The organism is Chryseobacterium vietnamense, from assembly GCF_031454475.1.
GTDB lineage: Bacteria > Bacteroidota > Bacteroidia > Flavobacteriales > Weeksellaceae > Chryseobacterium > Chryseobacterium vietnamense.
The window spans coordinates 519,043-576,713 of the sequence record NZ_JAVDQX010000001.1 but is presented as its reverse complement, the minus strand read 5'-3'; the positions used below and the strand labels follow the sequence as shown (position 1 = coordinate 576,713).

57 protein-coding genes and 1 tRNA gene (1 of these 58 running past the window's edge) are annotated in these 57,671 nt (G+C 36.4%); 26 read left to right on the top strand and 32 right to left on the bottom strand.

Annotated features, from left to right (window positions below):
- The 4 genes from J2786_RS02560 to J2786_RS02545 form a co-directional block, all read left to right on the top strand.
- On the top strand, window positions 1–926 hold the 3' portion of the coding sequence (locus J2786_RS02560; protein ID WP_310023850.1) for a phage tail-like protein. Its footprint begins 553 nt before the window's first position; the window shows 926 of its 1,479 coding nt (coding positions 554–1,479); its start codon lies off the left edge, out of view; the stop codon is at window positions 924–926.
- Window positions 927–1,283: 357 nt separating this feature from the next.
- Complete coding sequence (locus J2786_RS02555; RefSeq protein WP_310023848.1) at window positions 1,284–1,850, top strand: recombinase family protein; 567 nt, start codon at window positions 1,284–1,286, stop codon at window positions 1,848–1,850.
- A 107-nt stretch (window positions 1,851–1,957) separates the two neighbouring features.
- Window positions 1,958–2,398, top strand: coding sequence for a hypothetical protein (locus J2786_RS02550; protein WP_310023845.1), 441 nt, complete (start codon window positions 1,958–1,960; stop codon window positions 2,396–2,398).
- A 43-nt stretch (window positions 2,399–2,441) separates the two neighbouring features.
- The gene (locus J2786_RS02545) at window positions 2,442–3,671 is read left to right on the top strand and encodes an IS256 family transposase (protein ID WP_310023842.1); all 1,230 of its coding nucleotides are present in this window, start codon (window positions 2,442–2,444) and stop codon (window positions 3,669–3,671) included.
- Between the two features lie 361 nt (window positions 3,672–4,032).
- On the opposite strand, the gene J2786_RS02540 is transcribed toward J2786_RS02545, so the two are convergent.
- The 3 genes from J2786_RS02540 to J2786_RS02530 all read right to left on the bottom strand — a co-directional run bounded on the left by J2786_RS02540 (window position 4,033) and on the right by J2786_RS02530 (window position 6,489).
- Window positions 4,033–4,401: a hypothetical protein gene (locus J2786_RS02540; RefSeq protein ID WP_310023840.1), complete on the bottom strand. Its 369-nt coding sequence runs from the start codon at window positions 4,399–4,401 to the stop codon at window positions 4,033–4,035.
- Window positions 4,402–4,430: 29 nt separating this feature from the next.
- Entirely contained in the window at window positions 4,431–6,083 is a 1,653-nt protein-coding gene (locus J2786_RS02535) for an RHS repeat-associated core domain-containing protein (protein ID WP_310023838.1), read from the bottom strand.
- A 178-nt stretch (window positions 6,084–6,261) separates the two neighbouring features.
- Entirely contained in the window at window positions 6,262–6,489 is a 228-nt protein-coding gene (locus J2786_RS02530; protein WP_310023836.1) for a hypothetical protein, read from the bottom strand.
- Window positions 6,490–6,919: 430 nt separating this feature from the next.
- On the opposite strand from J2786_RS02530, the gene J2786_RS02525 reads away from it, so the two are divergent.
- From J2786_RS02525 to J2786_RS02500, 6 genes are all read left to right on the top strand, one after another.
- The gene (locus J2786_RS02525; protein WP_310023834.1) at window positions 6,920–7,387 is read left to right on the top strand and encodes a DUF3408 domain-containing protein; all 468 of its coding nucleotides are present in this window, start codon (window positions 6,920–6,922) and stop codon (window positions 7,385–7,387) included.
- A 351-nt stretch (window positions 7,388–7,738) separates the two neighbouring features.
- On the top strand, window positions 7,739–8,284 hold the full coding sequence (locus J2786_RS02520; protein ID WP_310023833.1) for a hypothetical protein: 546 nt from the start codon (window positions 7,739–7,741) through the stop codon (window positions 8,282–8,284).
- A 478-nt stretch (window positions 8,285–8,762) separates the two neighbouring features.
- The gene (locus J2786_RS02515; protein WP_310023831.1) at window positions 8,763–9,428 is read left to right on the top strand and encodes a nucleotidyl transferase AbiEii/AbiGii toxin family protein; all 666 of its coding nucleotides are present in this window, start codon (window positions 8,763–8,765) and stop codon (window positions 9,426–9,428) included.
- 38 nt (window positions 9,429–9,466) lie between these two features.
- Window positions 9,467–9,784, top strand: a complete 318-nt coding sequence (locus J2786_RS02510) for a DUF6922 domain-containing protein (RefSeq protein ID WP_310023828.1) — start codon at window positions 9,467–9,469, stop codon at window positions 9,782–9,784.
- Between the two features lie 137 nt (window positions 9,785–9,921).
- Window positions 9,922–10,113, top strand: coding sequence for a hypothetical protein (locus J2786_RS02505; RefSeq protein ID WP_310023826.1), 192 nt, complete (start codon window positions 9,922–9,924; stop codon window positions 10,111–10,113).
- The gene (locus J2786_RS02500) at window positions 10,082–11,605 is read left to right on the top strand and encodes a recombinase family protein (RefSeq protein WP_310023824.1); all 1,524 of its coding nucleotides are present in this window, start codon (window positions 10,082–10,084) and stop codon (window positions 11,603–11,605) included. Before J2786_RS02505 ends, J2786_RS02500 begins: the two co-directional genes overlap by 32 nt.
- Here the strand turns inward: J2786_RS02500 and J2786_RS02495 are convergent.
- Window positions 11,596–11,680: transfer RNA gene (locus J2786_RS02495), tRNA-Ser, on the bottom strand. The genes J2786_RS02500 and J2786_RS02495 overlap by 10 nt on opposite strands.
- 278 nt (window positions 11,681–11,958) lie before the next feature.
- Here J2786_RS02495 and J2786_RS02490 point away from each other — a divergent pair.
- Window positions 11,959–12,339: a helix-turn-helix domain-containing protein gene (locus J2786_RS02490; RefSeq protein ID WP_047431799.1), complete on the top strand. Its 381-nt coding sequence runs from the start codon at window positions 11,959–11,961 to the stop codon at window positions 12,337–12,339.
- A gap of 69 nt (window positions 12,340–12,408) precedes the next feature.
- On the opposite strand, the gene J2786_RS02485 is transcribed toward J2786_RS02490, so the two are convergent.
- The 3 genes from J2786_RS02485 to holA form a co-directional block, all read right to left on the bottom strand.
- Entirely contained in the window at window positions 12,409–12,621 is a 213-nt protein-coding gene (locus J2786_RS02485; RefSeq protein WP_047431802.1) for a hypothetical protein, read from the bottom strand.
- A gap of 902 nt (window positions 12,622–13,523) precedes the next feature.
- A complete protein-coding gene (gene trxB / locus J2786_RS02480; protein WP_047431805.1) occupies window positions 13,524–14,465 on the bottom strand; it encodes a thioredoxin-disulfide reductase in 942 nt (313 codons plus the stop codon).
- A 302-nt stretch (window positions 14,466–14,767) separates the two neighbouring features.
- Window positions 14,768–15,805, bottom strand: a complete 1,038-nt coding sequence (holA, locus tag J2786_RS02475; protein WP_047431808.1) for a DNA polymerase III subunit delta — start codon at window positions 15,803–15,805, stop codon at window positions 14,768–14,770.
- 7 nt (window positions 15,806–15,812) lie between these two features.
- On the opposite strand from holA, the gene J2786_RS02470 reads away from it, so the two are divergent.
- Together J2786_RS02470 and J2786_RS02465 are read left to right on the top strand one after the other, a co-directional pair.
- Window positions 15,813–16,244, top strand: coding sequence for a type I restriction enzyme HsdR N-terminal domain-containing protein (locus tag J2786_RS02470; protein WP_047431810.1), 432 nt, complete (start codon window positions 15,813–15,815; stop codon window positions 16,242–16,244).
- 196 nt (window positions 16,245–16,440) lie between these two features.
- On the top strand, window positions 16,441–17,184 hold the full coding sequence (locus J2786_RS02465; RefSeq protein WP_047431813.1) for a dienelactone hydrolase family protein: 744 nt from the start codon (window positions 16,441–16,443) through the stop codon (window positions 17,182–17,184).
- A 63-nt stretch (window positions 17,185–17,247) separates the two neighbouring features.
- On the opposite strand, the gene J2786_RS02460 is transcribed toward J2786_RS02465, so the two are convergent.
- The 8 genes from J2786_RS02460 to J2786_RS02425 form a co-directional block, all read right to left on the bottom strand.
- Entirely contained in the window at window positions 17,248–17,628 is a 381-nt protein-coding gene (locus J2786_RS02460; RefSeq protein ID WP_047431816.1) for a PEGA domain-containing protein, read from the bottom strand.
- A gap of 246 nt (window positions 17,629–17,874) precedes the next feature.
- A complete protein-coding gene (locus J2786_RS02455; RefSeq protein WP_047431819.1) occupies window positions 17,875–18,246 on the bottom strand; it encodes a cupin domain-containing protein in 372 nt (123 codons plus the stop codon).
- Window positions 18,243–18,770 (bottom strand): GNAT family N-acetyltransferase, encoded by a 528-nt coding sequence (locus J2786_RS02450; protein WP_047431823.1) that lies wholly within the window; start codon window positions 18,768–18,770, stop codon window positions 18,243–18,245. Before J2786_RS02450 ends, J2786_RS02455 begins: the two co-directional genes overlap by 4 nt.
- A 3-nt stretch (window positions 18,771–18,773) precedes the next feature.
- The gene (locus J2786_RS02445) at window positions 18,774–19,376 is read right to left on the bottom strand and encodes a DUF2911 domain-containing protein (protein WP_047431825.1); all 603 of its coding nucleotides are present in this window, start codon (window positions 19,374–19,376) and stop codon (window positions 18,774–18,776) included.
- 128 nt (window positions 19,377–19,504) lie between these two features.
- Window positions 19,505–20,110, bottom strand: a complete 606-nt coding sequence (locus J2786_RS02440; RefSeq protein ID WP_047431827.1) for a CDP-alcohol phosphatidyltransferase family protein — start codon at window positions 20,108–20,110, stop codon at window positions 19,505–19,507.
- A gap of 58 nt (window positions 20,111–20,168) precedes the next feature.
- Window positions 20,169–20,681 (bottom strand): methylated-DNA--[protein]-cysteine S-methyltransferase, encoded by a 513-nt coding sequence (locus tag J2786_RS02435; protein ID WP_082001993.1) that lies wholly within the window; start codon window positions 20,679–20,681, stop codon window positions 20,169–20,171.
- A gap of 39 nt (window positions 20,682–20,720) precedes the next feature.
- Window positions 20,721–21,266 carry a DinB family protein gene (locus tag J2786_RS02430; protein ID WP_047431830.1) on the bottom strand — a complete coding sequence of 182 codons (546 nt, stop codon included), beginning with the start codon at window positions 21,264–21,266 and terminating at the stop codon, window positions 20,721–20,723.
- 53 nt (window positions 21,267–21,319) lie between these two features.
- A complete protein-coding gene (locus J2786_RS02425) occupies window positions 21,320–21,838 on the bottom strand; it encodes a Crp/Fnr family transcriptional regulator (RefSeq protein WP_047431833.1) in 519 nt (172 codons plus the stop codon).
- Window positions 21,839–21,907: 69 nt separating this feature from the next.
- Here J2786_RS02425 and J2786_RS02420 point away from each other — a divergent pair, with 69 nt between their 5' ends.
- Window positions 21,908–22,762: a hypothetical protein gene (locus J2786_RS02420; protein WP_047431836.1), complete on the top strand. Its 855-nt coding sequence runs from the start codon at window positions 21,908–21,910 to the stop codon at window positions 22,760–22,762.
- A gap of 3 nt (window positions 22,763–22,765) precedes the next feature.
- Entirely contained in the window at window positions 22,766–23,809 is a 1,044-nt protein-coding gene (locus J2786_RS02415; RefSeq protein WP_047431839.1) for a hypothetical protein, read from the top strand.
- A 183-nt stretch (window positions 23,810–23,992) separates the two neighbouring features.
- Here J2786_RS02415 and J2786_RS02410 read toward each other — a convergent pair whose 3' ends face one another.
- The 3 genes from J2786_RS02410 to J2786_RS02400 all read right to left on the bottom strand — a co-directional run bounded on the left by J2786_RS02410 (window position 23,993) and on the right by J2786_RS02400 (window position 28,668).
- Window positions 23,993–25,045: an alpha/beta hydrolase gene (locus J2786_RS02410; protein ID WP_047431841.1), complete on the bottom strand. Its 1,053-nt coding sequence runs from the start codon at window positions 25,043–25,045 to the stop codon at window positions 23,993–23,995.
- Window positions 25,029–26,303 (bottom strand): PepSY-associated TM helix domain-containing protein, encoded by a 1,275-nt coding sequence (locus J2786_RS02405; protein WP_310023811.1) that lies wholly within the window; start codon window positions 26,301–26,303, stop codon window positions 25,029–25,031. The genes J2786_RS02410 and J2786_RS02405 overlap by 17 nt, the downstream gene beginning before the upstream one ends.
- A gap of 214 nt (window positions 26,304–26,517) precedes the next feature.
- Window positions 26,518–28,668: a TonB-dependent siderophore receptor gene (locus tag J2786_RS02400; RefSeq protein WP_310023810.1), complete on the bottom strand. Its 2,151-nt coding sequence runs from the start codon at window positions 28,666–28,668 to the stop codon at window positions 26,518–26,520.
- 239 nt (window positions 28,669–28,907) lie between these two features.
- Between J2786_RS02400 and J2786_RS02395 the strand changes: the two genes are divergently transcribed.
- Window positions 28,908–29,309: a nuclear transport factor 2 family protein gene (locus tag J2786_RS02395; protein WP_052186989.1), complete on the top strand. Its 402-nt coding sequence runs from the start codon at window positions 28,908–28,910 to the stop codon at window positions 29,307–29,309.
- A gap of 303 nt (window positions 29,310–29,612) precedes the next feature.
- Here J2786_RS02395 and J2786_RS02390 read toward each other — a convergent pair whose 3' ends face one another.
- The 6 genes from J2786_RS02390 to J2786_RS02365 all read right to left on the bottom strand — a co-directional run bounded on the left by J2786_RS02390 (window position 29,613) and on the right by J2786_RS02365 (window position 37,205).
- Entirely contained in the window at window positions 29,613–30,113 is a 501-nt protein-coding gene (locus tag J2786_RS02390) for a hypothetical protein (RefSeq protein WP_047431847.1), read from the bottom strand.
- Window positions 30,114–30,308: 195 nt separating this feature from the next.
- A complete protein-coding gene (locus tag J2786_RS02385; protein ID WP_047431850.1) occupies window positions 30,309–31,145 on the bottom strand; it encodes a hypothetical protein in 837 nt (278 codons plus the stop codon).
- A 12-nt stretch (window positions 31,146–31,157) separates the two neighbouring features.
- Window positions 31,158–31,595 carry a hypothetical protein gene (locus J2786_RS02380; RefSeq protein ID WP_047431853.1) on the bottom strand — a complete coding sequence of 146 codons (438 nt, stop codon included), beginning with the start codon at window positions 31,593–31,595 and terminating at the stop codon, window positions 31,158–31,160.
- A gap of 120 nt (window positions 31,596–31,715) precedes the next feature.
- Complete coding sequence (carB, locus tag J2786_RS02375) at window positions 31,716–34,898, bottom strand: carbamoyl-phosphate synthase large subunit (RefSeq protein WP_047431855.1); 3,183 nt, start codon at window positions 34,896–34,898, stop codon at window positions 31,716–31,718.
- Between the two features lie 159 nt (window positions 34,899–35,057).
- The gene (locus tag J2786_RS02370; protein ID WP_047431858.1) at window positions 35,058–36,131 is read right to left on the bottom strand and encodes a carbamoyl phosphate synthase small subunit; all 1,074 of its coding nucleotides are present in this window, start codon (window positions 36,129–36,131) and stop codon (window positions 35,058–35,060) included.
- Between the two features lie 183 nt (window positions 36,132–36,314).
- A complete protein-coding gene (locus J2786_RS02365; RefSeq protein WP_047431861.1) occupies window positions 36,315–37,205 on the bottom strand; it encodes an aspartate carbamoyltransferase catalytic subunit in 891 nt (296 codons plus the stop codon).
- A 239-nt stretch (window positions 37,206–37,444) separates the two neighbouring features.
- Here J2786_RS02365 and J2786_RS02360 point away from each other — a divergent pair, with 239 nt between their 5' ends.
- On the top strand, window positions 37,445–37,906 hold the full coding sequence (locus J2786_RS02360; protein WP_002980286.1) for an Lrp/AsnC family transcriptional regulator: 462 nt from the start codon (window positions 37,445–37,447) through the stop codon (window positions 37,904–37,906).
- Window positions 37,907–38,743: 837 nt separating this feature from the next.
- On the opposite strand, the gene argH is transcribed toward J2786_RS02360, so the two are convergent.
- The 8 genes from argH to J2786_RS02320 form a co-directional block, all read right to left on the bottom strand.
- Window positions 38,744–40,048 carry an argininosuccinate lyase gene (gene argH, locus J2786_RS02355; RefSeq protein WP_052186990.1) on the bottom strand — a complete coding sequence of 435 codons (1,305 nt, stop codon included), beginning with the start codon at window positions 40,046–40,048 and terminating at the stop codon, window positions 38,744–38,746.
- Window positions 40,049–40,394: 346 nt separating this feature from the next.
- Entirely contained in the window at window positions 40,395–41,477 is a 1,083-nt protein-coding gene (locus J2786_RS02350; RefSeq protein WP_047431864.1) for a M20 family metallo-hydrolase, read from the bottom strand.
- Window positions 41,452–42,246: an acetylglutamate kinase gene (argB, locus tag J2786_RS02345; protein WP_047431867.1), complete on the bottom strand. Its 795-nt coding sequence runs from the start codon at window positions 42,244–42,246 to the stop codon at window positions 41,452–41,454. Before argB ends, J2786_RS02350 begins: the two co-directional genes overlap by 26 nt.
- Window positions 42,247–42,301: 55 nt before the next feature.
- Window positions 42,302–43,264, bottom strand: coding sequence for an N-acetylornithine carbamoyltransferase (locus J2786_RS02340; RefSeq protein WP_047431869.1), 963 nt, complete (start codon window positions 43,262–43,264; stop codon window positions 42,302–42,304).
- Between the two features lie 35 nt (window positions 43,265–43,299).
- The gene (locus tag J2786_RS02335; RefSeq protein WP_047431873.1) at window positions 43,300–44,439 is read right to left on the bottom strand and encodes an aspartate aminotransferase family protein; all 1,140 of its coding nucleotides are present in this window, start codon (window positions 44,437–44,439) and stop codon (window positions 43,300–43,302) included.
- Between the two features lie 263 nt (window positions 44,440–44,702).
- Window positions 44,703–45,668: an N-acetyl-gamma-glutamyl-phosphate reductase gene (gene argC / locus J2786_RS02330; RefSeq protein ID WP_047431876.1), complete on the bottom strand. Its 966-nt coding sequence runs from the start codon at window positions 45,666–45,668 to the stop codon at window positions 44,703–44,705.
- A gap of 52 nt (window positions 45,669–45,720) precedes the next feature.
- Window positions 45,721–46,917 (bottom strand): argininosuccinate synthase, encoded by a 1,197-nt coding sequence (locus J2786_RS02325; RefSeq protein WP_047431879.1) that lies wholly within the window; start codon window positions 46,915–46,917, stop codon window positions 45,721–45,723.
- Complete coding sequence (locus tag J2786_RS02320; RefSeq protein WP_047431882.1) at window positions 46,889–47,554, bottom strand: GNAT family N-acetyltransferase; 666 nt, start codon at window positions 47,552–47,554, stop codon at window positions 46,889–46,891. The genes J2786_RS02325 and J2786_RS02320 overlap by 29 nt, the downstream gene beginning before the upstream one ends.
- 160 nt (window positions 47,555–47,714) lie before the next feature.
- On the opposite strand from J2786_RS02320, the gene J2786_RS02315 reads away from it, so the two are divergent.
- The 9 genes from J2786_RS02315 to J2786_RS02275 all read left to right on the top strand — a co-directional run bounded on the left by J2786_RS02315 (window position 47,715) and on the right by J2786_RS02275 (window position 57,632).
- Complete coding sequence (locus J2786_RS02315) at window positions 47,715–48,131, top strand: IS1/IS1595 family N-terminal zinc-binding domain-containing protein (RefSeq protein ID WP_047431884.1); 417 nt, start codon at window positions 47,715–47,717, stop codon at window positions 48,129–48,131.
- 259 nt (window positions 48,132–48,390) lie between these two features.
- Complete coding sequence (locus J2786_RS02310) at window positions 48,391–49,770, top strand: hypothetical protein (protein WP_047431886.1); 1,380 nt, start codon at window positions 48,391–48,393, stop codon at window positions 49,768–49,770.
- Window positions 49,771–49,959: 189 nt separating this feature from the next.
- Window positions 49,960–51,540, top strand: coding sequence for an MFS transporter (locus tag J2786_RS02305; RefSeq protein WP_052186991.1), 1,581 nt, complete (start codon window positions 49,960–49,962; stop codon window positions 51,538–51,540).
- A 43-nt stretch (window positions 51,541–51,583) separates the two neighbouring features.
- Window positions 51,584–51,811, top strand: a complete 228-nt coding sequence (locus J2786_RS02300) for a DUF6814 family protein (protein ID WP_034696261.1) — start codon at window positions 51,584–51,586, stop codon at window positions 51,809–51,811.
- 24 nt (window positions 51,812–51,835) lie between these two features.
- Window positions 51,836–52,339 (top strand): GNAT family N-acetyltransferase, encoded by a 504-nt coding sequence (locus J2786_RS02295; RefSeq protein ID WP_310023784.1) that lies wholly within the window; start codon window positions 51,836–51,838, stop codon window positions 52,337–52,339.
- A gap of 2 nt (window positions 52,340–52,341) precedes the next feature.
- Window positions 52,342–52,536, top strand: a complete 195-nt coding sequence (locus J2786_RS02290) for a hypothetical protein (RefSeq protein ID WP_047431889.1) — start codon at window positions 52,342–52,344, stop codon at window positions 52,534–52,536.
- Window positions 52,529–55,231, top strand: a complete 2,703-nt coding sequence (locus J2786_RS02285; RefSeq protein WP_047431892.1) for an ATP-binding protein — start codon at window positions 52,529–52,531, stop codon at window positions 55,229–55,231. Before J2786_RS02290 ends, J2786_RS02285 begins: the two co-directional genes overlap by 8 nt.
- 9 nt (window positions 55,232–55,240) lie before the next feature.
- Window positions 55,241–55,600, top strand: coding sequence for a response regulator transcription factor (locus J2786_RS02280; RefSeq protein WP_047431895.1), 360 nt, complete (start codon window positions 55,241–55,243; stop codon window positions 55,598–55,600).
- Window positions 55,601–55,745: 145 nt separating this feature from the next.
- On the top strand, window positions 55,746–57,632 hold the full coding sequence (locus tag J2786_RS02275) for an AMP-binding protein (RefSeq protein WP_047431898.1): 1,887 nt from the start codon (window positions 55,746–55,748) through the stop codon (window positions 57,630–57,632).
- The last annotated feature ends 39 nt before the right edge of the window (window positions 57,633–57,671 follow it).

Below are 57,671 nucleotides of genomic sequence, written 5' to 3'. Positions count from 1 at the left end.
CTGGAACTGCTGCAGCTAATATTAATCTTATCAGAAACAATGGTGGAACAAATTTGTCTTCAGATAATTTGGTTAGCTATGTAGATTTCAAAGGACGGATTAATAATACAAATAATTCTTCCTTGGGTGCTATTGTATCTACTTATAAAGGAAATGGAACCAATAATTTATCTTCTCTGGATTTTCGTACCAGTGGTAATGGAAATATTGATATGATGTTGGATCCTTCTGGAAATCTTGGAATTGGAACTTCAACACCGGCTCAGAAGTTGGAAGTTAATGGAAATATAAAATTTAATGCAGTACCAAATGCCTCATCGGTAGATAATTCAGATCGAATAATGGTACTCCAAAGTGACGGAACTGGTAAGAAAGTTCCTTTGTCAAGTCTTCAGCCTGCTAATACCTATACTCCACGAGGAGTATTTGTTGCATCTCCAAGTAATCCTGTAACATATGCATTAAATCAAACATATCCTGGTGGTGCGACAATAAATAATATCGATCTAAACTATGCAATTAGTGTGCACGTGCCAGCAAATACCTCCTCATTAATTATTTTTAATTATTCAGTTCCAACTGGACTTACTGATTCAACCGGAAATATTGCTCAAATGCCTACAAGCGGTTTTTTTTATCAAGGTATAAGATTTGTAAGGAATGGAGTTGAAGCACCAACGGGTTCACGAAAGTTTCGTCAAAATGTAGTTTCTACCATTTCAGGAACCTATACGGAAACATATAATAATAATACATCAAGCCCGGTCTATATAACGTTCAGGCTTGACGGATATTTAGAACTGGCTCCGGGAGTACAGTTCCCAAGTGGAACATTCGCAAGATTTAATATGAATAAGGCATCTGGCGAAAATTATAACTGGGGAAAAGGCACACTTGTTTTACAGCAATTTGATAAACCTTTATAGGAATGTTGGGTGCAGATAGAGATAAATTAATCATGATTTTAATGAATTATATTAAAGTTTAAAATGTTGTTATAAGTCGCCGTAAAATACGGTTAGTACTGAATTTAACAATATTCCTATCCGGATAAATTATATTTTATCCGGATTTTTCATGCACAATAATAGATGGTAGATTCTTAGTTTTAATAACATTATCTTTTCTACGGATACTGATTGAAAATTTTTTATCTACAAGAACTAAAACAAGAATGATTAATAAACCTATAATGATAATTTGTTCCATAAGATGATAGATTAAAAGATTGGACGGGATTTGTTATTGAAATTATCAGTAATTTCCTTTTCAAAGATTTTAAAATGATTAAACAACCGCAGGCGGATTTAATTAAATGGGCTTTTGACCAGTTTGCAACAGGAACGTATTCGATCAATCAAGTTAGAATGATGACGGTTCAAAAAGAACTACAATGCAGCAAGAACAATTTTTGGAAGATATTACATAATCCTATTTATTGTGGAATAATTACTGTTAAAGCAACTAAAGATGAAGATATTCAATACGTAAAAGGGATTCATAAGCCTATCATATCTGAGAGCCTTTACCGCAAGGTTCAATTATTACTCAAAAGTAAACGTAAACAGAGAGAATCCAAACTTCAAACAAAATCACTCTTCCCACTTAGAGGATTCATAACTTGTCCCTTTTGCGAACGAACATTGACAGGCAGTACCTCTCAGGGTAAACATAAAAAATATAGCTATTATCATTGTAACACTTCTAAATGTAAAGGTAGATTTAGAAACGATTTCTTGGAAAAATCATACGAAAGTCTCTTAAAAAAAATAACCCTCCCTATGTATATGAACTTTTTGAGCTCATTCTCGAAGATGAAAATATATTCACAGCTAGAAGAGAAGCATTAAATGAAAAAAAAGGTGTTCTTACAGAAATTTCTCAGAATAAGGAACTCCTAGCAAATGCAAGAAGATACTTATTGGCTGGAAAAATAGACTTCGAAGATTTCAGAGAAATGAAAAAAGAACATAATGAAATTACTTATAATTTAAACGAGAGATTACAGCATCTTACGCAGAAATTGAATGTGGATTTTTATCAACATAAAGAAATATGGACAAAAGATCACATTAATATTTTTCAAGTTTATAATATTCAAGACTTCGTTGGTAAAAGACATATTGCAAATATGTTTACACCTTCTCAAATAAATATATCTACAAAGGAATTTGAGACAATTCAAATCAATCCAATTCTAAAAAAGGTAACAATCTATGATGGGATTATCAATAATAAAACTGAAAAAGTTTTAAGAACTATTTCGAAAAATATCAATCGAATTACAAAATATTTTTCTGGACGGATGGTTTCTACTAGACAAGTGATAAAAATTCTGAGAAAAAATGGAATACATATCAATTATCAAAGCCTATCTCCCAAGGAGGGTGTAAAGTAAACTGTGTCATATAAAATATTTTTTATATTAGACAGAGATAATCATGAACGAGGAATTTGATTTTGCACGCTTCAAAGAGGAAGCAATGAAAGGCCTTTATGAAGGCAAGAAAATGGGCGGTACAGATGGTATTTTTGCACCGATGCTAAAACATCTTTTGGAATCCATGTTGGAAGGTGAGCTTGACCACCATCTACAGGAAAGTAAAGCTTCTGGAGAACCTAACCGTAAAAACGGGAAGACTAAAAAGACGGTTCGGAGCCTTCAATCGGGACATTTTGAACTGGAGAGTGGTCGTGACCGCAATGGGACTTTCGAGCCTAAGATTGTAGCTAAGCGCCAGTTGATCATTACTGAAGAGCTAGAGTCCAATGTTTTAGCTATGTATGCTCGAGGTATGAGCACCCGAGATATTTCAAATTATATTAAGGAAATGTACGCTATGGATATTTCAGCTACGGAGATCTCCAATATTACCGACAAGGTTATTCCTGCTATGACGGAGTGGCGCAACCGTCCCCTTGAATCCGTTTATCCCTTTATTTTCCTTGACTGCATGCACTTTAAAGTTAAAGAGAACAGCTCTGTTCAGAGTCGTGCGGTTTATAATATCCTAGGCATTAATAGAGAAGGTAAAAAGGAACTTCTTGGTATCTATCTTTCAGAGAACGAGGGTGCTAAATTCTGGCTTTCGGTTTTGAGCGAGCTCAGACAGCGGGGTGTGGAGGAAATTCTTGTTGCCTGTGTTGACGGATTGAAAGGCTTTCCGGAAGCTATTGAATCTGTTTATCCTAAGACACAGATTCAGCTCTGTATTGTACACCAGATCCGTACGAGCCTTCGTTACGTACCTGAGAAGGACAAAAAAGCAGTTGTTATTGATCTGAAACCAGTATATCAAGCAGTAAACCAAGATCAGGGTTACGAGAAACTCCTTGAATTTGAAGATAAATGGGGCAAGAAATACCCACTTTCGGTCAAAGGCTGGCTGGATAACTGGGTGAATCTCTCCACTTATTTTGAGTATTCTCCAGAAATAAGACGAGCTATTTACACCACTAACGCAATTGAAGCGATGCATCGACAGGTCAGAAAAGTTACTAAAAGTAAGGGGGCTTTTACTTCTGACCAGGCTCTGCTAAAGCTCATTTACCTGGTTATTCAGGATATTACAAAAAAATGGACAATGCCTATTCACAATTGGGGCTTGACAATGCAACAACTGCATATTAAATTTGGGGATAGGATCAAAGCCTTAGGCGGTTCCTTTTAGGCATCGGATTCGAGGCTTACAGCCTCTTAAATCCGATGCCTAAAAGGAACTAGTGACACAGTTTGATTTACACTCCCCTCCCAAGAGAAATTACCAATTTTTTCAATTTCCCGATCTAGTGATTTACATACTCAAATGTAATTTTTTTGGAACCAAATATTCAAAATTACTTTTAATCCAATTCCAAAAATTATTGAATTCCTTTTCTTTCATATTTTGCTTTTGCACTATTGAAACATTTTATGTTCATTTATTATTCGTCTTCATGAATGTTTAGTAACCTTTATGGATGTATTAGTTCTAAAAATTCAGGGTGTTGATTTCAATACCCTAAATCATTAACATTTGAAAAATAACATTGTCAATATTCAATATTTTTTTCCACAATCTGAACATCTTCACCATCAAGTTCATACTTATAGACTAGCTCATACCAGTCTTTTCCATTTGATGTATTATATATCATTATTACATCACCTATATCCTCAATTCTAGCATCAACACATACTGCTCCAAATTCAGTATTTCCTTCTTCAAAATCCCTCACTATCGTATTGATTAAAAAACTTTTCATCTTATTAGAATCCATAGAATCATCATAAGTTGCCAAATCTATCCATTCTCCATTCTTATAAATTAGCCCAAAGGGTGCAAACTCCTTTAGCTCTTTCAAGAATTTTTTACTTGTTTCAACGATTTGACTAATTCCTGTTATATATTTTTCTGACATATTAATATAGTATAAAATTATTCCTTTATTTAAACACAATTAGGATCTTTAGCACATTTATCATTTTTTTGAGGTTGTGGATTAACTTTTGCAGGTGGATTAGAGTTTACTTTGATATTATCAATTTTAACAGGTGTCGATAAATTATACGGCTGGATGTCAATTCCAGATTCCTTTAACGGCTTGGTTAATTCTGCCTTATTATTGATTCTTAATATTAATCGCTTTCCTTCAGATAAATTATCTTGAAATCTTAGTTGTCTTGTTAGGCCTTGTTTCTTGACATTTTTCACTTCTACAGGTCTTCCATCTTTCGTGAATCCATCCGGTCTTGTTTGCCCAGTTTTACCTGTTTTAGGGTCTATCGCTTCATAATTTTTTGTGTTCCTACTAACACTCTGCCCTTCTTCATTCATTTTATTTATTTGCTCCAGTTCAATTCTTCTACCTCTATCAAAATTCGCTAGTTGTTCTTTGGAAAATCTACTTGTTTTTATAGTGCCTTCACCTATTTCGATAGTTTTATTAACTGTTTCTATAACTGGACTAGGACGAAAGGAAGAGTTCTCAAACGAAGGCATAGCTCTCGTAACTACTCCAATCCATTCCAATCCCTCTAATTCCCTACCATCAATAACCCTGTTTTCCGAAAAATTATAATGTGACTGGTAAGCGTATTTCTCACTTAGCGGGTCAACATTAAAGAACCTTCCCATTGCGGAATCATAGTTCCTCCATCTGTAAGAACTCCATCCCGTCTCCGATTGTTTTTCCTGTCCTTGTGTGGAGTATTTATAGCTAGGTGTTATTGAAACAGCAGTACTCAGCTCTCCTCCAAATTCTAGTCCAAAAGGATAAAAATGTGTAGTTCTGTCAATTTTCAGGTTACCGGAAGCATCCTTATAATACGCCAGTCTGATGTTTCCTTGATGATCTGTATAGTTGTAAATATACTTATTTTGAACGAAATCATAATATCCCTCTGAAGTGGGAACAAAACTTAACACATCATTGATATATTGAAATCCATCCAAATAATCTGTCGTTTCAACCGTTTTTACGTTCATTCTTCCCGATCCATATGTATAGACTTTTTTCAGTTTTGCGCCTGCAGCATTATATAGATATTTTGTATTGACATAGGTATTCACCTCTAAATCATGAGGAACGTAATTCTGATCAAACTTTACGTAGTTGGGAAGATTAAGGTAATTGTAATCTATCTGCAAAATTCCCCTGTCAATATGGCTGCTCATATTCCCGTTACCATCATAAGGAATAGGATTCCCTGAAATATCAGGATAGCCACCATAGTTACCAGAAGAATCTGTTACCGTATTGAGCCTATTACCTGCGTAAGTATACCCCAGGTTATCCATCACTACAGCTCCCACGTTTGATAATAATCTGTTTCTTTTTAGGGTTTGAATATTTCCACCTAAATCATAAGTCAGGGTTTCATTAAAATAATTATTCTGTGGAACTGTCGCATTGGGTTCAGAATAAATTCCATTTTTGAGCCTGTCCAATACATCGTACTGATAATTATATCTTCTAAGCGTCCCACCATCAGCAGCCTGCCAGTCTATTTCTGCAATATTCCCATTGTATTTGCCTGTAGAAACTGTGGAATAAACAGGATTATGGTATTTAAGCTCGTAGGCAAAAAGCTTCCCGTTCAAGTTGGCGGGATCATTCACTTTCGTAATCCATCCTCGGATATTGTAAGATAAGAGATTAGATTAGGATGAGCAATATCCATAATCCTGTCTATATGATAATTAGGATGAGATTTTAAAGGTTTTGCTTGCTGGTGAAAAGAAGAAAAATTTTGATTGGATGCCCATTCCAAAGCTCCTTTTACCGATGTTTGGAAATATTTCTGAATAAATCGGTAGTAGTACCGCCTATCCCCTCTGAAAAGAGGTACCAGAGATTCTTCAGTTTGTCAATTTTAAAAGAGGCTTGGTTCTCTGGGGTAAAAGGATTTGGATACCAAGCTTCTTTTTCATTTTGGCGGGTTGGAAGGTGTTCGAGAAAAGCGAGGACTTCTTCCAGCTCTATGGAATTTAATTGCTTACAGTTCATTTTATGCTATCTATTTTTTAGAAGATAGCAAAGCGTTTAACGTACATGGGGTATGTGACGTCGAGTAGCTGTATTTGTCCTTTGGTTTCCTAATCACTCAATCTTATGGTTTTTGTATTAGGACAGCAAAAGAAAAACAGTTCCTATAAATGCCACAATAAAATCATATCCGAAATCATTCCTTTAATTTGTTATATAGTTAGCACTATAACTTTATATATAGCCAGCAAATTGAAATCATTAAATTATATGGGGATGAAATACTAATCAGTATACGTCATGACATTAGAATTTGTTATGCTCATAAAATGATAACAAGCTGTAGCGTAATGTAGCTAACAATATAATCAAAGAGCTTTATAACAATATAATAGCTTACAAAGTAATCGTTATATACAAAAAGGAGGATGAACATATAATCTTATACGATATGAACAAAGAAAACTTGCATGATCAATCCAATGAAAATGCGGCTTATGTGAAAAAAGGAACATCAAATAAACCTAATGGTCAATCCCAAGAATTAGCAGATAGTACTATAGCTGTAACGGATGATGAATATCTAAAACATGCTATGGCAGCGGAGATGCCTAAAGAGACTCAACCAATCAAAAGTCAGTCATTTGTAAGTGGAAATAGACGATCAAAGTCCTCTGGATTAACTGAGAAAGAGTATTTTGAAATCTTTTTTAAAATTCCAAAACAAAACGCCAGTAAAGGAAGGACTGTATACATCCGCCCTGAGTTCCATCAGAAATTTTTAAAGCTAATAGCTGGTCTTGAAATAGACAGGCTCACAATGTATGCTTATCTGGATAATATTATTGACTATCATTTTATACATTTTGAAGAGCTGATTCATAAAATATATCAGGATAGAAATAAACCATTGTTCTAAGGTATAATTTCGCTCGAAGGACTATATGATGGAATTTCTTTATATGGAAGGTTAAATTAAAGATAATTATTAATTTACAATAAATTTATTAACTTTATAGTGATATAATTAAAAAAAAACGATATACAAAAGTCATTATATCAGTTTGCTTAAAGACATCTAAGATGGGTTATATATTAATATTTCACGATCTAAAGAATCAATATTATTATTGTTATGACGATGATAAAAGTAATCTAATGTATATTGCTTTCGAAGACAAAATCATTTTGGAAAGCTTCATTATTCTCCAAGGATCTAAAAGTGAGCTTCCACTTGCCGGCTTTTTGCCATACGAAGTTTATCTCAATAATGTTGAGGTACAAAAAAAATAATTTAGAGGTAGAAAAAAGACGAAGGGAAAACGGCTTAAAGGCACAGGAATTATTTAAAATAATAGCTAGGGAACGGCTTTTTATTGTAGAAGATATTCCGCAGGACAAAGATAGTATTGCCAATTATAAAGTAATTGAATCGATACCAGTTAAAAGAGCCGATTATAATATCAAAAATTGTAAGAATATTGAAGTTGAAGTTAAATGTCTCACCTTATATCCAAGAATTAACCCATTGTTTTTCTACATTAGTTCCTATGAAGTAGAGAAGCTTGAAAATTTGAATAAATTAACTGGAAAAAAGACCATTCTAGCAATATATAGTCAAGCAGAAATTGAGCAGGAAAACTGTTCGGTAATCATGATTAAACTTTCTACAATAAGAAAAAATAAAAGACCTATTATCTATGATATAGATAAAGACTGCTATAAGGTTCCAATAAGCTTAACTACAGAAGGATTTGAACTGCTGGAAAAATATAGAATAAAGGGATATCTATATAGGAAATCAGATAGCAGATAATAATACTAATTTTAGAAATCGTAATTATTAAGTTGATAATCAGGCTTGAAATTAAGAGACTGACCATTCTAATTGTTTAGATAAAATTAATTGAACTCCAATTTACGCAGTTTGACAAACTGATATGTAAAATTCATCAGAAGTAAGTATACTTCTATTTATAAGAATACAATTACTAGAAATTCTTTAGATCATGGAATTCTTTCATAGGAAAGAAGCAAGTTATCTTTTGAGCAGTTCGAAATAAATTCCGCAGCTCAAAACAACTTGCCCTGACAGGATTTTAAACCCGCTCCGAAGTCGCTTTGTTTATTATATTAAATAGATAAAAAATAAGTCATTATTTTTATGGTTGCAGGTTACTGTCAAACTTATCTATAAGATACAATTAGGACAATAAAAGCCAAAAGAAGCCACTAAATACTACTTTAACATAACGGATCATTTACAGGAATAATTTGCTGAAAAATGATTCATTATGTTATACAAAGAGACTGTTAGCAATGAAATGTGGGAACTTCTTCAAAAGCTGATGAGAGATGAAAAACTCAAAGAGTACATCTTAGTCGGAGGTACTGCATTGTCCCTTAAAATAGGACATCGAAAATCAGTAGATATTGATTTGTTCACCACAAAGGATTTCGACTCAAAAGAAATGCTAAACTATTTACATAATACTTATGGGACTGATCTAAAGCAAAGCCAGCTATATAATAATACAGTACTTACCTATATCAATGATGTAAAAGTTGATGTTGTCACCCATAAATACCCATTATTAAATCCAATAGAAGAAAAAGAAGGTGTCCGAATGATCTCTAATAATGATATAGGAGCAATGAAACTTCATGCCATCTTTCAAAGTGGAAAAAGAATGAAAGATTTTGTAGATATGTATTTTCTTCTGGACGATAAACCTCTGAAACATTATCTTGAAAGTTATGAAAAAAAGTATGATGGTCATGACTTTTTGGCGGCTTATGCACTATCATATTTCGGTAATATAGAAAGAGAATTTGATGTTTCAATGATGAAAGGAAAAGAGAACAATTGGCTAAGGATATCAGAACGCTTAAAGAAGGCAGTAATCAATCCGGAAATGAAATTTAAACCTCCTCAAAAAGGAAGAGGTTTCCGGATGTAATTATTGTTTAATTCAATGAAAATCAGTAAATTTACTCTATGAAAAAGGCAGTTGATAATTCGCTAAAACCCAATCTTCATCACAAATTTTTTTGGGATACTAACGTAGACAAGCTGGATTGGCAGAAAGCCTATCAAGCTGTAATCGGTCGAATAATGGAACGTGGAGGCGAGGATGAAATTGATGAGATTGTTCGTTTTTATGGATATGAAAAAGTAATTAAGGCAATTCGGGACGAGATCTATTTTTTACCTAATTATGCGATTGATCGTGCTTTAGAATTCTTCCCTGAACTTAAAAAAGAAGAAATGTACTGTTATTTAAATCGAAAGGATAAACCTTATCATTGGATCTGATTCTATATACGATTAGGCATATATAAGACAAAGCGTGCCCCTAAATACCAATTTAGTAACGCAGGCTTGTTTCTCCTCTAGATTTATGATAAAATCTGAAAGACAGATTTTATCATAAATCTAAATCATAGGATGAAATGGAAAGCGGTACTGATAAAAAGGAAGAGAACTGGGCAACAGAAAAGGAATTGGACAGAAAGATAGAAGAACTGAAAGAAGATAGAGAGAGAGAAAAAGAGGAAAAACTAGAAAAACTTATTATACAGATCATCGTCTCATCAACTTTAAAAGAATATTATGAAAAAAGCGATAAGATACCTAAGATTTAGTAAACAAGGACAAAGTGTCTGCTCAATAGAGAGGCAGGAAATGATTACTGATAATTGGTTAAAGTTCAATGGTGTGGAATTGATTGATTCTTTTGTAGATCAAGGGAAAAGTGCACGTACTTTTGACCGTCCGGACTTCATCAAACTTAAAGAATTTATTGTTAGGCATCATAAAAAAGTGGACTACCTTGTTGTTGACCAGCTTGACCGTTTCAGCCGTATAGCTGATGAAGCCATTACGATGGTAAAGGGACTACAAAAAACATATGGTATCCAGATCGTCAGTGTAACAGAAAATATCACCTTTGATTATGATACCCCCGGAAGTTATTTTCGGGCAGGCTTACAGCTATTACTCGCTGAAGAGGAAAATATTAATAGGAGTGTAAAAGTAAGAGGAGGAATATACACTGCAAAAACCATAAAGGGCAGGTATACATACAAGAATCCACCATTCGGATATAGGAAGGAAGGCTTGGAAAAGGCACGCATACTGGTGGTTGATGAATCTCAGGCGAAAATAGTACGTTTCATCTATGATTCTTTTCTGCGAAATACACCTATCTATCTGATAAGAAAACAGGCCGAAGAACTTGGGTTTACAATCAAGGGCAATATGGCTATTGAGCGAGTTTTAAAAAATCCAGCTTATACTGGACTCATCAAAGCCAACTCACATCAAGGAGCACCGGGTGGACTATTTCCGGGTATCCACGAACCAATAATTGACAGGACTACATGGCAAATGGTACAGGAAAAGATCAAACGGCCAGGGAAGACAAGGACAGTCATTGATGATGAAATTCCTTTGAGAGGAGTTTTAAAATGTCATTGTGGCAATCCACTGTCGGGCGCTCCATCAAGGGGCAAATCAGGAAGATATTACCATTACTATAAATGCAAACACAGCAAGCATAATAATATAAGCGCTATTAAAGCCCATGAGCAATTTTCGAAAATCTGCGAACTAATGAGCCTTCCCACTGCCCGTGTAAGAAAGATCAGAACGGAAAGTAGGGAGTCGATTGACAGGGAACTGGAATTCAATTTGAAGAAGGTTGGTGAGAAGAAAAAGCAATTACAGGAGAATGAAGAGAAGCTATATTCGCTTGAAGAAAAATGGATAAAGAATGAGATTAATAAGGATACCTATGACCGCTGGTATTCTATCTACAATGCAGAGATTATAAGCTTAAAAGGAGCTATTGAAAGATTGAGTGAAAATAGAAGTCTTGCATTTGGTATACTGGAAAATAAATTGGATCTGTTGACTGATCTACGCTATGTATATGATGCAGCGGAAACGCTTCAAAAACGGGAATTTGTAAGCTTGGTGTTCGACAACAATCTTTATTATGAAAACCAAATCTTTCGAACACCTACCATGATGGAGATATTGTCGCATAATCACCTAAAAATGAGGGATAAAGGACTTCTTATATACGACAAAAAAGAGGATCTTTTATTAAAAGACCCTCTCAGCGGAGAGTGAGGGATTCGAACCCCCGGACCTGTTACAGTCAACAGTTTTCAAGACTGCCGCAATCGACCACTCTGCCAACTCTCCTTAAACCCCGGCTATACCGTTGTTTTCAGTGGTGCAAATATAGAACGATTTTTAATTTCTGCAAAACTTTTCCGTCACAAATTTTAACAAAACTTAATAATAGACTAGAAATCAAGGGAATTATTTTTCACTCTTTTGCTAAAGTTTCAATATAAAAATCTAAAACACCCATGTTTTGGGGGAATCCCATTATAGAAAGGCTTTTATATGACAAAACTTACAACTCTATTTACAAACATCCACATTTTTCACTACATTTGTAAAAACACAGGTATCCTATGACAATGGAAAAACTAAGAACTTTAAGAAAGCAGAAAGGTTATACTCAGCAGCAGATTGCTGATCTTCTTGCCACCGATGTCTCCAACTACAGTAGAAAAGAAAGTGGAGACGTCAAAATATTTGATGATGAATGGGAAAAACTGGCCAAAGCACTAGATGTTTCTGTAGAAGATATCAGAGAGGAGAAAACAGCAACTGTTATACAGAATCTTACATTCAACGATAGTAGTTCTAATACCAGCAACCAATCTGGCAACTATAATCAGTATTGCAATATTCCAGAGTATTTATTAGAAAACCAACAGGAATACATTAATCTTCTGAAAGAGCAGATTAAGGCTTTAAAAGAAGAAAATGAAAAAATGAAAAAAGGATAATCACTTTTATATAAGAACAAAACGGCTTCTATTGGAAGCCGTTTTTATTTTATACGTGTGAAAAGCTCCTTATTCCCGATCAACAATGGAAATAAAACTGTTTTTTAAAAAATCAGACGGATATACAAACTGATCTCCATCTTCTCCCTTTACTACAATTGCGCCCTGTTCATCGTTAAGGCATTTGTCCAATTGGGTTTTCATGTCATTAAGCGCTCCATTGGGAACTTCAATAATATAGGTACCGGTGACGTGTTTAACTTTTATGACTTTTGTTTCCATTTTGTTTTTGATTATGGGCTAATTTAGGGATTTTACTTTACGCAAAACAAGATGATCATAATAACTTGTCTATCACTTTTATTCAATTGAATAGTTTTAACCACCCCGTCAAAAATTCTTTGAATTCTTGCCACCCCTCCACAGGAGGGGAATGTGTACGTCTTCAGTTGTTATATATGTTTGGAAATATTTCTGGAAAATAAAGCTATTTACCTACTTTCTTATCGAATATTGGGTATGGAGAAATGTTGAATGTTGTAAGCGTAAAGGCGAGAACATTCGCTGAAAATCTTCTGAAACATTTTATAATATTAAACCATTAAGATGAATTAAATAATTAAGAATATTAAGATAAAACGCAACACTTTCTAAAACATCTTAGATGTTTCCTTAACTTTCCTTCACAGCTTCAAGTTTCTTAATGGTTCAAAATAATTTCAAAAACACAGTGTATTGAATTAGCTTTTGAAAATTTGGGATAAATTATTGTTGGAAAACGCAAGGGCGCAAGTAATATAAAAAAAGACTGTTATAAGACTCAAAGATTTTATCTCCGATACAATTGATAACTGCACATTTTTAAGTCTCTCGCTGATTTTGCAAATAAAGCAGATCAATTATGATGAAAAAAATCTTCGTAATCACCATAATCTGCGAGAATATTCGCTAAAAATCTTCTGAAACATTTTATACTATAAACCATTAAGATGAATTAAATAATTAAGAATATTAAGATAAGGCGCCACACTTTCTAAAACATCTTAGATGTTTCCTTAACTTTCCTTCACAGCTTCAGGTTCCTTAATGGTTCAAAATCATTTGAATATCTCTTCTCCTTTGTGTTTCCCAATAAAAAAAAGCGCACCCATAGGGCACGCTTTGTATGTATAAACTGAATAGTATTAGTGTAATTCAGCTAAATATTTTTCTGCATCCATTGCCGCCATACATCCGCTTCCTGCAGCTGTAATAGCCTGTCTGTAGATATGATCCTGAACGTCTCCGGCAGCAAATACACCCGGAAGATTGGTTCTTGAAGAACCTTTTTCAGTTAGGATATATCCGTTTTCATCAAGATCTACCTGACCTACGAAAATATCTGTATTCGGTTTGTGGCCAATAGCGATAAAGATCCCCTCAACATCCACTGTAGATTTCTCCTGAGTCTGATTATTGATGATTACCGCTCTTTCAACAAGGCTGTTTTCTCCTTCAATCCCGATTAATTCATGGTGAAATTTCACTTCGATATTCGGAGTACTTTCCACTCTGTGAACCATTGCTTTTGAAGCTCTGAAAACATCTTTTCTCACCAACAATGTTACTTTCTTACATAGTTTGGCAAGGTAAGTAGCCTCTTCAGCTGCTGTATCTCCTGCTCCTACTACTACCACGTCTTTTCCTCTGTAGAAGAATCCGTCACAGGTAGCACAAGCTGAAACACCACCGCCCGCATATTTTTTCTCATCTTCAAGACCTAAATATTTTGCAGTAGCTCCTGTAGAGATAATAACTGTTTTGGCAAGGATCTCTTTGTTTCCTGCATATAATTTATGAACACCGCCTACTTCCTTGGAGAATTCAGCTTTAGTGATCATTTCGTAATGAACTTTGGTATCAAATCTTTCTGCCTGTTTTTGCAGATCCATCATCATTTCAGGACCAGTAATCCCGGCTGGATACCCTGGGAAGTTATCCACTTCCGTGGTTGTAGTTAATTGTCCGCCCGGCTCCAAACCTGTATACAATTCAGGTTTTAAGTCTGCTCTTGCTGCGTAGATAGCAGCTGTGAAACCAGAAGGCCCAGATCCAACGATCACACAATCTAAAATGTTTTGCTCCATAATTTGCTTTGTTCGAAAAGATTTAATTTGAATTAGACCGCTAATTTCGGAATTTTTAATTTCTTTTTAAAGTTATTTTAATGATACTTGTCAATATCTGATATGTTGAATTTCGATAGTAACTGTTAAGTGGTCCGGGATTCGGAGTTCGGGGTTCGGGTTATTGCGTAACGGGGTTTAGGTGGGTAAGAAAATGTAAAACTTTTCTCCAATACCCCTCAAACCTCGAATCGCGCATCTCACCTATCTCGTATCCCGCAACTCGCAACTCGCAACACGTATCCCGCATCTCGCAACACGCATCACACCTTCATCTTAATCTTATCTACGTTGATAATCTTATACACAAGCTCTCTGATCAGTTCAGCTTCTCCCATATTCACCGCTCCAAGTCCTTTCCCTTTCATATCGAATTCACGGAGAATAGAAATCACTCTTGTGGCATGTTTAAGAGGATAAAGTCTTGCACTTTCCGCATAGTCTTTGATAAAATAAGGATTCACACCCATCTGTGAAGCAATCGTTTGTGGAGACTGCCCGGCCATCGTCTGATAGATAATAACGTTGGAAAAATAATTGTAAAGGCTTGCCAGCATCATGACAAAAGGATTATTCTTCGGATTTTTACCCATAAAATGAGCAATTTTAAAAGCTGCATTGGCATTTTTAGTTCCCAAAGCCTTCTGAAGTTCAAAAATATTGTATTCTTTACTGATTCCGATATGATTTTCAACAATGGTTCCGTCAAGGATTTCTCCTTCTTTAAGAATCATTTTCAGTTTATTCAGCTCGTTGGCAATCCTTGAAAGGTCATTTCCCAGATATTCTGCCAACAAATGAGAGATATTGGGAGCTGTATTGATTTTAAGCTTTGCACATTCATCTGAAATCCATTTCGGCAGATTGCTTTCCTTTACAGATTCACTAAGGAAAAGCGCTTTGGCTTTATCCAGGGCTTTGGCGGCTTTTTTTCTACTATCCAGTTTCTTGTGCTTATGGGCAAAAACCAAAACTGTAGAAGGAACAGGATTGTCTACGTAAGATTCCAGAATTCTGTTTTCCTCTTCATTGAATCGTAAATCCTGAGCTTCTTTCACAATAATCACCTGCTTATCTCCCATCATCGGAAACTGTCTTGCCAGGGAAAGAACTTCCTGATATGAAGTATCTTTTCCGTAAGTAACGGTTTGGTTAAAAGCTTTTTCATCTTCTTCCAAAAAGTTATGCTCAAGGGCTTTTACAGCAACATCAATGAAGTAAGCTTCTTCTCCGTGGAAAAAATAAATAGGTAAAACTTCTTTATTTTTAATATTTTTGAGGATTAAATCTAATTCTTTCATCTTATTAATGGAACTTCCAAAACTGAATTTTCAGGAAACTTTTGATTTTAAATTCAAGAAAGACAAAGATAAGTTTTTTATTTATGATTTGGTCCGCAAAACTTATCTTCTGCTCACTCCTGAGGAATGGGTCAGACAGCACTGGATACATTATTATCTTACTGTAAAATCCTACTCCATCTCTGCTCTGATTACCGAAAAAAAAATTATACTGAACGGTCTTACCAAACGGATTGACCTTCTGGTTACCGAAAAAACAGAACCTATAATTCTGATTGAATGTAAAGCTCCGCAGATCAAACTAACAGAAAAAACATTTGAACAAACTGCTCGGTACAATTCTATTATCGGCGCCAGGGAAATCATCCTGACCAACGGGCTTCAGCATATCAATGCGTACTATGAAAACGGACAGTATCAGTTTTACAGACCTGAGTAAGGCTTACAATATCAGATAATTCTGAAAAGGATTTAAATAATATTCTATTAATACTCTTTCTGAGTTATTTTTATTAATTTCGATAAGATTTCTTTTCAACACTAACATCACAAATTTTTACACGAATTACACCAATTGTTGTTTGTGGTTTTTGTGAAAGGATTAGTGTGATCTGTATTAACTTAAATTACAAAATATGATACGTTCCATCTTATTAACCGCAATGATTATGGCTTCAGGAAATCTTTTCAGTCAGAAACTTAAATCTGTTTCCTACCAGGACGGCTCCCAGAAACTAAATGGTCTCATCACTTCCAATGCAGGAAAAAAACTTCCCGGAGTATTGATTCTTCCAGCCTGGAAAGGCATTGATGAAGAAGCAAAAACAGCCGCCATTGAACTTGAAAAGCAAGGCTACATTGCTTTTATTGCTGATATTTACGGGGAAGGAAAAATTCCTGCGGATAACGAATCTGCAGCAAAGACCTCAGGATATTATAAACAGAATTATCAGGAATACCAGAAAAGAATTTCGCTGGCGCTGGAGCAGCTGAAGAAAAACGGAGCTATTTCTGATAAAGTAGCAGTTATCGGCTACTGTTTCGGAGGTACGGGAGCTCTGGAATCAGCAAGAGGTCATCTTCCTGTAGCAGGTGTTGTTTCTATCCACGGAAGTCTGGGCAGAGATCAGAGCAGAAAAAATGAAGCTTTGACGGCTAAAATTCTGGTTGAAAATCCGGCAGATGACAAAAGCGTGACTCCTGATGATTACAACAACCTCATCAAAGAAATGAATGATGGAAATGCCGACTGGCAGATCATCACGTATGCCCATTCCAAACATACATTTACAGATCCGAAATCTCCGGATTACAATGCAACCATGGCTAAAAGAGCGTGGAACCACACATTGCTCTTCCTGAAAGAAATTTTGAAATAACATAAAAAAGGCAAATTCATCAGTTCACGAATTTGCCTTTTTACGTTTATATTGTTAGCTTCATTACGGTTTCGCCTGCAGCTCAACGTCATATTTTTTTGGAGAATATTTGGTAAGAGAGCCTGTTGCAGCATCAATTCCTACTCCTATTGCTCCTCCCAGAATAATATTCAGCAAAGTCACCGCATTAAAAGTTTTTGTCAGCTTTACTTCTTTCTTCTCGAATCCTTCTTTTTCAAAGGTAACCATCTGCTTACCCAAAGCTCTTGGGATTTTAGTTGTACAAGGTGTTGTACATTTTTCTATTCCTTTGTGAAATACTTTTGCGCCTTCAGGGCTTGAAGAAAAAGTTATTGCATCCTGAGTTCCTGTAAAAATGGTTGCACATGAAGTGGCAGAAAGTGCGATTCCCAGCATGAATACAACTGATAATTTGTTTTTCATAGATCTTAATTAGTTCATTTTTTTTAAGTCCGCGAACTTACAAAATAAATTAAAACAATCAAGCATGAAAAAGAAAAAAAATCTCCCGAAATAAAGTATTGATGGCCATTATCAGTAAAGCCACTTTTAAATCCTTTCTCAAAACACTCCATAGCATCTGATTAGATTGTATTTTGAAAAATTGCCACAAAAAAAAGCAAATCCACTGTATTGCAGATTTGCTTTTCTATATTTTTTAATCGTTTTTTAGTCTACGCCTTCCTCTTCACGATGGACCAGTTCCATAGAAAATGCAGGAAGACAGATTGCAAGATATTCGCAGGGTTCTGAAAACGGATTACTGTAACGGATTCTTGCTCCTTTTTCAATAAGAATACTCTGTCCTTTTTCAAGAACAACAATTTCTCCGTCTATTTCAAATTGCTTTTTCCCTGAAATGATATAGGTAAATTCATCAAATTCTGGAGTCTGGTGTGGCTCACTCCAATCCGGAGGTGCTACCATATGAGCAATGGAAACATTGGAATTCCCTGTTGAATTTCCCCAATGCTCTTCAATCAGTTTTCCATCGTTAGTAGGCACTACAAATGGCGACTGCTGGATTTTATATTTTTTCATACCCAATCTTCTTTTTTAATTTCATAAACAAAATTGGTTCTTGAGGGTTCACCAAAATAAGCCACTTCTTCTTCAGCTATTTTTTGTCCTCCCAATCTTTCCAAAGCTGTCTGCGAACGGAAATTCTCTTTTCCGATATGAAAATGAACTTTGTCTACATACTGGAAGATATAATCTAGCATCAGCTTTTTAACCTGAGGATTAATGCCTTTTCCCCAGGATTTTGTTCCATAGAAAGTATATCCGATGAAAATATGATTATCTTCTTTATCAAAATCATAATAACGGCTGCTTCCCAATACATCTCCGGTTGCTTTCTCCATAATTTTAAAAGCACCTTTACTCTCTATAGCTCCTGTGAAAAAGTTTTCAAAAACCTCTTTCTTATAACGATCTTTGTTGGGGTGTTGTTCCCACACTTTCGGATCAGAAGCCACTTCATATAAAGATTCAAAATCCCCTTGCTGTAAGGGGATTAATTGAAATTCTTCATTCTCTAAAACAGGCTGAACAGAAAAATTCATTGTTTAACTCTTTTTAGTGGAATCTGATTCTATTTTCTTGATTTCTTTCAGTTTGTCAGAAATCTTGATGACGGTGTCTAGTTTAGATGGCTTCAATGAAACTTCTGCCTGAGCCATATCCCATTTGATTACCAGGTTTCCTGAATTTTCATCAGTAGGATTTAAAGTAATTTCAAACCATTCCTGCTTGTCAGCCAGCTTGTTAACCGGTACAGTAACATCTACTACATCCTGTTTAGGATCATAAGTATACGCTCCCCATTGCTGGAAATCTTTATTCAGAATTACTTTCCATTCTTTTTCTGTAGGAACGATGAATAATCCGTATGTTCCTGCAGGTACTGTTTTCCCACCGAAGCTAACGGCTTGTCCGAAAGTAATTTTCGTAGAAGAGTTAGCTCCAGCTCTCCAAACCTGGCCATAAGGAACCAATTCACCAAAAATTTTACGTCCTTTTACTCCCGGTCTCCCATAATCAATAGAGATTTTGGACATTGAAAACTGCTGCTCTACCCTCTGGCGCGGGCTTGCTGCCGGTACAGAGTAATCCTGTGCAAAACTGAATGCTGAAACTGAAATACAGACTGCTATTATTAACTTTTTCACGTGTAAATTTTTGTTTAAAATTACAAAATTCAAAACGAAATAGCTTTCATAAACTTCGTTAAATTTTGGTTTACCGATATTTTTCTATGAAGGATTTTTTTAACCAAATTCGTTTAAAAAGTATATTTTCAACTGTTGAAAATTTTACTTTTCTTAATCGTTTTCCCTTTTCTGAGTTGTATGGAATGAAAAACAGAAGGAACATCATTCGTCCACGTTTTCAATAGTAAAAGAATAGCTATAATCTCTGCTCTGGTAAGCAATCCAACCCAGAAACAAAGGTTGAATAAAATAATGGACCGGCATTGTAAAATTACCTGAATCAATGTTCCAAAAAGTAATAAAGTCCAGATCTTGGCACCAATAGAATGTGTAGCAACCTCCTTTCGGAATTTTAAAAAGCTTACCAGATAAATAAGAGCTTCAGCTCCTGCAAGAATACTTATTCTGGAAACATTTGTTTTGAAAAACTCGGGACATTGTATATATGCTGCAACACCTACTGAAATAAAGAAGACCTGATCAACAGTAGAATCCATACGTCTGAGTTTCTGCGTTGAAACATGAAGATACCTTGCGATAATTCCATCAAAAATATCCGTCAACAACCCTACAGATAAAAGAACGACAGTAATTGCCTGATAATTTTCTATTTTAATGAGACTTAAAGCAATGATGATAAAGCCAATAATCAGTCTGGAAAAGATTAAAATAACCGGAATTTTTGATTTCATAAAAAGGTTGCAGAACTTATGATAAATACCGAAATATAGGGATATTTTTAATATATTTCTAAAATAAGATAGCCTTTTCCAACTCCAGCAGCTTTTGTTTTCTCCAGATACCTCCGGCATACCCTACCAACTCACCGTTGGAACCTATCACACGATGACAGGGAATTAAAATGGCAATTTTATTGATTCCGTTAGCTGTTCCTACGGCACGTATTGCCTTGGGATTTCCTAATATTTCCGACTGCTGTTTATACGTTCTTATTTCTCCCATTGGAATTTCACGGAGAAGCTGCCACACTTTTTCCTGAAATTCAGTTCCGGTAATAAACAGTGGAACATCAAAATGACTTCTTTTTCCTTCAAAATATTCTTTCAATTCCTCTTCCAGCTGTTTGAAATGAAGATGTTCTTTTTCTACAATCTCTGCCTTTAAAACCTTTGACAACGCCTTCAGCTGTTTTTCAATATTTTTCCTGTCTGTAAATTCCAGCAGACAGATTCCCTGATCTATGGCACAGGCAATCATTTCTCCCAAAGGGGTTGATATATGTTTTTGGTGTATCATTTCCATTAGTTTAAAAGTAAGCTTTTTGGAAATCATAACTTCTTTTTAATGCGTTAAAATTTTTTTTATCTGCCCGATATGTCTTGCATTATGATAAATAACAAAACGGAAGGTGTCTCCCAGCTTCAGTTTGATCAGTTTCGAAATGCTAATACCTGATTTTGTCTTTTCCAAATCAGTATATTGTGCTTTTTCCAGTAACTCAAGTAATTTCCCCTGATGGGTAATGAATAAATCCACTACATTTTTATCCAGATTACTGTGGATTGGATTCATGGCTTTATGCGTTTTCATCTTATTCAGCTTCTCTTTGGGAAGCATGCTTTTGGCAAAATAATTTCCAAGAATTCCGGGTTTAAAATAGGATTGGGAAGACTTTCCGGCGGAAGAAATAGCACGGCTTATTTCAGGAATATAAAAATCTCCATAACGGTTAAGATGTTCCAGACATTCCAATGTACTCCAGCTTTCTGCTGAAGTTCTGAAATTCAGATCATGTTCCGGTTGTAAAGACAACATTTCAGCAAATTGTAAATGTTCTTCTGTCTTACTTTTTAACTCATGCAATAATTCTGAGGTTGAAATTTTCATTACGTTTTTTATACAAATATGCTGATCTGAACGTTCTTAAATCTTGACTGAACTCAAGATTTTTTGAGTCTGGACAATGTTTCCGGTGACATTCTCAGATAATTGGCAATGTATTTATTGGGCACTTCCTGAAACAGCTTTGGACTCCGTTTTAAAACCCTTTCAAAGCGTTCTCCCGGAGCATTGATCAACAGATCCTTTTCTCTTTCAAGCTGCTGCAATACAAGATCTTCCAGCACGTTCATCCAGAATTTCATATGTTCTTCATTTGATTGTATAAATACATAGAAATCCTTTTTTGAAGCTACTTTTACCGTTGTTTTCTTAATCGCCTGGATATACAGATCTGAAGGTTTTCCCGATAAAAAAGAATCCAGGCTGACAATAATATTTCCGGTATATCCAAAACGAATAATCCTTTCTTCATCTTCATCCGTCATAAAGATCCGGACACTCCCGTTTTCAATAAAATAAATAGAGGTATCTGTACTGCCTGAAATCTTCAGGAATTCATTTCGTCTGAATTCTTTCTTTTCCCAATAGATTCCGCTCTGAAGCAATTTTTCAACCATTTCATTTTAATATTTGCTTTTCCAAAGATAATAGGTAATTTTAAAGTTTTAAAACACTAATCACTGATAATGCTCAAAAGAACAGTACTTTTTATACTGCTTTCGGCCGGATTTTATGGCATGAAAGCACAGCAGACCATCCCCTTCCGGATCACAAAGCACAATAATATCATTGTCAAAACCCTTGTCAACAAAAAGGATTCATTGGATCTGATGTTTCAGATCGCCATGAAGGATTATGCTATTTCTCCTGATGGCAAGCGGAAAGCAGAGCATATTATTTTCAACAAAGAAGAACTCAGCGACCACAATACGGTACAAATTGGGAAAATCACTCAGAAAAATGTACGTTTTTTTAACAATCAGTTAACAGGTCATGAGGCAGACGGAAAAATCGGAACCGGAATTTTCGCAGGTAAGGCATTTAAAATCGATTATGATAACAATCAATTTGTGATCTACGATCAAATGCCGGATCTGAAAGAGTATCAACCTGTTAATATCATCCTGGATCACGACGGCTTTTATCTTGCAGCAGACAATATTATTGATGAAGGTCCGCAGCAGGAAGCCTATTTTGTATTACAATCCGGATTTTCCGGAGCAATACTGTACAGCAACGAATTCGCTGAAGAAAAACATCTGGAGAAAAAACTGAAGGTAACGGGAGAAAAAACACTCAAGAATTCTGAAGGTAAAACTTTAACTACCAAGCAAGCTGTCCTTCCCTATTTCAAGTTGGGAAAAAGCATGTTTAAAGATGTTTCCGTAGGATATTTCTCCGGTGAGCTGAAAACACAAAATGTAAGTTATCTGGGTGCTGATATGCTCCGCAGGTTTATCTGGATCTTTGATGCAGAAAGAAAAATGGCTTACATCAAACCCAGCAAATACTTTTCAGAGCCTTATTACAAAATGAATTAGAATATGATAAACACTTTAATGCTAAAAAAGATTATAAAACCCCAAACCGTCGCTGCGCTTTTATTTTTGCCATTGGCTATTGTAAGCTGTAAGAAAGAAGAGAAAAAAACTGTTACCACAGAAACACATCCGGCGAATGATTCTGTAAAAACGGCAAAAACTGAGGAGAAAATAGATTATACTGATTTTAATATTTTCAGTCTGTCCATCATTTCATCCGCTGAAAAAGATTCTGATATGGATATTTTCATTTCTGTTTCAGATATCTATAAAGGAGAGCAACCTATTCCTGCTGAGATTGTTAGAAATCATAAGCAGATGTCTTACGAAGAACGCCAGCATTTTGAACTGGATGCACCCAGCAGAAAAAAGCTTCTCAACGGAATTCATCTCACTGAAAATGATTCTCTGTACATCTATGAGTATGGTTCTAATCAACTTCAAAAAATGCCGATACGCCAATTAAAAGCGGTCGCTTATCTGAGTCCTTATACAGACAGTGAAGATTTAGATCCGGATTCTTATATGATGGGCTTTCAGGTAGCCACTCACCAGAAAACCACAGAGTACGACCGATATACTAATGCCATCGCTTATTTTGGAAATACAAATCCATTTGTAGAAAATAAAATGAAAGCGGTGAAATGGCAAAAAGCTGATGCAGCTCTTTCAAAAAAATATTTCACCCATTCAAAATTGGCTCCGGGGAAAACCTATCAGGCACAATATGAAAATCTGACCTACTATCTGCAGGATTATCTTGAAGAAGGAAATATTGTAGATCGAACACTGGTCGTCATTAATGATCATAAAGAAAAAATTGCGGAGAAGACCTATAGTCTTGCAGGAAGTGATGGTGGAGAATTCCTCCCTTTGTATGGAATAGATGCTGATGAAGCGAATGTTTTCCAATATACAGGCCATCTTTTCAAAGGAAAACCTCCGGTTATTTTTGGGTTCATGGCTCAGTCTTTTGGCTGTCCTTCGATTAGCTTTTTAGATCAAAAGGAGAAGGATTTCCCGATCAATTGTGATAACAGGCATTAATTCCCGGAAGGATTTACAGGATTCCTACAAAATGACAAACTGTGTGGATAATCTTTGAGAATAAATCTGTCTAATCAGCAAAATCTTTGAAGAAAACATCAATAGAAACGGGCTTTAGCCCGTTTTTTATTACATCAGCAATTCCATTGGCTTCAGCCTAAACCTAATTAAAGAAACTGTGTATTATTTTTTAGGATAATAGTTGTCTTTCAGATTCATAAAATAGATTTCGGGGTCTTTAAACCCATTGCTCTTCATGAATTTGATCACTACATTCAGATAAGCTTCCGAAGGGATAAACTCTGCTCCCATTTTTTCTGAAAACTTTTTATACTCTTCTTCAAGCAGTTTGGGATTTTTGGCAAGTTGTTTTATGTCGGTTCTGAAACCTTTGAATATGAATTTTAATGCTTCATAATTTCCGGGATAGGAAACAGTTCCGTGGGTTTCTCCTTCAAAAAAACGATGTTTATAGTTCAGAGATCCGTTCTTTTCTATGATTTCTTTAAATTCATCAATGGCCTGTGTCATATCGGAATTCCAGTTTTTCTGCTGTTCTTCATTGTCTGCCTGAGAAACATACAAAGATTTTTTTGCCGGAAATTTCTTATTTTTTTTCAGATACTCTTTTGTTCTTGTGAGGGTTACTTTGTTGTCCCACCACAAACTGGGGTCATTGGCAACATAAGCATTGAAATAATCGGGATGTAAAAGGAGTGTATTAATAGCAAATAATCCTCCGAAGGAATGCCCTACCAGCACAGAATAATCCTGAGTTCTATAGTTTTTATTAATAAAAGGCTTCAATTCTTCCTGCATGAATTTCAGAAAGTTTTCACTTCCTCCGCTGTCTGCAAAAAGTGTAAGAGCAGGATTTACGGGACTTTTCTTTTCAGACTTTGTAGGGGTAAGATCCCTTGTTCTTTCTGTATTTTTTATTCCTACTACAATACATTCCGGAATATCGGCATATGGTGCTCTGGCGATGAAATCCGTTAATCCTGTGTAATATTCAAAATTAATTTCTCCGTCTAAGAGATAGATCACCGGATATTTTGCCGGATTGATGGTAGTATCGCTATAGGTTTTAGGCAAGTGAATCCAGATTTCTCTGTTTTCGTTTAAAACTTTTGAAAATATAGTTTGCTTCTCTCCTATCGTCAGTTTTTCCTGGGCTTTTCCAGATGTGAATACCAAAAGTAATGAGAGTGCAATAATTTTAAACCAGTTGTTCATGGTGTGAATCTTTTCTGTGTTGATGAATGTTTTTAACTTCTTTATTCTTTTTAGGTGATTTGTTTCTTCTACCCCACCAGATCAGGAATCCGGTAATCGGGAGACTTGTGCAGATAATTCCGATAATGAAGGTGAATATCTTACCGAACATTCCGCCCCAATAGCCTACATGAAGATCAAAATTCATGTGTTCTATCACTTCGTGTCTCTGAACTTCTTCAGGATAATCAATTTCTTTTCCGGTGTATTTGTTAGTTTCCATACTTTTCCCGTTGACCAGGCTTTTTAATCCAATAAACTGAGCTGCAACCACATGATATACCGCTGCTGAATCATTTCTCGGAATACTCATTCTGAACTGTTTCGCATCAGGAAACTCTTTGAATTTTCTATCTGCAAAATCAGCGTAAGACAAGGCTTTTTTCTCCGGATCAAACTTAGGTTCATATTTTTCTGCAATAGTATGAGCATCCACAGCTCCGCCGAAAGCCTGCTGGGTAAGATTGGTTAAAACTTCATAAGCCATAATCAGTCCTGTAATGGTAATAAATACGGCCGGAAGCAATGAATAAAACCCAAAGACATTATGAAAATCGTAGTTTTTCCTGCGCCATTTTGTTCCGGATTTGATTTTAAAAGCTGCTGTTCTGGTTGTCTTATTCCATTTTTTCGGCCACCAAAGAATCAGTCCGCCGATAAGCTGGATAAAAAAGATGATTGAGGCAACTCCAACAACCGTTTTCCCGAACTTTCCTGCCAGCAGCTGAGCATGAATATGGGCTACAACATAGAAAAACTCATAGCTTTTTGTAGAACCAATTACCTTTCCTGTGTAAGGATCAAGGTAATGATAGGCAAATACACCTCTTGGACCACGCCCTTTTTTCTTGGGTTTTTCTGCTTTGCCAACATTTTTATCTTTAGGCGGCTTCGTTGCCGATGCTACCCTGAAACTTCTGTCTGCTTCTTTATATGTATCAAAATAGAATGCTTTTCTGTCCGGAATCTGCTGATGGAAATGAGCCAGCAATGCTTCAGGTGTCATTTTTTTAGCATGAGCCGGAGCCTGAACATATTTGGCACTTCCACCACACCAATCAATGATTTCGTCACAAAAGACAAACACCGTTCCCGAAAGAGTAACCGTAAGTACAATGATTCCGGAAACCAGCCCGAGCCATAGATGCAGCCAGCCTGTGATTCTTTTGGTAAGGGATTTCCCCTGCTTTTTTTTAGGATTAGTTTTTTTGTTTTCCATATCTGTTTTCATCTACTTAAAATATAATAGCAGAAAATGCAAAGGCGCAATTGTATTTATAATGGCGTGTTTGTAAAGTGAAAAGAGTTATTCCTGCTGCCGTCTACTTTAGCATATTTAAAGGCGTCAGAAATAGGCGTATATAAATCAGAGCTTTGCACCTTTGCGGTTTTCATCCTTATATTTTCGTTGAGATTATTTTTGTTGAGCGGTATTAAAATTTGAATGCAAAGTTGGCAAGGATTTCTCTCGGCTTCTGTGGCTGTCCATAAAAGTTCCAATAGTTTTCATTCAACGCATTATTCATTTTCAGACCGATTCTGTATTTTTTTTTGTCGTAGAAAATGGTAGCTCCTACGGTTGTATAAGACGGAGCAAGGAAATGATTGGTGATGTTGATATACGTTTGGTCTACAAAATTAAAACCTGCTCCAAAACCTAGACCTTCATAAGCGCCATCCATAATTTTGTAGCTTGTCCATACATTGGCTACATGTTTTGGAGTCCAGGCGATTCTTTTTCCACTGTCTTTGCTTCGGTCATCATATTTATTATCGTTATATCCGTATCCGGCAACGATATTCCATCCTTTGAAAGGGTTGGCAATGATTCCTATTTCCAATCCCTGACTTTTGATATTACCATCCTGAATGCTTCCTATTCCGCCCGGGTCGGCAACCAGTCTGTTTTTAACGTTAATGTTGTAATAGCTAACGGTAGTCAGTAATTTTTTATGAAAAAGATCTACTTTAAAACCTGTTTCAACCTGGTTTCCCTGCTCGGGATCCCATTTTGTTAAAACACCTACTTCATTTAATGATGGTGCATAGTTTTTAAATCCGTTCACATAATTGGCAAAGAATGAGATCTGATCTTTTACAATTTCATACACCAATCCGAATTTGGGTGAAAACTGGGTCTGACTGTAGCCGGTAACTTTATTTTCAGGATATCCGTTTTTCGTAGAGATTTCTACGCCGTTTACCACCATATCATCATTTTTATAGCTGTCTACTCTCAAACTGGCCATTACCAGCAAGTTATCTGTGATATTCAAAACATTGGAAATATAACCGCTGATCGTTCTGAATGTTGTGATATCAGATTCAGTAGATTTTCTTTCCTTATTCATGAATTTGTTTCGTGAAATGGGATCCCATGCTGAAGAGCTGTCGAGATTCACTTTGTCATAAGGCATAAAAACATTGCTGTATCCGTTGGCTTCATAATAAGGGAACTGGTACTTTGTCCTTTGTTGGAAGTAATCTATTCCCACTACCAGACGGTTTCGTAGACCTCCTATTTTGAAATCTCCCGTAAAATTCTGCTGAATATTATCTGTAGTTACTTTAAAGCTGTCGAAAGGACGGATCATTCTTTCGACCTGATTATTATTCAGATATCTCAGCACTAAAAAGATAGATTCATTTTCATTGGCCTCTCCTCTTTGGTAGGATGTTCTTGACGTCCATTGATCGTTGAATTTATGAGTAACCTCCGCCATCGTTACAAAATTGGTTCTTTTGGAACCGATGTCATTACTTGTGAATGCTCTTTTGTAAGCCACTTCCAGGTCTTTCATAGAGTGGAGAGTCAGTTTTTCTGAATTTCTTACATAAGCATTCAGTGTTTTATCCGGAGCGTGGAATTCTGTATCAAGCGTTACAGTGGTTTTATCACTTACTTTATAGAGAACACTTCCTGAAAAGAACAATCCTTTGTTATAACCGGCATCCTGGAAAGAATCCTGAGAGTAAGCTGCTACGTTGAATCTTGCTAATGCTGTTTTTTCTTTGTTCAAGGGAGTGTTTACATCCGCTGTGATTCGGTTCATTCCCCAGCTTCCGGTGGTATAATTGATAATTCCTCCGAAGTTTTCCTGTGGTTTTTTGGTAACAATATTCACTACTCCGCCATAGTTGGCAAGTGTTCCTCCGAATAAGGTTCCGGATGGTCCTTTAATTACTTCTACTCTTTCAATATTAGCGATTTCGGACTGTACTCTGGGGTTTTGAATCAATCCGTTTCTGAAACTGGCATTGGAGCTGAAACCTCTCATGAAAATATCATTCCCACTGTCGTTGACACTGTTACTTACGACAACACCTGGCGCAGAAGCCATGGCTGTATTGAAGTCCGTAGCTCCCATTTCACTGATGATTTCTTTGGGAACAAGGTTGTAAACAGTGGGATTTTCAAGGTTTTCAAGAGGAAGTCTTGCGATGGATTCAGATTTTTTGGTTCTGTAATTGTGCGTTCCCTGGAGTGATACGGATTGTATTTCAGCCACTTTAATGGTATCCGTTTCCTGGGCACTCAGCATTGTTACGGCTAATAGAGCTGCAGAAATAATTGTTTTTTTCATGTTTATAATTAAGTTAGTTCTGCAAAATTATCTTATTTTTATTAATTCTAAATAAAAACATGACGCAAATCATAAAACTTACTTGATGAAACAGCCCATTAATAAAGAGTTTATTAAAAACCGATATGATACAACTATTGATAACTTTTCTAACCAGGCATTTCAGGTAAATGGGATTGAGATTTTTCTTATCTTACTGTTTTAATACAGAACCTATTTTTTGATTATCAATTTCAACAATGAATAACAATACCCAAGAGACCGTTCAGCAATTTCTTCACTTTCTTTCAGGAAGAAACCTGACAGAATTGATCAACTTATTTTCTGACACCGTAGACTGGTATATACCTGGAGATGAGCAAAAAGCACCCTGGCTGGGCGTAAGAAACAATAAACAGGAAATATCCGGTTTTTTTGAATTGTTATGGAAAAATACAGAACCTGTTTCTGCCAAAATAGATCATATTTTCAACGATGATGAAAATGCAGTGATCACTGGAGAATTTGTAACGAAAATGCTTGCAACAGGTCATATTGTAGAGTCTTTATTTTGTATCCAGATGCGTATTCAAAATAATAAAATTATACGTTACAGATTACTGGAAGATAGCTTGGCGGTTTCAAAGGCTTTGGAGAAGTAATTAAGGATTATTTATCTTATTGATAACAATATACATTGGAGTTGTTTAAACTTATAAAAAATATTGGACATTTCTTAAACCATTAAGAAGGATTTAAGCAGTAAAGCATAATTAAGTTAAGATAAATCATTCTGATTTTTAAGCTTAAAGCGAAGCTCATCTTAATACTCTAAACACCTTAATGCAGTCTTAATGTTTCAAAAAGTTTAAACAAGTTTATTATTAATGAAATTCTTTGAACAATGTTCGCAGAACTTCATTCTGTGTCAGAAGGACATCGCTGTTAAAATCTAAAATTATCTTTTATATCACGGCAGACGCCATCATCGACATATAATAATTGGCACAATGCAGCGCATTAATTAAAACGATGTCTTTCTCCGGGAACGTTTCGAAAGCATCAGAAGTTGTGACCTGGTATTCGTAATTCATAGAACTCCATTTCAAATGAGGCTTAATGATCATCAGCTCAACCCCTTCCTGATCTGTAAGAACAAATGACTCTTTAAAAATACCTCTGTGTTTGAAAAGATAACCATTCTTCACGCCGTCAAAATAGGTTTGCACTACAATTTCCCCGTTCCAATTCATTCTGAATTTCAGCAAAACTCTTTCATGATCTTTCAGCTCAATGGTGGTTCCCCAAAACCCTTTTGGTTCCACCTGATAAGTCTGACCATCTGCAATATCAATAACGGCATTAAATTTAAACCAGCTTGTATAAATAAGTTTCCCGATTAATTTTTCTTCTCTTGTGACCTCAAAAGATAAAGAATTGCTTGATTTTGCGTAATATTCTGCCATGGTTATATTTTGATTTGGTGGAATTTTTATTAGTTTTTAAATAATAATAACAGCCTGAATTTTAACGCTCTAATTTATAAATAATTTGGTGAACATTATGTATTTTTAAGCTAATCCGATAAAAACTCTTGTGAATTCTCTTTAACCACGTTTTTTGTGTTGAAAATTTGCTTTAAATGTATGATAAGCAATCACTTAATTGCTTTCAAACCAATACTTCCATTTTTCATCATCAATCCCAAATTTCCCCTGCCACCATCTTGCGGGATAACCAACATCATCATTTCTAATGGGCCTATGCTCTCTTTCCGGATAGGTAACGTATTGATTGGCATATCCCCGATGGGTATCATCATGTAAAATTCCGATAACTCCTAAGATTTCCAACAATCCCAACCGTTCGTCATCATTTGATTTTACTGTTTTAGAGATCTTCTTTTTGAGTTGGGAAATTCTGTCGTTAGGTTCTGACTTTTCAATGATTTCTTTCAGTTCATTGAGGATCTTGTAGTCATTTTCATTGGGTTTAACCGCCGGAAATTTTGGAAACTGTTCTACATCAAATAAAACCTGAATTAAATTATCAAAACAGCATCCATCTTTATATTTGAAATAATTGATTGTATTGAATTCGATAGGGTCTTCAAATTCAAAGGTATGAAGCCCGCAGATCGCACAGATCTCTTCATTGGGCTTTGGACTTGGTGTAAAACTATGTTCTGCGAGACTTTGTGCAATACAGTAGCTGGATAAAAATGAACGATACTCTAATTGCCTGGTACTTAAACTATAAAGAAAAGCATCTACCACCTGCTGTTTTTCTATGCTGGCCACAGCACTTTTAATTCTTCTGCAAATCTCATCATGACTTATTTCTTCCTGATCAAACATTACAGATTGCTTTTTTGCATACTCAAAATCATCTTCTGTAATATATTGCATGTATGTTTCCCAATCAAACCAGTCGCTTAGACTTGCATCCTGAGAACTTTTTATGGTATTCAATAAAATTTTTATGGCTTTTTTATCCATTATAGCTTTTCTTTATTCAATTTTAAAAATATAATCATCTTTAACGTTCTCAGATTTTTTGACTATTTCATCTATACTATATTTTTGTCCGTCAATTTCAACATCAACAATATACCATTTCCACATAAAATTATGCGTTTTTTCAATCCGTACTGTTGAATGGGGATTGATTTCCAGCGTAACAACAGAGCTGTCCATCTTTTTCTCAAGAGATTTTAAATTTTTAGTTTTTCTGAAAAATTTTGGCTGTACAATATCATTCTCATAATTGAAAGTAAATGCACCATAAGAACCTTCAGATAATTCTTTTACCATTCTTTTTTTATAATTAATTTTTAGTGTTTTTTTTGTTTCTGTTAAATTTTGAATATAAAAATCGGTTGGTATTGAACATCCCAAAAATACAAGCACAAAAACAACACTTAAAACTCCTTTAATAATTGCATTCATATTATTTTAGCTTAGATGGTTTTTGTAAAAATAATCAGATTACTTTAATTTATGAGTTTTTACTATAAAAAAATCCCACAAGAACACTTGCGGGATTTTAATATTTATTCTGGTTCGAAATTACATTGTCTCCATTTTGAAGCTCATGCTTTCGATTACTTTCAGAATTGCTTCTACTGTATCCATTGAAGTTAAACAAGGAACACCGTTTTCCACACTCATTCTTCTGATCTGGAATCCATCTCTTTCTGCCTGCTTACCTTTTGTAGTAGTATTTACAACATACTGAACTTTTCCTTTCTGGATCAGGTCGATAAGGTTTACACTTTCCTCTCCTATTTTGTATCCGATTTTGCAAGGGATTCCTTTTTCCTCGAAGAACTTCGCAGTACCTTCCGTAGCCCAGATTCTGAATCCTACTTCATGGAATCTTGCTGCAAGAGCTGCCGCTTCATCTTTATGCTTATCTGCTACCGTGAACAGGATAGAACCGTGCATAGGAACTTTTCTTCCTGCTGCTACCAATCCTTTGTAAAGGGCCTTTTCAAGAGTAGTATCTTTCCCCATAACTTCACCTGTAGACTTCATTTCAGGGCCCAGAGAGATGTCAACCTTCGTTAGTTTAGAGAAAGAGAACACCGGTACTTTTACAAATACTCCTTCTTTGTTTGGAACCAATCCGTTTTCGTATCCTAAATCTTTCAGCTTTTGTCCTAAGATGGCCTTTGTTGCAAGGTTAGCCATAGGAACCTCCGTAATTTTAGATAAGAATGGAACTGTTCTTGAAGAACGAGGGTTTACTTCGATTACATAGACGTTTCCTTCGAAAAGAACGTACTGGATGTTCATTAATCCGATAACTTTCAGCCCTTTTGCCAATCTTTGTGTATAATCTACCAAAGTATCAATTTCACTTTGAGAGATATTCTGTGGCGGATATACCGCGATAGAGTCTCCGGAGTGAACTCCTGCTCTTTCGATGTGCTCCATAATTCCAGGAATCACTACTGTTTCACCGTCACAGATGGCATCAACTTCGATTTCCTTTCCTACCATGTATTTGTCTACCAAAACCGGGTGCTCAGGGCTCGCATCAACTGCGTGCTCCATGTAGTGGGCCAACTCTGCTTCAGCGTATACAATTTCCATAGCTCTACCTCCAAGAACGTAGCTTGGACGTACCAATACCGGGTAACCGATTTCGTTTGCAATTTTTATCGCTTCTTCTTTCGAAGTTGAAGTTCTTCCTTTTGGCTGAGGAATTCCAAGCTCCTGAAGTGCTTTCTCAAATTTATCTCTGTTTTCAGCTCTGTCAAGATCTTCCAGTGAAGTTCCCAGGATCTGTACTCCGTGAGAGGCTAATTTATCAGCAAGGTTGATCGCTGTCTGCCCTCCGAACTGTACCACTACTCCTTTTGGCTTTTCAAGCTCGATGATGTTCATTACATCTTCTTCAGTAAGCGGCTCGAAGTATAGTTTATCAGAGATTGAGAAGTCTGTAGAAACTGTCTCAGGGTTGTTGTTGATGATAATTGCTTCGTACCCCATTTCTTTGATCGCCCATACTGAGTGAACGGTAGCGTAGTCAAACTCAACTCCCTGTCCGATTCTGATAGGTCCGGAACCTAGTACAATGATTTTTTCTTTGTCTGAAACAACACTTTCGTTCTCTTCTTCGTAAGTTCCGTAGAAATAAGGTGTTTCACTTTCAAACTCAGCAGCACAGGTGTCTACCATTTTGTAAACCGGCATTACTCCGTTTTCTTTTCTGAAGTTGAAAACCTCACGTTCTTTTACATCCCAAAGAACTGCGATATTAATATCTGCGAAACCTAATCTCTTCGCTTCAATTAATGTTTCTTTATCAAATTTGTTGGCAGCGATTACTTTTTCGAAGTCAACCAGTTTTTTCAGTTTCCAGATGAAGAACTTGTCGATTTTACTCCATTCTACAATCTGTTCCCAGTCGTAACCTCTTCTTAAAGCATCTCCGATGATGAAAAGTCTCTCATCATCACACACTCTGATTCTTCTTTCGATTTCCTCAGCAGTAAGTGCCTCAGCCTGTTTTGTTTTTAATCCTAAATGCTTGATTCCTGTTTCCAGTGAACGGATCGCTTTCTGTAAAGATTCCTCAAGGTTTCTTCCGATGGCCATTACTTCACCAGTAGCTTTCATCTGAGTAGAAAGTCTTCTGTCTGCCGTTTCGAATTTATCGAATGGGAATCTTGGGAATTTTGTTACCACATAGTCAAGAGCTGGCTCAAAACATGCGTATGTTTTTCCTGTTACCGGGTTCATGATTTCATCAAGTGTTAATCCTACAGCGATTTTTGCCGCGATTTTTGCAATCGGATACCCTGTTGCTTTACTTGCTAAAGCTGATGAACGGGATACTCTAGGGTTTACTTCGATGATATAGTATTCGAAAGAATGTGGATCCAAAGCAAGCTGTACGTTACATCCTCCTTCAATTCCTAATGCTCTGATGATTTTTAAAGAAGCATTTCTCAATAACTGATACTCTCTGTCTGAAAGGGTTTGAGAAGGTGCAACTACGATAGAGTCTCCTGTGTGAACTCCTACCGGATCAATATTTTCCATGTTACAAACCACAATGGCGTTGTCGTTTGCATCACGCATTACTTCGTATTCAATTTCTTTGAAACCAGCAATTGATTTTTCAATCAAACATTGTGTAACCGGGCTGTGCTTTAATCCTAATTCGGCAATTTCTTTTAATTCTACCTCGTTGGAAGCAATACCTCCTCCTGTTCCTCCCATTGTAAAGGCAGGACGAACAATTACAGGATATCCGATTTCATCTGCGAAAGCAAGAGCTCCTTCTACCGTATTTACGATATCAGATTCCGGAACCGGCTCGTTCAGTTCTCTCATCAACTCACGGAAAAGATCTCTGTCTTCTGCTCTGTTGATGGCAGAAAGCTTCGTTCCTAATACTTCCACTTTGCATTCTTCAAGAATTCCTGATTTTTCCAGTTCTACCGCCATGTTCAGTCCAGTCTGACCTCCCAATGTTGGTAATAAAGCATCCGGACGTTCTTTTCTGATGATGTGGCTTACAAACTGTAATGAAATCGGCTCGATATATACTTTATCTGCGATTTCCACATCCGTCATGATCGTTGCAGGGTTTGAGTTGATCAAAATTACCTTGTAGCCTTCTTCTTTCAGAGACAGACAAGCCTGCGTTCCTGCGTAATCAAATTCAGCTGCCTGACCAATGATGATAGGTCCTGAACCGATTACTAAAATTGTTTTTATATCTGTACGTTTTGCCATTTTTCTTTTTTAATTGGGGTTAAGAATCAAATTCTTAAACTTCTTATTTTTTTACTTTTATAAGACTTGCGATTGTATTTTGTCATTCCGAGGAATCTAATTTTATTGTAGAGATTCTTCACTCCGCTATTGCTTCGTTCTGAATGACAAAAAGCAGTCTTATTTCTTAAAGTCCTCCATCATTTGAATGAACTCATCAAACAGGTAGTTTGCATCTTCAGGGCCGGGGCTCGCTTCAGGGTGATACTGAACTGAGAAACAAGGGTGGATTTTGTGTTTTAATCCTTCATTGGTTCTGTCATTCAATGCGATGTGCGTTTCGATAAGGTCTGTTCCTTTTAAGCTTTCCTGGTCTACCGCATATCCGTGGTTTTGAGAAGTAATGGCTACTGTATTTTTCTCTAAATCCAATACCGGGTGGTTTCCTCCTCTGTGTCCGAATTTCAGTTTGAAAGTTTTCGCTCCGCAGGCAAGACCGATCAATTGGTGTCCTAAACAGATTCCGAAGATTGGAACTTTTCCTAGTAATCCTCTGATCATATCTAAAGCATGTGGTACATCTTCAGGGTCACCAGGACCATTTGAAAGCATAATTCCATCTGGGTTCATCAACAGGATTTCTTCTGCCGTCGTATCCTGAGAAACTACGATGATATCACAGTTTCTTTGAGACAGCTCTCTGATAATTCCCAGTTTTGCTCCGAAGTCTACCAATACTACTTTGAAACCTCTGTTCGGGTTAGCATAAGGTGTTTTTGTTGAAACCTCTTCTACCTGATTGGTTGGGAAGTTTGTTGATTTCAATTCAGAAGCTACAGCAGCTTCATCAGCATCAGCATTTACAATTTTTCCTTTTACTACTCCGGAGTTACGAAGAATTCTTGTCAGTCTTCTTGTATCAATTCCTGAAATTCCTGAAAGGTTTTTCTTTTTAAATAGTTCATCTAAAGTAATCTGAGTACGGAAATTGGAAGGAAGATCGCAAAGTTCTTTTACGATAAGCCCTTTGATTGCCGGCTCAATACTTTCATAATCATCACGGTTAATACCATAATTTCCGATAAGCGGATAGGTCATACAAACAATCTGACCGCAATACGACGGGTCAGAGATCAATTCCTGATACCCTGTCATTCCGGTATTGAAAACTACTTCCCCTGCAGTTTCCAATTCTGCTCCGAAACCTTCTCCATGAAACACTTCACCGGACTCCAGTATTAATTTTTTCTTCATTTTAAACTTTTATCTCTTATTATTTATTTAATATGTCATTAACAGGTCGCCCCCTACAGGGCTTGGATTATCTAAATCCTTTTTGTTTCCATGGGCTTCACCCATTGCTATTAACAGGCCGCCCCTATGGGACTCATTAACTTTTAACTTCTTACTTTTACCCTGGCTCTTTTAACTTGGCTCTTATTTAAAGGTATACCCTTTACTTTCCAACGCTTCTTTCAAAATGGCCATTCTTGCGAACACACCATTTTGCATTTGTTTGAAGACTCTTGACCTTTCGCATTCCACAAGATCTGAATCTATTTCCACTCCTCTGTTGATGGGAGCAGGATGCATGATGATTGCTTCTTTTTTCATGGCTTTTTCTCTTTCCTTCGTCAGCCCATATCTTTTATGATATTCTGAAGCAGTGAAACTCATAGCAGAATCGTGTCTTTCGTGTTGGATTCTTAACAGCATTAAAACATCCACTTCGCCGATCAACTCATCTACTGACATATAAGTTCCGTTGATTAAAGCTCCTTCGTCAAACCATTGTTCCGGTCCTGAGAAGTATACTTTAGCGCCTAATCTTCTTAATGCCTCTGCATTTGAATTGGCAACACGGCTGTGTTTCACATCACCTACAATTCCTACTTTCAATCCTTCAAACTTTCCGAATTCCTGATAAATGGTCAGTAAATCCAGCATACATTGTGAAGGATGGTTTCCTGTTCCGTCTCCTCCGTTGATTACAGGAATGCTGATATTCTTTAATTCCTCGAAGTATCTGTCTTTCTTATCGCGGATTACCACCAGGTTTACTCCTATACTTTCAATGGTCTTTACTGTATCATAAAGACTTTCGCCTTTGTTTACCGAACTGTGTGATGCATCAAACGGAACTACCTGAAGTCCCAGTTTTCTTTCTGCAAGATCAAAACTTGTTTTCGTTCTTGTACTGTCTTCGAAGAAAAGGTTTGAGCAAAAAACTTCTCCTTCAATTTTAGCAGTTTTACCGTTCGCAAAAGCCAGCGCTTCTGTCAGTATACTGTTGATTCTCTCGGTGCTTAGTTCTGTAATCGTAAACATAATTCTTATTTTTGGGCATAAAAAAAGCGAAGACAACAATCTTCGCTAATAACAATAAATATCGTAAAGGGCGCTTTCGCCCGGTAAATCTAATGATATAAATGCTTTTTTATTCATTAGGTGCAAAGATACAACAATTTTATGAACCTACAAAAACAAAGTTTAAAATAAATTAAAAACCTCAGTATTTCTTTATTCTCATTTAAAATTAATATTTTTGTTACAACTCAAATTATTTTATGGATTTAAAAGACAAAATGATTCTCAGCATTATTCAGGAAGACTCTACATTATCGGTTAAAGAAATTTCCGAAAAGATTGGTCTTACCTTCACTCCTACGTATGAACGAATCAAACAACTGGAGAAGCAGGGGATCATTCAGAAATATGTAGGACTTTTAAACCGTGAAAAACTGGGTTTAAATATTGTAGTCTACTGTAATGTGCGTCTCAAAGAACAATCCAAGAAAGTATTGGAAACTTTTGAGAACCACATCGGTAAATATGATGAAGTACAGGAAATCATCAGTCTTTCCGGAGAGTATGACTATATGTTGAAGATCATTGCCAAGGACATCAATTCGTATAATGAATTTGCCGTGAATGTGATCTCAAACATTCCTAATATCGGGCAATACCACAGCTCCATTGTGCTTCACGAGGTGAAAAAGTCTACCAAGTTTAAAATTGATCTGGAATAAATCTTTTATTTTAAACCATTAAGAGCTTTTAAGAGGTGAAGAATAATTAAGCAATTCGCAAGCAAATTTTAGAACAATATGGCTAAAAAATCGCAAATTTTCTTAACTTATCTTAAACCCTTCATCTACCTTAATGATTCAGTTTATCAATCATTATTATCCGATTTTCCTTGCTGAAAATCTTTGATTTTCTTGCGCCTTAAAAAACAACTCAAATAATTATCTTTGCACCTTTGCGTATACCAACTTCTTTTATAAACTCCTATTTTGTTAGAAAACGCAAAGACGCAAAAAAAATTGAAAACTTTATGCTGTAAGGCGCAAAGATTTTATCTCCGATAAAATTTTATGCAGTAGATTTCCTTAATTAACGTTGAAATCTTCATCTGCCTTAATGGTTCAGTTTATCAATCATTATTATCCGATTTTCCTTGCTGAAAATCTTTGATTTTCTTACGCCTTAAAAAACAACTCAAATAATTATCTTTGCACCTTTGCGTATACCAACTTCTTTTATAAACTCGTATTTTGTTAGAATACGCAAAGACGCAAAAGAAATTCATAAACTTCATGTTGTACGGCGCAAAGATTTTATCTCCGATAAAATTTTATGCAGTAAATTTCCTTAACCAACCTTAAAGTCTTCATCTACCTTAATGGTTCAGTTTATCAATCATCAAATTCAAAGAGCGGAATTACAATCCAGCCATTAAGATCACTTAAGCAGATAAGATTTATAAGATTAAGGCTTCCACAACGAAAAGACAGCAGGCTAAAATAATTTAGAAATTCCACTGATTTTTGCTTAAGTTTCTAATGACCTTAATAGCTTAGATTCTAACCCAATAATTTATTTTTCAGTTTATTGAACTGATATTCTATTTTATCCAGACAAAGATTTCCGATACTTCCCTGGTGGGTATGTTCAAGGTTTCCAGGTTCAAATTCAAACGCGTTGTTTTCAATCTCCTGCCCTACTTTCACATAAGCATCACGGAAAGAGCTGCCGTTTTTCACTTCTTCATTGATCTTCTCTACACTGAAAAGGTATTTGTATTTCTCATCCTCCAGAATCCCGTCTTTTACCTGAATATTTGGTAAAGTGTAGCTTAGGATTTCCAGACATTCTTTCAGGGAATCAATAGCCGGGAAAAGAATTTCTTTGGTCAGCTGTACATCTCTGTGATATCCTGAAGGCAGATTACTTGTCAAAAGAATCAGTTCGTTCGGAAGTGATTGAATTCTGTTGCATCGTGCACGAACCAGTTCAAAGATATCCGGATTCTTTTTATGAGGCATAATACTACTTCCCGTAGTAAATTCTTTTGGAAAGCTGATGAAATCAAAGTTTTGGTTCAAGTACAAGCATACATCATAAGCAAATTTCCCCAGTGTTCCAGCTAAAGTTGCCATTGCCATTGATAACATTTTCTCTGACTTTCCACGGGTCATCTGAGCGTAAACTGAATTATAGTTCATCGACTGGAATCCTAAGTTATAGGTTGTACTTTCACGGTTAATCGGAAAAGATGAGCCATAACCTGCAGCTGATCCCAATGGATTTTTATTAATGATATTCTTCACTGAAAACAACATTTCCACATCATCCAAAAGGGCTTCAGCATAAGCTCCAAACCACAATCCGAATGAGGAAGGCATTGCAATCTGCAAATGAGTATATCCCGGAAGCAGAACATTTTTATGCTGATCCGCCAGCTGAATTAAAATCTGGAAAAACTCATATGTAAGGGCTGTGATCTCACGGATCTCATCCAATAAATACAGCTTGATATCCAATAAAACCTGATCATTTCTTGATCTTGCGGTATGAATTTTCTTTCCTGTATCTCCTAATTCTTCAATCAGGATTGCTTCTACCTGAGAATGGATATCCTCAGCTTCTTTATCAATTTCAAAAGTCCCATCCTCAATTTGATTTAAAATACTATTTAAGACAGATAACATCTGCTCTGATTCTTCCTGTGTGATAATACCGGTTTCTGCAAGCATTTTACAATGTGCCATAGAACCTTTCACGTCATATTTGGCTAAACGTTCATCAAAGTCAAGATCTTTACCGACTGTAAATTGATTGACTAATATATTGGTGGCAAGGTTATCCTTCTGCCATATTTTTTTCATATGTAATTATTTATTTTTTTTAAATCACATGCAATCGCCACTTCTATCTGTTTTACCAGAAAAATTAGTTGGTAGTGATTTCATAATATCTGATTTAAAATATTTGTTGGTTTTGACATGCCCGGCAAGGCAATCCTTATTACTATTAACTATAAAAAAACATTTCCTTATGTAAAGCTTTCATTCCTAATTTTCTTTTTTGCATAAATCTTATTAAAAACTAAACTTCTGGCGGCCTGCCGGACGGAGTCAAAACATATATTGAGCCGGAAGTCTGAGGCTGGAGGCTGGAAGTGAAATTATAAACTATAATAACTTCCATCTTTCCGCTTCATTCTTCCATTATTTATAACACTTTTTCTAAAATACTGATGTAGATTTCTATTCCTTCTTCTATTTCTTGGATATAGATAAATTCATCTGCGGTGTGAGAGCGCCTACTGTCTCCAGGTCCTATCTTCACGGATGTACATGGGATAATCGCCTGATCTGAGGAAGTAGGTGAACCATAAGTGGTCCTTCCGATTTCAATACCTGCCTTTACAAACGGATGATCCATTTCGATCTTTGATGAATTCAGCCTGAATGATCTTGCCGTCAATGTAGATTCCATCTGAGACTGAATGATTTCAAATGCTTCCTGATTAGAATATTCATCTGTCACCCTTACATCCAGTGTGAAATTACAAGACTCCGGAACGACATTGTGCTGTACTCCTGCATGAATTCCTGATAAAGTCACTTTAACTTCCCCAAGATATTCTGAAACTTTTGAAAATTTAAAAGCTAAAATATTCTGCAGATCCTGCATGCATTTTATAATTGAGTTATCATCATTAGGATGAGCGGCATGAGAAGGAGTACCTTTCATTTCTCCATCAATCACAAGAAGTCCTTTTTCTGCAATCGCCAGATTCATCTGCGTGGGTTCTCCTACAATGGCGAGTTCTACGTTGGGTAGCTGCGGAAATAAGGCTTCGATTCCATCAAATCCTGAAATCTCCTCCTCTGCCGTCAAAGCAATAACTAAATTATATTTTAAATCTTCTTTATCATAAAAATGTAAAAAAACCTGTGCCATAGAAACCAGTGAAGCTCCTGCATCATTGCTTCCCAACCCGAACAGTTTGCCGTCTTTTTCAACAGGAACAAACGGATCAAGCGTATACGCTTTGTTAGGCTTTACGGTATCATGATGCGTATTCAGCAAAACGGAAGGTTTAAACACATCAAAATGTTTATTCACTGCCCAAATGTTGTTTTTAAAACGTTTCGTAGGAATCTGATGCTTTTTGAAAAAATTCTCAATTTCTACCGACGTATTAAACTCATCTTTGCTGAATGAAGGAATCTCAATCAAATTTTTAAGCAATCCGATCGCATTATTTAACAGCTCTTCTTTATTATAAACAGATTTCAGTTCCTGCATGATGATTTTCTATATGGTTTTTCAATTCTGTTTCTTTGATCAGAAACACTTTGTCTACATTATTTTTTATAGCTCCAAGAGCATTTTCAAGCTTGGGTAAAATCCCCTTGTGAAGTTTCCCTTCTTCTTTTAATACTTCAAATTCTTCTTCATTTACACTTTTGATCACAGATTCAGGATCGTTTACATCTTCCAAAACGCCTTCCTTATCAAAACAATACAACAGTTCAACTTCATATTTCTCCGAAAGGGCCTGTGCCATCACAGAAGCAATGGTATCTGCATTGGTATTGAATAGATTTCCTTTTCTATCGTGGGTAATTGCCGAAAACACAGGAACAAGATCCAGCTTGATTAATTTTGAAACCAGTTTCCTGTTTACACTTTTCTTGGTAATATCCCCCACAAATCCAAAATCAATTTCAGGATGTTCTCTTTTTTTAGCTTTAATTAAATTTCCGTCTGCCCCGGAAAATCCTATGGCATTGCACTTTTTCTGCTGCAGTTTTTCAACAATATTTTTATTGATTCCTCCTGCATATACCATGGTTACAATGTCCAATGTCTCTTTATCTGTAATCCTCCTTCCGTTGATCATTTTCTGTTCTATGCCAAGCTTATCAGCCAATGTGGTCGCTAATTTTCCTCCGCCATGAACAAGGATCTTCTTTTCCTGAATTTCAGAAAACTGTTCTAAGAATTGAACTAACAATTCCTCATCATCAATTAAAGCTCCTCCAATTTTTATGATGTATAACTTTTCTTTCATTGTAAACGTTTTGTGATCCTTTCTTTTTTATCCTTGTCAAGCCTTGACAAAAGGATTATTTCAGGGCTTTTAATTCATCTAAAATTTCACTGAACACCGCCTGCGCAGAGAAAATCCGGTTTTTAGCCTGCTGATAGATGATAGAATGATCTCCATCCATTACCTCATCACTCAACTCCACATTACGGCGAACCGGAAGACAGTGCATTACTTTTGCATCATTGGTATGGGCTAATTTTTCATTCGTCAGCATCCAATCTCCTTTCACTTCAGGCATTGCGGCATAATCATCAAAAGAAGACCAGTTTTTCACATAGATAAAATCTGCATCTTTCAAGGCTTCATCCTGATCATGGATTACTTTCACCTCTTTTGTAAAGTTTTTATCTAAATCATACCCTTCGGGATTGGCAATTACCAACTCTACATCCATTTCCTGCATCCATTCTGCAAAAGAGTTTCCAACAGCATGCGCAATAGGCTTGATGTGTGGCGCCCATGTCAACACTACTTTTGGTTTGTGGTCTTTTTTCCAGTTTTCCGTAATGGTAATACAGTCTGCAAGACTTTGTAGCGGGTGACGGGTAGCAGATTCCAGAGAAATAACAGGCACTTTTGCATGCTTTTCAAACTGGCTTAAGATACTTTCATTCACATCGTCTTCCTTGCTTTTCATTCCTGCAAAACAACGTACCGCGATGATATCACAATATTGGTTTAAAACTTCAATAGCATCTTTGATGTGTTCCACCGTATCTCCGTTCATTACTGCTCCATCTGCAAATTCAAGGTTCCAGGCTTCCTGTGCTGCATTTAATGTCAATACGTTTAAACCAAGGTTTTGTGCTGCAATCTGGCTGCTCAGACGGGTTCTCAGGCTTGAATTTAAAAATACAAGTCCTATTGTTTTTCCTTTTCCTTTTTCTGTTTCGGTAAGGGGGTTTGCTTTTATTTCTAAAGCCTTTTTTATGATTTCCTGTAAGTTTTCTACATCACTTACAGAGGTGAATTTTTTCATTTTGAATTAATTTAAAGATTCTGTTTTTAAATCGTTTAGATATTTCCCAATACTGCTTTCAAAGCATTGATGAAAAGATCTGTTTCCTCTTTTTTGATATTCAGTGCCGGAAGAATCCTTAAGACACTTTTATCATTAGAGTTTCCAGTGAAAATATGATGATCAAAAAGGAGTTCTTTCCTTACTTCTGAACAGTCCCTGTCGAGTTCTATTCCGATCATCAATCCTTTCCTTCGGATAGATTTAATATGTGGTAAATCTTTAATTTCATTTTCAATATATTCGCCCATTTTTTGAGCATTTTCGATAAGATTTTCATCTTTCATGACATCCAGCACAGCAATAGAAGCAGCACAAGCCAAATGATTTCCTCCGAATGTAGTTCCAAGCAAACCATTGCTTGCCTCGAATTTAGGATGGATCAAAACTCCGCCTACAGGAAACCCGTTCCCCATTCCTTTTGCTGTAGTAATAATATCTGCTTCAAGTCCAAACTCCTGATGAGCAAAGAAATATCCGCTTCTTCCGTATCCGGACTGCACTTCATCTAAAATAAGAACAGCATTGTATTTCTCGCACAGTTCTTTAATTTTAGATAAAAATTCCGGTGTAGGAATCATAATTCCGCCTACTCCCTGAATTCCCTCGATGATGACAGAAGAAATTTCATTTCCAAACTTCTCAAAGGTTTCTTCAAGCTGCTGTACATCGTTCCATTCTGATTTGATAAATCTTTCTGAAAAATTAACTGGAGCAACAATTTTAGGATTATCGGTTACCGAAACTGCCGCCGAAGTTCTTCCGTGGAATGAGCCAGAGAAATAAAGTACTTTGCTTTTTCCATTATGAAATGAAGCCAGCTTTAATGCATTTTCATTAGCTTCAGCTCCCGAATTACATAAAAAAAGATTATAATCTTCATATCCTGAAAGCTTTCCTAATTTCTCAGCTAATTCAGTCTGCAATTCGTTCTGAACGGAATTGGAATAAAAAGATATTTTTTCCAGCTGATCTTTCAGCTTATTCTGATAATGCGGATGATTATGGCCAATAGAAATTACAGCATGACCTCCGTAGAAATCAAGATATTGTTCGCCTTTGTCATCCCAAAGAAAAGATCCTTGAGCTTTAACCGGATTTATGTTGAATAATGGATATACGTTGAATAAATTCATTTTTTGTTTTTTTAAATTTTTCTTTTGTCTTGAAACAAAAGAAACAAAAGTTCAAGACCTGGAAACTTCCGCTAAAAATTAGTTCTATTCTCTAAAAATTCTAAAACTAGTGCGAAAACCAAATTGGCTCTTCGGTTCTGTATTTCCCTCGCACTTCAAACAGTAGAATTTTCTTAACGTTCATAGAATTAATTTTCTTAACGCTCCATTTTCCTAAGTCAGATTTACTTTTTGTTTAAAGTTCTCAATTAATTATTGTCGATTTAAAATGCTATCGGTTTCAGGTTTAATCCTGTATTTTCTTCCCAGTTCATGGCAAGATTCATATTTTGAACGGCCTGTCCCGAAGCACCTTTTAACAAATTGTCAATCGCTGAGTGAATAACGACAACATTTCCACTCTTTTCGATTTGAATCACACAGCGATTGGTATTGACAACCTGCTTTAAATCCACTGCCTTCCTACTTACCGTAACGAAAGGCTCCTCCGCATAAAAATCCTGATATAATTGTTCTATCTCCTCCAGCTCCAAATCCGTCTTCATCGTGGAACTTGTAAAAATTCCTCTTGCAAAATCTCCTCTCCATGGAACAAAATTCAGGGTTACTTCTTTATTATTGAATGCAATCAGCTGCTGTAAAATCTCATCCACATGCTGATGCGTTAGAGTTTTATAGGCTGAAACATTATCATTTCTCCAGGTAAAATGAGTCGTTGCCTGCAGAGATTGTCCGGCTCCTGTAGAACCTGTGATCCCTGTGGTAAAAACCTCATTCAACATTCCTTTTTCTGCCAATGGCAGCAAAGCCAATTGAATAGCTGTAGCAAAACATCCCGGGTTGGCAATACTTTTTGCTCCCATCAGTTGTTTTTTATTGATTTCAGGTAATCCGTAGATAAAATCCCTGTTCCCGAAATTTCCTTCTAAACGGAAATCGTTTCCAAGATCAATCACCAACGTTTCATCTTTAACAGGATTCTGAGTTAACCAGTTTTGACTTTCTTTATGTGGAAGACACAGAAAAATAATATCTACGTCTTCAGGTTTGTCCGTCAAAACCATTTCACAAACCGTCGTTAAATCCGGGTACAGATCCGAAATTCGTGTCCCCGAATTCGAACGACTATATAAAAAACTCAATGTCACATGAGGATGAAAAGCCAGTAAGCGTATCAGCTCACTTCCTGTATAACCGTTGGCACCAATGATTCCTACTGTTTTTTTCATTTTACTTCTGACAGCATTTTGTTCTGTCTTTCATTAAACCGTTCCTTCGGAACTAATTGATATTCTGGTTAATTTGGTGGTATATATTTAAGGAATTGCTTACAATTTTAGTATAGCCTTTCACATCATCTCCTGTCCATGCTCTGTTTGCCTCTCCATAACTTCCGAATTTATCGGACATAAGGTCATGAGCAGATTCAATTCCATTAAGAATAAATCTGTATGGATGAAGGGTTACAAACACTTTCCCGGTCACAGTTTTCTGAGAATCAGTCAGGAAAGATTCAATATTTCTCATCACCGGGTCTAAGAACAGTGCTTCATGAAGCCAGTTTCCATACCAGTCGGATAACTGAGACTTCATCATTTGCTGATATTTTGAAAGCGTATGTTTCTCTAATAAATGATGCGCTTTGATAATCACTGATGCTGCTGCCGCTTCAAATCCCACTCGTCCTTTAATCCCAACAATCGTATCACCTACATGGATATCACGGCCGATTCCGTACGCTGAAGCCAATTCTTCTATTTTTTGAATAGCATATACAGAATGTTCAAAGCTTTCTCCATTCACACCTATTACCTCTCCGTTTTTAAACTCAATTTCCAGTTCTGAAGGCTGAGTTTCTTTAATCTGAGACGGAAAAGCTTCTTCCGGTAGGTAATTTCTTGAAGTCAGTGTTTCTTTTCCTCCTACTGAAGTTCCCCAAAGTCCTTTATTCACAGAATATTGTGCTTTCTGGAATTCCATTTCGTAACCATGCTCCTTCAAAAATTCAATCTCTTCTTCGCGGGATAAAGCCATATCACGGATGGGCGTAATGATTTCAATATTCGGGCACATTACCTGGAAGATCAAATCAAAACGAACCTGATCATTTCCAGCTCCTGTACTTCCGTGAGCAATGGCATCTGCATTTACTTCAATAGCATATTTTGCAATTTCCTGTGCCTGAATAGTACGCTCTGCACTTACAGATAAAGGATAAGTATTGTTTTTCAACACATTCCCGAAAATCAGATACTTCACACATGAATTATAATAGTCTTCCTGAGCGTTTACGCACCTGTATTCTTTTACTCCAAGGTTTAAGGCTTTTTTCTCCAGTTCTTTTTCCTCTTCTTTTGAAAAACCTCCGGTATTTACAGTAACTGCATATACATCATACCCTAGTGTTTCACTAAGATATTTTGCACAGTAGGAAGTATCTAAACCTCCGCTAAACGCTAAGATGACTTTCTTTTTCATCTGGACTTTTTTTATTTTTATTAATGGTCACATGGAATTCATCAAAATGTTCCTGAATCATTCCATCATATTTATTTTCAGGTAGATTATTCACTACCTCCTCTTTTTTTTTATCGTTTTCAGGAACAAACAACATGGCTGTACACAGACAGTTTTTGCGTTCCTTCATCATTAAAATCTCATAGTTCACACAGTTCTTGCAGCCGTTCCAGAATTCCTCATCCTGGGTAAGTTCAGAATAGATCACTGGTTTATATCCCAGATCACTGTTGATTTTCATTACTGCCAAACCTGTTGTTAATCCAAATACTTTCGCATCCGGATATTTATCTCTAGATAACTGGAAAACCTTCTGCTTAATCTGAGTCGCTACACCCCCGTTCCTGAATTTCGGTGATACAATCAGCCCCGAATTGGCTACAAACTTCCCATGCGACCAGGTCTCTATATAACAGAAACCTACCCACTCACCGTTTTCAGTGGCTACCACAGCATTGCCCTCTGAAATCTTCTTACTCAAATATTCTATGGAACGTTTTGCGATCCCCGTTCCTCTACGCTGTGCAGAATCATACATTTCCTGCTGTATTTCACTCACATACATGAGATGTTCGCATGAGGAAATTTCTATTTCCATTTATTTATCTAATTTTTTTGGCAAATTTAAAATATATTTTCTTTTAAATCCAAATAAAAAAGATATTTTTTTTGTTTTAAAATTTTATACAGGTAAAATTATCTTTATAGAAAAATATACATTTGCTAATTTATTATATATTTGCTAAAATAATATAGTTATGGAAAATACCTGTCCTAAATGCAAGAGTATCAAAGTAGTAAAAAGTGGCATCATCAATGAAAAACAACGCTTTCACTGCAAAGACTGCAATTATTATTTTACCGTTAAAAAACTCGGAAAACAAATTGATGATTACTATGTAACCAAAGCTCTTCAGCTTTATCTGGAAGGGTTAAGTTACCGTGAAATTGAAAGAATTATCGGAGTTTCCCACGTTACCATAAGCTCATGGATCAAAAAATACAATATTACAAGACCTCCCCATTCTGAATTCCATCCTGTTTATAAGATATTGAAACAAAACGAATTGATTGATTACATTGCTCAGGAAGAAAACATTAAAAACTCAGGAATTATCATTACTCAGTTTGCTGATAAGTATATGCTGATCAAATGGGAAAGGTTTAAAAAATAGATACGAGTTACGGGATGCGGGGTGAGAGTTACGGGATACAACACATAGTAACATACTAAATACCAGCGATAAATGAATCCCAAGTCTTGAGTCTTGCACCTCGCAACATCTATCGCAAAACCCGAATCACGGAACTCGAAACCCATAACCTAGCAAATCATAACTATACCATTACCACTAATATATATTAAATTTTCATAAATAAATTATTAATTCCAATTTGGCATTCACAAAAAACAACGCCAAAAATTGATAATTTATGAAGAAATTACTTACATTCATTGGATTAGCTTTAATCAGCACTTCCTTATATTCACAAGGTTCTCCTGATTATGGCAATGGCTTAAAAATTAACCTCAACCCAAACGGTGATAAATTCGTCAGATTCATTTTATGGGACCAGTTTTGGGTAAGAAACACTTCAATGAACCCCGGAACGATGGTTGGAGGTGAACCTACTGACAATTCCTGGAGTCTGGGAAACAGAAGATTACGTGCTTTAACGTACGCCCAGATCTCTAAAAGATATATGATCTTACTCCATTTCGGAATTAACAACCAGACCTTCATCAATGGTGGCGCTTCAGGCACCTCGGGTACAGGAGGTTATGGAAACGGAAAGAAAACCCAGTTGTTTTTTCATGATGCATGGAACGAATATGCAGTTATTTTACCTGGAGAAGCAGGAAAATTCAGTTTAACTTTAGGAGCCGGGCTTCATTACTATATGGGGCTTTCCCGTATGACGATGGCTTCTACGCTTAATTTCCTTACATTAGATTCTCCTGTTTTTTCGTGGCCATTAATTGATAACTCAGACCAGTTTGCAAGACAGCTTGGAATGTTTGCTAAAGGAAAGTATGGAAAACTGGAATACCGATTCAGTTTAAATAAACCATTTGCTACAGATCTCGTTCCCGTGAATGTAACAGATCCTTCAAAAGCAGCAGCTGTTGACAACAACGGAAACCCTAGTTTTTCAAAAGCAGGATATGTTGAATATCAATTTCTTGACGAGGAATCCAACACCCTTCCTTTCAAAGTGGGATCTTACCTTGGAACAAAAAAAGTCTTTAATGTAGGTGCTGGGTTCTATCATCAGGCCGACGGAACAAGAACTTCTGTCAATTCCAACATTGAAAAGCATGATATCACCCTTTTTGCAGTAGATGCGTTTGCAGATATTCCTTTGGGTGAAGCAAAAAATAAGATGGCTGTTTCTGCCTATGCCGGATATTATAATTACAATTTCGGTCCTAATTACGTAAGAAATCTGGGAACCATGAATATTGGAGCATCTGATCCTAATTTCATTGGAAATAAAGCGATCGCGGGGCCTGGAAACCTGCAACCGACCATCGGAACAGGTAATATTATCTATGCACAGGCAGGTCTACTATTACCAAGCCAGGCAGAAAAACCCAAAATCAGAATACAGCCTTTTGCAGCTTATACGCACAAAAGTTTTGAGGCTTTTGATAAATCTTCCTCGCAGTTCGATGTAGGAGCTAATTGGTTCATAGACGGACATCATGCAAAAATAACAACACAATATTCAACAAGACCGGTTTACACGAGTCCTACGGAAAGTCCTTCTTCTAAAGGAGAATTTATTGTGCAATTTCAAATCTACCTTTAAAATCTGAACCATTAAGAACAGTAAAGAATCTAAGATAAGTTAAGCTCCATCAAAGATGGATAAAAAGAATACCGCTGAATAAAATAGCCTTAGATATAATCTTAGTTATTCTTACCCCCTTAAAAGTCCTTAATGGTTTAAAAAATTCAATGTAAAATTCTATTCCACTAACATCAAAAACTAATCAATATGAGCGAAAATCATCACGAAAGCTACGAAAATATGACCGACAGGCAGAAAAACCGCACCATCTGGAGTGTGATCACTGCTTCATCTCTCGGCACATTGATAGAATGGTACGACTTTTACATCTTTGGAAGTCTGGCCGTTGTTTTAGCGACCAAATTTTTCCCTGCGGATAATCCTACCGCAGCATTTTTATCTACGCTGGCTACTTTTGCTGCCGGATTTGTGGTAAGGCCATTCGGAGCGTTATTTTTTGGAAGACTGGGAGATATTATCGGAAGAAAATATACTTTCCTTGTTACGTTACTGATCATGGGGTTTTCTACTTTCCTGATCGGATGTATCCCAAGTTATGAAACTATAGGATTTATGGCACCCGTTTTAGTTTTAATTTTAAGATTACTTCAGGGACTCGCTCTTGGAGGTGAATACGGAGGTGCTGCCACTTATGTAGCAGAATATGCCCAGCCTCACCGAAGAGGTTACTGGACTTCCTGGATCCAGACCACTGCAACAGCCGGACTTTTCATTTCTCTGATCGTTATTTTGATCACAAAATCAACCCTTTCTGCAGAAGAGTTTGACACCTGGGGATGGAGAGTTCCTTTCTGGATCTCTATTCTGATGGTGGCCGTATCTTACATTATCAGAAAGAATATGAAAGAATCTCCTCTTTTTGCGAAGGCTAAAAGTGAAGGGAAAACTTCTAAAAACCCTTTGAAAGAGAGTTTCGGGAACAGATACAACTTCAAGTTTGTACTATTGGCTTTATTCGGAGCAGCAATGGGACAAGGTGTCATCTGGTATACAGGCCAGTTCTATGCAATGAGTTTCCTTCAAAAGGTAATGAATGTAGAATCTGCACAGGTAGACTCATTGATGGCGACTGCTTTGTTTTTAGGAACTCCATTCTTTGTATTCTTTGGGTGGCTTTCTGACAAAATTGGAAGAAAAGCAGTGATGATGACCGGAATGCTGGTTGCTATTTTAGCTTACAGACCCATTTATGACAGTATGTTCAAGAGTGTAAATCTTGATAGTAAAACGGTTGCCACCAATGGAATTACAGAAAAAAGAACTGCGAAAATCCACAATGATATCGCAACAGACAGTTTAGTTACTTTCCACAAGGAAACGCTTTATACGGACGGAACTTTAATTAAAAAAGACAGTGTAGTTCACTGGTCACCCTCAGGAGTTGTCATGAAGGACGGAAAAGCAGAAGAACCCAAAGTTTCTCAAAGCTTAAAACTGAGCGACGACACCAAATGGTATCTGGTCTTCCTTGTTTTCATCCAGGTGATCTTTGTAACCATGGTTTACGGACCTATCGCGGCTTTCCTTGTTGAGATGTTCCCGGTGAGAATCCGTTATACCTCAATGTCATTGCCTTATCATATCGGAAACGGGGTATTCGGCGGACTTCTTCCGGCAGTGGCAACCTATCTGGTAACGACAGGAAAAGAAGCAGGGCACACCACATGGTATCTGGAAGGACTCTGGTACCCGATTGGAGTTGCTGCCGTATGTTTAATCATCGGATTATTTTATCTTAAAAATAAGAACAACAATCTTCACGATTAAGCACTGAATCACTTAAATTTTTATTAATTTTAAAACTACTAAAATGAACGGACTAAAAAAAATATTAGGTATTCTCTGGATCGCAATAGCAGTAATTGTAGGCTATTTCGGAATTACAGTATTGGGGATCCCAAAAATTGCTTCAGGAAAACAGGAAGATCTGGTTTTTGGTATTATCATCCTTTTTGTACTGATGCCGATTATCTCAGGCGGAATGGCCATTTTCGGATATTATGCCTTAAAAGGAGAATATTCTGACGACAAAATTTAAAAACAATAAAAAAATAGATAATTGATGAATGTAATCGTTCATCAATTATCTTTTATCAATGATAAAAAAATGGATATCACAATTAAAGCAATTCCCCGTCCCTCTGAAGATAAAAGAGTTGTTGATCTGATCCACAGATTAAATACTTCTCTTATTACAATCTCCGGTGAGAGTGGAAGCAAAAGCGCCAACCTTGACGACTTTACCCAGGAGAAAGCTTTGTTTCTCATTGCTGTAAGTGATGAAAAAGCTATAGCCTGTGGAGGTTTTCGCCCTCTTTCGTCAGAAATATGTGAAATTAAACGCATGTTTTCCCTGGAAAAAAATAGGGGGCTGGGTGGAAAAATTCTCTCAGCATTAGAAATCGCTGCAAAACAATTTGATTATAAATACCTCTATCTGGAAACCCGTAAAAAAAATGACAGTGCCGTGAAGTTTTATCTGAAAAACGACTATAAGGTCATTGAAAATTACGGAATTTACATCGGACGTGAAGAAGCGATATGCTTCAGTAAGGAAATAAAATAGTTATGAAAAAGAGACACGAACAAAAACTTATCATACTGAGCGTAGGGCTTATGGTTGCTTTCAGCATTCCTATTTCACTGCTTTTCAACAGTGACAGGGAGGTTTTGGGCTATCCCATGATCCTGATATACCTGTTCGTGGTCTGGATGATCTCCATTATTATTTCTTTTATAATTGTAAAAAGACATGATGAGTAGTTTTGCATTATTCTTTGTAGTTCTGTTTTATCTTGCCCTTCTTTTCTTAGTTGCCCATCTGGCAGAGAAGAAAAGGAGCAAACTCTGGATCAACAACCCATACATGTACGCCTTGTCTCTTGCCGTATATTGTACTGCCTGGACTTACTATGGAAGTATTGGCGTGGCGGCAACAAGCGGATTAAACTATCTTCCTATTTACATTGGCCCTATTATGATTATTCCGGCCTGGATTTACATCAATACCCGGATTGTGAGAATTTCAAGAGTCAATAAAATAAGCAGTCTTGCCGATTTCATTTCACTGAGATACGGTAACAGCAGAAGTCTTAGTGCCATTATCACAGTAGTCTGTCTTCTGGCAATTGTACCTTATATCGGGCTGCAGATCAAAGCCATTTCTGAAACTTTTCATCTGGTCACTGAAACTCCAATGTCGAAAGACATTTTAACTGATAATGCTACCTTTGTAGTAGTTTTAATCGCCTTATTTTCTTCTTATTACGGAACACGATATGTGGATGCTTCTGAAAAACGTCTGGGAATTATCTCAGCAATTGCGCTGGAAAGCTTTTTAAAACTATTTTTCATCATCATTCTCGGGCTTTTTGTTATTTATTTTGCGTTTGACGGATTTTCGGATATTTATGAGAAAGCCAGCAAATTTGAAGATTTTAAAGAAAAAAATACATTTAATGGTATTGAAGGTGCTATGAACTGGATGGTCCTTTGTATGATTTCTGCTACAGCGATCTGCATTCTTCCCAGACAATTTCACACCGCAATTGTTGAGAACAGACAGGAAAAACACATCAGAACAGCCATCTGGTTTTTCCCGCTTTATCTTTTAATTTTCACTGTATTTATTTTCCCGATTGCCTGGGGAGGAAGATTGATTTTTGACGGACAGAAAGTAAATCCAGAGTTCTACTCTATCCTGATTCCACAGCATTTCGATAATACTTTGATTACAGTACTTGTCTTTCTTGGTGGATTGAGCTCATGTATTTCCATGATTATTATTTCTGCCATTACTCTATCCATCATGCTTTCCAACAACCTTATTATTCCGTACGGATTGCTGGGAAAATTAAAATCTGAAAACGAAGAGCAAAATACAAGAATCATTACCAATATCAGGAAGTTCAGCATTTTTGCTTTGATTATCATGGCTTTTGCCTTTTACAAATACTTTATTCTGAAAACCTCACTGGATTCTGTAGGATTAATATCCTTTGTTGTGATTGCGCAACTGGCACCTGCTTTTTTTGGGGCTTTATTCTGGCGAAGAGGAAGCTACAAAGGTGCTGTTACAGGGCTTTTAGCCGGATTAGCCATTTGTTATTTCGGACTGATTATTCCTCAGTATTATTTTTCTTACAATCAGGAATTTAAAGGAGTGCTCAGGGAAATGTATAATGCTTTTGATTTTTTCACCATTCCTTATCTGAGCAGGATTCCACAGATCTTTTTCTGGTCGATGCTTGTAAATACAAGTTTATTTACCATTGTTTCCGTAAGCTCTAAAGGAAATTACCGTGAAAGAAACTTTGCTGAGCTTTACGTAGACATCGATAAGTATATTCAGAATCACGAAAATGCTTTTATCTGGCGCGGAACAGCCTATATCTCGGATATCAAGAATATTCTGGAACGTTTTTTAGGCAAAAATAAAACAGAACAGGCCTTAAGAATTTTTAATTTAAAATATAGTATTGATTCCAACACGGAAACCGCCGACTCGAGATTTATCAAATTCTCAGAAAACCTTTTGGCTGGAAGAATTGGTACTGCTTCCGCAAAAATATTGATTGAAGGCGTGACCAAAGAAGATAAAATATCTTTAAAAGAGGTTTTAAATATTCTCGAAGAATCACAGGAAAATATCAGCTTAAATAAAAAGCTTACCGAACAGTCTGAAGAATTACAAAAACTCTCGGATGACCTGAGAACAGCCAATGAAAGCCTGATCATCAAAGACCGTCAAAAAGATGATTTCCTGGATTCTGTTGCCCACGAACTGAGAACTCCTATCACCGCCATCCGCTCTGCCGGAGAAATACTGGCTGATGACGACGATATTCCTTTTGACATCAAACAGGAGTTTTTAAATAACATCATCACAGAATCCGACAGATTAAGTGAAATCATCAATGATATTTTGTATCTGGACAAATTACAACATGGTGAAATCTCTTTACACATTCAGGAAAATAATATTCTTGAGACTTATAAAAAAGCCTTAAATCCGCTTCTTCACCTGATACAGCAGAAAAATATTCATTTAAGTGAAGTTAATCTCCTGAATCATTTTATATTTGAATATGATGAAGCGAGAATGATTCAGCTGTTTCAGAATATCTGGGGAAATGCCTTGAAATTCACAGAAGAACAGGGCACCATTCAGACCAAATTATTTGAAAAAGATGAGCAGTTGACCATCACTATTTTCAATACCGGAAAACATATTCCGGAAGAGGATCTGGAAATGATTTTTGATAAATTTTATCAGTCGAAAAATCAAAACATATTAAAGCCTACAGGAAGCGGACTGGGATTGGCCATTTCCAAAAAAATTGTACAGGCACACGGAGGAAGTATAAAAGCCGAAAACAGCGGACTGGGTGTAACTTTCACCATCAGCATTCCCGAAAAAACTAAAAAAGAGATTACAAATGAAGTTGAACACCATTAAAACCTTCTTATGAGAAAGATAATCATCGCGGATGACGAACACAAAATATTAATGTCGTTAGAATACAGCTTTAAGAAAAACGGATATGATGTCTATATTGCCCGTGACGGAACAGAAGTCCTTGAATTCTTAAAAACAATGGTCCCGGATGTGATTCTTCTCGATATTATGATGCCGAATCTTGACGGATACAGCACTTTGGACCTCATCAAACAGGATGAAAAACTGAAAGACACCAAAGTCATATTTCTCAGTGCTAAAAATAATCCAAGAGATATTGAAAAAGGACTGGAAATGGGAGCTGATGCCTATGTCACAAAACCCTACTCAATTAAGAAACTGATGCAGCAGATTGAGGAGATGTTTTAACGTGTAAATTAAACCATTAAGATTCATAAAGGAATAAAGAGTATTAAGAGATGGCTTCGCCACCGGCTCGCAATTATCCTCGTTATCCTTGTCAAGGTTTTAAACCTTGACAAGGATAAGCAAAAACAAACACAAGACTAATGATATGGATACTGATACATTATTTAAACAAAGCATAGAACATAAAGAAGACTTCTGGAAAAAACAGGCAGAAGAAATCAAATGGTTTGAATTTCCACAGCAAATTCTTTCCAATGATGAAAACGAATATCCACAGTGGTTTTCAGACGGCAAGCTCAATATGTGTTACTTATGCATCGACAAACACATTGAAGAGGGATTTGGGGATCAGATTGCCATCATTTACGATTCTCCTGTAACCCATCAGAAGAAAACCTACACTTTCACTCAGGCGAAAGAGGAAATTGCAAAACTGGCTGGGGGATTGGTTTCTCTGGGATTAAAAAAAGGAGATACGGCGGTTATTTATATGCCTATGGTTCCGCAGACGCTTTTTGCCATGCTGGCATGTGCGAGAATAGGGGTTATTCATAATGTGGTTTTCGGAGGTTTTGCTCCTCATGAGCTTGTCGTAAGAATTGATGACTGTAAGCCGAAAGTTTTAATCACTGCCACAGCTGGTGTGGAAATTACCAGGAGAATTCCTTATCTGCCACTGGTAGAAAAAGCAATTGAACTGGCCCAGGATAAAGTAGATCATATCATTGTATACAACAGAAAACTGGTCGATAATCAGGATGAGATGTTTGAAGGACTGATTGATTATGAAGAATTAGTAGAAAAATCAGTTCCCGCAGACTGCGTTTCTGTGGAATCTACCCATCCGCTTTATCTGCTTTACACTTCGGGAACTACAGGAAAACCTAAAGGCATCGTTCGTGATACCGGAGGGTATGCTACGGCATTACAATTCTCAATGACTTACGTTTATGGTGTTGAGCCGGGGGAAACGTATTGGGCCGCTTCAGATTTCGGATGGGCTGTAGGCCATAGTTTTTCAGTGTATGGACCGCTCATCAACAGAAATACGACTATTATTTTTGAAGGAAAACCCATTATGACTCCTGATGCTGGAACATTTTGGAGAATCATTTCAGAATATAAAGTTTCTGTGATGTTCACTGCACCTACTGCAATCCGGGCGATTAAAAAAGAAGATCCAAACGGAGAATTAGTGAAAAAATACGATTTAACCCATTTTAAAAAACAATTTCTGGCGGGCGAAAGGTGCGATGTTGCTACACTTGACTGGTTTGCAGAGCATATCGGTGTTCCGGCAATAGACCATTGGTGGCAGACAGAATCCGGCTGGCCAATGCTGGGATTACTGACTCATAACGACAACTATCAGATCAAAAGAGCCTCAGCTGGAAAACCTGTTCCGGGATATGATATTAAAATTTTTGATGAAACCGGATTTGAACTTAATCCTCACCATGAAGGCTATCTGGTGATTAAACTTCCTCTCCCACCCGGTGCCATGCTTGGAATTTGGAAAGATTATGCACGCTTTGAAAGCAGTTATCTGTCTCAGTACAAAGGGTATTATTTTTCCGGAGACGGTGCTATTCAGGATGAGGACGGCTATATTTTCATCACAGGAAGAGTGGATGACGTGATTAATGTAGCAGGACACAGACTTTCCACTTCTGAAATGGAAGAAATTGTTTCCTCACATCCCGATGTCGCGGAATGTGCAGTGGTAGGTATTGATGATGATTTAAGAGGACAGGTTCCTTTTGCCACCGTTGTTTTGAAAAACGGCTCCGTTATTTCTGAAGAAAATATTGAAAAAGATATTGTTCAGAGGGTTCGCAACAAAATCGGGGCTGTAGCTTTTTTAAAAAACGTAATGGTTGTCAAACGTTTACCCAAAACAAGATCAGGAAAGATTTTAAGAAAACTGATCCGAACGTTGCTTGATGGGAAAGATTTCCAGATTCCATCCACCATTGATGATGAAAAAATCATCGATGAAATTCAGGAAAAAATCAAGGAATACAAGGCTTAAGCCAGAAATTAAACATAAATTTAAATAAAATAAATTCAA

What these genes read in the sequence shown, in the direction of transcription:
- J2786_RS02435 (WP_082001993.1), bottom strand. Translation starts at nt 20,681, where the DNA reads ATGGAAATGATACACCAAAAACATATATCAACCCCTTTGGGAGAAATG.
- J2786_RS02425 (WP_047431833.1), bottom strand. Translation starts at nt 21,838, where the DNA reads ATGGTTGAAAAATTGCTTCAGAGCGGAATCTATTGGGAAAAGAAAGAA.
- J2786_RS02300 (WP_034696261.1), top strand. Translation starts at nt 51,584, where the DNA reads ATGAACGGACTAAAAAAAATATTAGGTATTCTCTGGATCGCAATAGCA.
- J2786_RS02530 (WP_310023836.1), bottom strand. Translation starts at nt 6,489, where the DNA reads ATGAACTGTAAGCAATTAAATTCCATAGAGCTGGAAGAAGTCCTCGCT.
- J2786_RS02280 (WP_047431895.1), top strand. Translation starts at nt 55,241, where the DNA reads ATGAGAAAGATAATCATCGCGGATGACGAACACAAAATATTAATGTCG.
- J2786_RS02430 (WP_047431830.1), bottom strand. Translation starts at nt 21,266, where the DNA reads ATGAAAATTTCAACCTCAGAATTATTGCATGAGTTAAAAAGTAAGACA.
- J2786_RS02295 (WP_310023784.1), top strand. Translation starts at nt 51,836, where the DNA reads ATGAATGTAATCGTTCATCAATTATCTTTTATCAATGATAAAAAAATG.
- J2786_RS02315 (WP_047431884.1), top strand. Translation starts at nt 47,715, where the DNA reads ATGGAAAATACCTGTCCTAAATGCAAGAGTATCAAAGTAGTAAAAAGT.
- J2786_RS02340 (WP_047431869.1), bottom strand. Translation starts at nt 43,264, where the DNA reads ATGAAAAAATTCACCTCTGTAAGTGATGTAGAAAACTTACAGGAAATC.
- J2786_RS02440 (WP_047431827.1), bottom strand. Translation starts at nt 20,110, where the DNA reads ATGAAATCAAAAATTCCGGTTATTTTAATCTTTTCCAGACTGATTATT.
- J2786_RS02380 (WP_047431853.1), bottom strand. Translation starts at nt 31,595, where the DNA reads ATGAATGCAATTATTAAAGGAGTTTTAAGTGTTGTTTTTGTGCTTGTA.
- J2786_RS02455 (WP_047431819.1), bottom strand. Translation starts at nt 18,246, where the DNA reads ATGAAAAAATATAAAATCCAGCAGTCGCCATTTGTAGTGCCTACTAAC.
- J2786_RS02450 (WP_047431823.1), bottom strand. Translation starts at nt 18,770, where the DNA reads ATGAATTTTTCTGTTCAGCCTGTTTTAGAGAATGAAGAATTTCAATTA.
- J2786_RS02395 (WP_052186989.1), top strand. Translation starts at nt 28,908, where the DNA reads ATGAATAACAATACCCAAGAGACCGTTCAGCAATTTCTTCACTTTCTT.
- J2786_RS02520 (WP_310023833.1), top strand. Translation starts at nt 7,739, where the DNA reads ATGTTGAGGTACAAAAAAAATAATTTAGAGGTAGAAAAAAGACGAAGG.
- J2786_RS02405 (WP_310023811.1), bottom strand. Translation starts at nt 26,303, where the DNA reads ATGGAAAACAAAAAAACTAATCCTAAAAAAAAGCAGGGGAAATCCCTT.
- argB (WP_047431867.1), bottom strand. Translation starts at nt 42,246, where the DNA reads ATGAAAGAAAAGTTATACATCATAAAAATTGGAGGAGCTTTAATTGAT.
- J2786_RS02505 (WP_310023826.1), top strand. Translation starts at nt 9,922, where the DNA reads ATGGAAAGCGGTACTGATAAAAAGGAAGAGAACTGGGCAACAGAAAAG.
- J2786_RS02320 (WP_047431882.1), bottom strand. Translation starts at nt 47,554, where the DNA reads ATGGAAATAGAAATTTCCTCATGCGAACATCTCATGTATGTGAGTGAA.
- J2786_RS02305 (WP_052186991.1), top strand. Translation starts at nt 49,960, where the DNA reads ATGAGCGAAAATCATCACGAAAGCTACGAAAATATGACCGACAGGCAG.
- J2786_RS02525 (WP_310023834.1), top strand. Translation starts at nt 6,920, where the DNA reads ATGAACAAAGAAAACTTGCATGATCAATCCAATGAAAATGCGGCTTAT.
- argC (WP_047431876.1), bottom strand. Translation starts at nt 45,668, where the DNA reads ATGAAAAAAACAGTAGGAATCATTGGTGCCAACGGTTATACAGGAAGT.
- J2786_RS02390 (WP_047431847.1), bottom strand. Translation starts at nt 30,113, where the DNA reads ATGGCAGAATATTACGCAAAATCAAGCAATTCTTTATCTTTTGAGGTC.
- J2786_RS02490 (WP_047431799.1), top strand. Translation starts at nt 11,959, where the DNA reads ATGACAATGGAAAAACTAAGAACTTTAAGAAAGCAGAAAGGTTATACT.
- J2786_RS02460 (WP_047431816.1), bottom strand. Translation starts at nt 17,628, where the DNA reads ATGAAAAACAAATTATCAGTTGTATTCATGCTGGGAATCGCACTTTCT.
- J2786_RS02420 (WP_047431836.1), top strand. Translation starts at nt 21,908, where the DNA reads ATGCTCAAAAGAACAGTACTTTTTATACTGCTTTCGGCCGGATTTTAT.
- J2786_RS02485 (WP_047431802.1), bottom strand. Translation starts at nt 12,621, where the DNA reads ATGGAAACAAAAGTCATAAAAGTTAAACACGTCACCGGTACCTATATT.
- J2786_RS02550 (WP_310023845.1), top strand. Translation starts at nt 1,958, where the DNA reads ATGAAAAAAGAACATAATGAAATTACTTATAATTTAAACGAGAGATTA.
- J2786_RS02410 (WP_047431841.1), bottom strand. Translation starts at nt 25,045, where the DNA reads ATGAACAACTGGTTTAAAATTATTGCACTCTCATTACTTTTGGTATTC.
- J2786_RS02515 (WP_310023831.1), top strand. Translation starts at nt 8,763, where the DNA reads ATGTTATACAAAGAGACTGTTAGCAATGAAATGTGGGAACTTCTTCAA.
- J2786_RS02415 (WP_047431839.1), top strand. Translation starts at nt 22,766, where the DNA reads ATGATAAACACTTTAATGCTAAAAAAGATTATAAAACCCCAAACCGTC.
- J2786_RS02540 (WP_310023840.1), bottom strand. Translation starts at nt 4,401, where the DNA reads ATGTCAGAAAAATATATAACAGGAATTAGTCAAATCGTTGAAACAAGT.
- J2786_RS02465 (WP_047431813.1), top strand. Translation starts at nt 16,441, where the DNA reads ATGATACGTTCCATCTTATTAACCGCAATGATTATGGCTTCAGGAAAT.
- J2786_RS02285 (WP_047431892.1), top strand. Translation starts at nt 52,529, where the DNA reads ATGAGTAGTTTTGCATTATTCTTTGTAGTTCTGTTTTATCTTGCCCTT.
- J2786_RS02555 (WP_310023848.1), top strand. Translation starts at nt 1,284, where the DNA reads ATGATTAAACAACCGCAGGCGGATTTAATTAAATGGGCTTTTGACCAG.
- J2786_RS02360 (WP_002980286.1), top strand. Translation starts at nt 37,445, where the DNA reads ATGGATTTAAAAGACAAAATGATTCTCAGCATTATTCAGGAAGACTCT.
- J2786_RS02310 (WP_047431886.1), top strand. Translation starts at nt 48,391, where the DNA reads ATGAAGAAATTACTTACATTCATTGGATTAGCTTTAATCAGCACTTCC.
- J2786_RS02400 (WP_310023810.1), bottom strand. Translation starts at nt 28,668, where the DNA reads ATGAAAAAAACAATTATTTCTGCAGCTCTATTAGCCGTAACAATGCTG.
- argH (WP_052186990.1), bottom strand. Translation starts at nt 40,048, where the DNA reads ATGAAAAAAATATGGCAGAAGGATAACCTTGCCACCAATATATTAGTC.
- J2786_RS02545 (WP_310023842.1), top strand. Translation starts at nt 2,442, where the DNA reads ATGAACGAGGAATTTGATTTTGCACGCTTCAAAGAGGAAGCAATGAAA.
- J2786_RS02290 (WP_047431889.1), top strand. Translation starts at nt 52,342, where the DNA reads ATGAAAAAGAGACACGAACAAAAACTTATCATACTGAGCGTAGGGCTT.
- trxB (WP_047431805.1), bottom strand. Translation starts at nt 14,465, where the DNA reads ATGGAGCAAAACATTTTAGATTGTGTGATCGTTGGATCTGGGCCTTCT.
- J2786_RS02365 (WP_047431861.1), bottom strand. Translation starts at nt 37,205, where the DNA reads ATGTTTACGATTACAGAACTAAGCACCGAGAGAATCAACAGTATACTG.
- J2786_RS02370 (WP_047431858.1), bottom strand. Translation starts at nt 36,131, where the DNA reads ATGAAGAAAAAATTAATACTGGAGTCCGGTGAAGTGTTTCATGGAGAA.
- J2786_RS02510 (WP_310023828.1), top strand. Translation starts at nt 9,467, where the DNA reads ATGAAAAAGGCAGTTGATAATTCGCTAAAACCCAATCTTCATCACAAA.
- J2786_RS02275 (WP_047431898.1), top strand. Translation starts at nt 55,746, where the DNA reads ATGGATACTGATACATTATTTAAACAAAGCATAGAACATAAAGAAGAC.
- J2786_RS02385 (WP_047431850.1), bottom strand. Translation starts at nt 31,145, where the DNA reads ATGGATAAAAAAGCCATAAAAATTTTATTGAATACCATAAAAAGTTCT.
- holA (WP_047431808.1), bottom strand. Translation starts at nt 15,805, where the DNA reads ATGAAAGAATTAGATTTAATCCTCAAAAATATTAAAAATAAAGAAGTT.
- J2786_RS02335 (WP_047431873.1), bottom strand. Translation starts at nt 44,439, where the DNA reads ATGAATTTATTCAACGTATATCCATTATTCAACATAAATCCGGTTAAA.
- J2786_RS02470 (WP_047431810.1), top strand. Translation starts at nt 15,813, where the DNA reads ATGGAACTTCCAAAACTGAATTTTCAGGAAACTTTTGATTTTAAATTC.
- J2786_RS02350 (WP_047431864.1), bottom strand. Translation starts at nt 41,477, where the DNA reads ATGCAGGAACTGAAATCTGTTTATAATAAAGAAGAGCTGTTAAATAAT.
- carB (WP_047431855.1), bottom strand. Translation starts at nt 34,898, where the DNA reads ATGGCAAAACGTACAGATATAAAAACAATTTTAGTAATCGGTTCAGGA.
- J2786_RS02325 (WP_047431879.1), bottom strand. Translation starts at nt 46,917, where the DNA reads ATGAAAAAGAAAGTCATCTTAGCGTTTAGCGGAGGTTTAGATACTTCC.
- J2786_RS02500 (WP_310023824.1), top strand. Translation starts at nt 10,082, where the DNA reads ATGAAAAAAGCGATAAGATACCTAAGATTTAGTAAACAAGGACAAAGT.